Raw genomic sequence first — 57671 nt, forward strand, 5'->3', positions numbered from 1 at the left:
AGTACATTGCAACGGTCTGTTCGCGCATGGGGAAAGTAGGAATGAGGCGGTTAGAGACCTCAAACCTACTTCTGCTCTGCCGAGCAGACTTTTTTTGTGCTCTCCAACTACTCCGCAACTTGGGTTAAGTAGGTTCTCACAGTTGAAAGGAAATGGGGGCTTCTGTTTTCACAATACTACCCATACTTTCTGCCATTTGCTCTCCCATTATAAATTTGTGAGGTGTTGGTATCAAAAGTGATACCTGTTTCCGACCTTGTTATCAGTTGGAAACCGGGCCACCCCCGCCGCCTCAGTAGCCCCTCACGAAAGGCAAAAGCAGGAATGAAGCAGGAATGCGAGCGCCGCAAGGATACACCGAAACGGTAGCCCCTTTGCCCACCGCGAGCAACCCCTGGAACGCACCCGGCCCGCCGTAAAATACGGGTACTTACGGGCCGCGCCGCCGCGAGCAATAACAGTAAGATAGCAGTAAGATAGCAGTAACCGCGCCGCCTGATTCGCCTGTTAATAACAAGGAAATGGCCCGCCCACCCGTGAGGAATAAACCGGGTTTTTCGGCCTGTTTCAGACAAAAGGGAAACGGCCGCCCAGGTGAGGCAACTGGTAAGGAGTTTCAATACCAGTCAGCTACCCGTGCGGCCACCGTTGGCCACCGTCCTCACCCAGCACTGGAGCCACCCCAGAAACGCCAACAGCAGGAACACAACAGGAACAGCGGTAACCATTAGTCTCCCCTTCGCGGCCATCCGTGCAAAATTGGAACCTAGGGGGGTAGGGGATGCAAGTCCTTCGCACGGCTCCAATCGGTAACCGTCCGTTCCCCTTCACGCACGTTCGTGCATAATTCAACCCCAAAAGTCCCTCCCGACGCTATTACCTAGCCTATGGAGTATTCCCTAAGGATTTCGACTACCTTAGGCCCGCCGTTTCTACCTATACTGCGCGGCCAATTTCTTCCCTCTGTGACTTACCCTGAATTTGAAGCCCGCTGGCAGGTATCCGGCGGGGCCGAACGTGCTAACTACGGCTTGTTCCTAACGGACTTTTGCGACCTGCTAGGCGTACCCCGCCCCGATGCCACCACCGACGACCCGACCCAGGATGCCTACGTGCTGGAGCGGGCCGTGACGTTCGACAATGGGGCCGGCAAAGGCACCACCGGCCGGATAGACCTGTACAAACGGGACTGTTTCGTACTGGAAACCAAACAGGGCACCACCAAACGCACCACCGAGGTTCAGGCCGAACGCGCCAAGCTAGGACTGAGCAACCCGAAGCTACGCAAGGGCCACGCCGTGCGCGGTACGGCCACCTGGCAGCAGGTAATGGAATCGGCCCGCCAGCAGGCCCTTGGCTATGTGCGGGCGCTACCGGCCAGTGAGCCGCGCCCGCCCTTCGTGATTGTGGCCGATGTGGGCTATTGTATCGACGTGTACAGCAACTTTGCCGGGGTAGGCGACAACTACGCGCCCTTTCCCGATTCGCAACGGTTTCGGGTGCTGCTGCCGGAACTGGCTGATGAGAAAATCCGCGAGCGGTTCCAACTCCTATTCACCGACCCGCAACGGCTCGACCCCGCCCGCCTGGCTGCCAAAGTTACCCGCGAGCTAGCCGGGCAGCTGGCCCGACTATCGGCCCAGCTGGAGCAAGCCAACCACGGCACCGAGGTAGTGGCTACGTTCCTGATGCGCTGCCTGTTTACGATGTTCGCGGAAGATACTGAGCTGATTCCGGCCGATTCGTTCAAGGGCCTGCTGGCTTAATACGACACCGACAAACGCCGGCCCGCCCTACCCCACGCCCTCGAAAACCTGTGGCAGTCGATGGACAAAGGCGGGTTTGCTCCCACGCTGCACACCTCAATCCGACAGTTCAACGGCAAGCTATTTCACGATGCCACCGCCCTACCCCTATCGGCCGCCCAGGTGGAACTCCTACGCCTGGCCGCCGCCGCCGATTGGACAACCGTAGAACCAGCCATTTTCGGTACCCTGCTGGAGCGGGCCCTCGACCCCCACGAACGCCACCGGCTAGGGGCGCACTACACCCCGCGCCGCTACGTGGAACGGTTGGTAGTGCCCGCCGTGCTGGAGCCCTTGCGCCGCGAGTGGGCCGCCGCCCAGGCCGCGAGCGCCCAGCTACACGACAACGACAAAGACACCGAGGCACGGGGCGAGCTGGTGAAGTTCCTACGCCGCCTCACGTCGGTAAAGGTGCTAGACCCCGCCTGTGGGTCGGGCAATTTCCTGTATGTGACGCTGGAGCATCTGAAACGGCTGGAGGGCGAGGTATTGGCCGCCATCAATGCCTACGGGCAAACGGGCCTACTCGACCTGGCCGGGGGCACCACCGTAAGCCCGCGCCAGCTGCTAGGGCTGGAGCTAAACCCGCGAGCCGCCGCCATTGCCGATGTGGTGCTGCGAATCGGCTACCTGCAATGGCATATCCGTACCCACGGCCTTACCCAACTAGCCGAGCCGCTCCTGGATGACTATCAGAATATCCGGCACCAGGACGCGGTACTAGCCCACGGCACACCCCGGCCCCGCCTCGATGCCCACGGCCAACCCGTAACGCGGTGGGACGGGCGCACTACCCGCCCTAACCCGGCCACCGGTCAGGAAGTACCCGACGAAAACGCCCGCGTTGCCGTGCAGGACTACCCCAACCCGCACCCCACTTCGTGGCCCGATGCTGATTTTATTGTCGGCAACCCGCCATTTATTGGCACGTCCCGAATGCGCGACCTGCTAGGCGACGGGTACACCGAGGCCCTACGCAAAGCCTACGCGGGCCGGGGCGTGCCCGAATCGGCCGATTTTGTAATGTACTGGTGGCACAAGGCCGCGCTGGCCGTGCGCGACGGGCACGCCCTACGGTTCGGCTTCATTACCACTAACAGCATTAAACAGACTTTCAACCGGCAAGTAATGCTGCCTTTCGTGGGCGGCGACAACGCCCCGCTACAACTCAATTTCGCCATACCCGACCACCCGTGGGTAACGAGTGAGGATGGGGCCGCCGTGCGAATAGCCATGACGGTAGCCGACCGTACCCGCCCCGGCCGGGCTTGGGGGAGGTTGCTCACGGTAAAAACCGAAACCCGTCCCGAAGGAGACGACGCGGCCGATGTGACGTTTACCGAGCAACAGAGCCGCATTCAGCCCGACCTCACAATCGGGGCAGAACTCGATAATGCAAAGAACCTTAAAGCAAATGCGAGTATTGCTTACCAAGGTTTCAAGCTACACGGGGGCGGGTTCATAGTTTCGCCTGCTAGAGCTGCTGAAATTGGTTTAGGTAAAATCCCTGAACTGGATAAACACATTCAGCCTTTTTTAAACGGCAAAGACTTAGCAGCTACACCTCGTGGTGTACTAGTCATTGACTTATTTGGGCTGAAAGCCAATGAAGTTTTACAGCGTTTTCCTGCCGTTTACCAACATATAGTAGAAACAGTAAAGCCAGAGCGAGAGCAAAACAACAGAGCTATTTACCGGGACAACTGGTGGACTTTTGGCGAGCCAAGGATAAAGCTACGTGCTGCATGGTTAGGACTTGACAAGTACATAGTAACTCCAAGGGTTGCTAAACACAGTTTCTTTCTGTTCCTAGAGAAAGGGATTTTGCCCGATGATAAGCTAGTAGTCTTTGCTACGAATGATGCTTATCACCTTGGCATTTTGTCGAGTCAGATTCATACTGTTTGGTCACTGGCTACGGGTGGCAAATTGGTCGATAGGCCAGTATATGACAAAACGAAATGTTTCGACCCGTTCCCCTTTCCTGATGCTACGCCCGCCCAGCAGGCCCGAATCCGCGAGCTAGCCAAAACGCTAGACGCGCACCGCAAACGCCAGCAGGCCGCGCACCCCGGCCTCACCCTCACCAACCTATACAACGTAGTCGAAAAGCTACGCGCCGGCCACGCCCTCACCCCCAAAGAGCAAGCCACCCACCAGCAGGGCCTCGCCTCAATCGTGCTGGAGCTACACCGCGACTTAGACGCGGCCGTAGCCGCCGCCTACGGTTGGCCCACCGCCCTACCCGATGCCGAACTGCTAGCCCACCTGGTAGCCCTCAACCGCGCCCGCGCCGCCGAAGAAAAAGCCGGCACCGTGCGCTACCTACGCCCCGCCTACCAAGCCCCCGGCCACCAGCAAACCGGCCTCAACCTCCCCACCCGCGTAGCCACCGAAACCGCCGCCGCCGTGGCCCTACTGCCGTGGCCCGCCGAACTGGCCAAACAGATACAAACCGTGCGCGACGTGGTAACCCAGGCCCAGGCCCCGCTCACCCCCAAACAGGTAGCGGCCCGGTTCGCCGGGGCCGGCCCCGCCAAAGTACAGCCGATACTCGATACCCTAGCCGCCCTGTCGCTGCTGCGGTGGGTAGAAGCTGAAAACGCCTACGCGGCGTAGAACCATAGGTATCTAAATACATTAATTAAACTTCAGGGTTGTGTATGGAATGTAGAAATCTATAAAGCTTTCATCTTTTTCAGATTGCGCACGCCATGAAGTCACATTGTTTTTTTTGTGACGATAAACACCTTCTGAGTCTGCAGTAAGTCCAGGAAATGTTGGAAGTATAATATTATTTTTATATTTATCTTCTATATCACCGTAATAACGACTAATGACTATTTTACCAAGGCCAGTCATATTGTCAAAATAAAATATGACAACTGTTGCATGCATTTTCAGGTTTTTGAAAGCAACTACGTGTGTTGATTCTACAAATTCATTTTTAACTTTTTTGAAATTCCCCTTTGCTAGAATTTCTTTGGTGAGAACACTTTCTTTTTTTCCCCAAAGCAGGTTAAAATTTGTGTCATGCAAGTCATTGTACCCTGTTGTACTTGGGTAGATGAAATCTAGATACTGAGGCGTATCCTGTGAAAAACCAGTGTTATAAAACAGGAGAAACAGTAAAATCAGTGGTAGCTTTTTCATGGAGAATGGAGTGGGTTGTCTGCAAGTAAGCACCGTATCTTATTATGACAGGCTTTTTCTATACTTGCGACAACCTTGATTAAGCCATCGTTTAAAACAAAAAGCAAAACAGCCACCTAGACAGCCTGACAAAATCGGACAATTCACCATACACCCACAACCCCGTAAAACGCGCCCGCAAAGCATGTTTTACGGGGTTTTTACATGCAATAATGCTCGGTTTATATCGTAACTTCCCTAAGGATTTCGACTACCTTAGTAAACCCTGTATACTATGCCCAGAATGCCCAATTTCCCCGCCACGGCCGACGAATGCAAAAGCCTCTCGATTGCCTTTCTGCGCGAGTCGGGACTGCTACGGCCCGGTTTCCACGTCACTACCCTTCGGTTCAGCTGCAACGGCCAGCCCACGGGTAGCGTCGGGCTGGAGGTTAACCTGGTGGCCGATACCACGCCCTACGTGCGCCTGCACTACACCCACGACAAAACCACCGACTACGATTACCGGATTCCGCTGGAGGCGCTGCCCAGCAACCTACCCGGCCACGGCCACCGCACCGGCCGCTACCAGTTCCGCTGTCCCGTGTCGGGCCGGGGCGCTAGCGTCCTGTATTTACGCGGGGGTACCGGCTACTTTGCCCACCGCGAAGCCTACCCTACTTACCGCCTTTATTATGATTCCCAACTAACGCCCACTAGTATCCGCGCCCTGGTGGCCCCGCTCGCAATTGAGCGCAAGCTGGAAGATGCCTATATGGCCCGCTACAAAAAAGGCCGCAAAACCCACTACCGGGGCAAGCCTACCCGCTGGTATGCCCAGCTGCTGAAACTGGAGGCCAAAGCAGACCGGGCCACACAAACCGGACTCGCGCATATTCAAAACGGCCTTTTCTAGCCACTTTTTAGGGCAAATGAAAAGTTTTGTCCCGCAACGTGTCCCGCAGACAAACAATAAGGCCTGCAAACAGCTATGAATTAGCTACTTACAGACCTTATTTGTGGGCCCAACTGGAATCGAACCAGTGACCTGCTGATTATGAGTCAGCTGCTCTAACCGATTGAGCTATAGGCCCGGTGCCGGAGGCAGTCATCTTTCACCTCAACCCTGCCGTTGCCGGCCCTCCAACGCCACAAAAGTACGACCTTCGCGGACGGAAAAACAAGTTCGCCCATGCTCCCCCACCTGCTATTTGATTTCGGCGGTGTCATTATCGACATCGATTACGACGCCACCCCCACCGCTATGCGCCACCTGAGCCGGGCCGGCAGCACCATTGCCTTCAGCCAGGCCCGGCAGGCCGAGCTGTTTGACGAGTTCGAAACCGGCCACCTTTCCCCCGCCGAATTCCGCAGCGGGCTGCGCGCAGCCTACGACCTCGACGCCACCGATGCCGAGCTGGATGCCGCCTGGCACGCCATGCTGCTCGACGTGCCCGCCGAGCGCCTCGCCCTCATCGGCGAGCTGCGGGCGCAGGGCCACCAAACGGCGCTGCTCAGCAACACCAACGCCCTGCACATTGCCGAAATCAACCGGCGGCTGGCCACTAGGTATGGCTTCAGGCACGGCATTGCCGACGTGCTCGACCGCGTGTTCTACTCCCAGGAAGTGGGCCTGCGCAAGCCGGGCGAGGAAATATTCCGCCACGCGCTGGCCGAAATGAACTGGCGGGCCGAGGATGTGTTGTTCATCGAGGACAGCCCCCAGCACGTGGCCACGGCCCGCCGCCTGGGCTTGCGGGTGCTGCACCTGGCCCCGCCCCTCACCCTCCTCACCGCCCTGCCCGAAGCCCTCCGTGCCTTTCCCCGAGAATACGCCCCCGCCACCATCTGAACCAGACTTCGCGGGCTTCCCTACCGGGCACGGTCCGGCCGATGTGGCCGCCCCTCCGGCCGACGGCCGCCCCCTGACCCGCACCCGCTGGGCCCGCCACCTGTTCCGGCGCTTCGAGCGTCCCGCGCCTTCGGCCCCGCGCACGGCGGCGCTGCACATCGGCCTGTTTCTGCTTACGCTCATCACCACCACGCTGGCAGGCATCGAGCTCACCCAGGCCCAGGAAGAGCCGCTCAACTGGCTGCCGTGGCGGGTGTTTCTGCTGCGGGGGCCGGCGCTGTGGGCCGAGCTGCAACGCGGGCTGTGGTTTGCCGTGCCGTTTCTGGGGGTGCTCACGGTGCACGAGTTCGGGCACTACTTCACGGCGCGCTACAACCGGGTGCGCACCTCGCTGCCCTACTACATTCCGTTTCCGATGGGCCTGGGCACGTTCGGGGCCATTATCCGCATCCGGGAGCGGATTTTTTCGCGGCGCGAGTTTTTCGATATCGGGCTGGCCGGGCCGCTGGCGGGCTTCGTGGTGGCGGTGGGGGTGCTGATTTACGGCTTTACGCACCTGCCCCCGCTGGACTACCTGTTTGCCGTTCACCCCGACTACGCGCAGTACGGGGCCGACTATGCCCGCCACGTGTACCCGGCGGGCAGCTCGGGCGGCTACACCCTGGCCCGGCCCCTGCTCTACCGCTGGCTCGAAACCGCCCTGGCCGACCCCGCCCGGCTGCCGCACGTCAACGAGCTGCTGCACTACCCCGTGCTGCTGGCCGGCGCGCTCAGCCTGTTCTTCACGGCCCTCAACCTGCTGCCGCTGGGCCAGCTCGACGGCGGCCATATTCTCTACGGCCTGCTGGGCCCGGGGCGCTTCAACCGGCTGGTGCTGGTGCTGTTCGTGGGGTTCATTTTTTACGCGGGGCTGGGGCTGTTTTCGGTGCGCGACGACTGGCAGAGCTGGGCCTATGCCGCACCGGTATACGCCGGCTACCTGGCCCTGATATTCTGGCGGGTGCTGCCGCGGCCCCGGCAGGGGCTGCTGCTGGCGGCGGGCATCTGGGGGGCGCAGGTAGCCTGCACGGCCGTGTGGCCGGCGGCGGTGGGCAACCCGGGCTGGCTGCTGTTTGGCCTGCTGCTGGGGCGGCTCACGGGCATCTACCATCCGCCCGCCCCCGATGAGCGGCCGCTCAGCCGCGGCCGCAAGCTGCTGGGCTGGGTTATGGTGGCTATTTTTGTGGTATGCTTCACGCCCAGTCCAATTAAGTAGAATGAGCGCGGGGCTGCGTAGCCAGGGGCTGCCTGCCCACCTTTTTCCAACGCTATTTTTATTCTGCCTGGCACCGGCGCGAGCTTGCGTTGCCATTCGCTTTTCACTGAATGATTTTTACCCAAAAACAGCTATTCCTGGGCACTACACACATTGCGTTGCGGGCCGAAAGCCTGTACGTGTGCAAGCGCAACCCGCAGGGCGTGCCCACCCTCGAAACTGAAGTTCCGTACGAGGAAATCCTGCCCATTCAGTCGGGCGAGCATCGCCACATTCCCACCAACCAAGTACTGATGACCGTGCTGATACTGGTGGTGCTGGGCAGCGGCCCCTGGCGCGAGTGGCTGGCTACCGGCCAGGCTACGTCGGCCCTGTACTGGTGGTGGCTGATTCTGGGCATCAACGCGCTGGCCATGTGGCTGCGCTTCGAGCAGCAGTGGTGCACGTTCCGGCTGCAAACGGCCCACCTGGCCCTCACGCTGGCGGGCCGGCCCTGGCAGCGCAAGCAGTTCCGGGCGCTGGTCGCCGAGCTGGAGCGCCGCACCAAAACCTACCTGCGCAACGAATATGGCCAGGTCAACCCGCTGGGCTTCATTGAGCCGCAGCTGCGCCGGGTGGCCTGGCTGCACGAGCTCGACGTGCTGAGCGCCCCCGAGGCCCGCGCCCTGAGCACCCGCCTCACCGGCCGCCACAGCCCCGACACGCTCACCAGCATGGGCCAGGAGCTGGAGTCGCCTTATTTGAACTAATTGAACGTCATGCCGAGCGCAGCCGAGGCATCTCGCGTGGGGTAGTAACCAAAACCATAACAACGATGCGAGCGAGATGCCTCGGCTGCGCTCGGAATGACGTTCTCTCACCCAATGCCTTCTGCCCCAACCGCGCCGGAGCTGATAAGCATCATCATCCCCACCTACAACGAAGCGGCGGGCCTGCCGGCTTTGCTGCGGCACCTGCGCCAGGCCGGGGCACAGCCCAGGGCAAGCTTCGAAATCATCATCGCCGACGGGCAAAGCACCGACGCCACCGCCGCCCTGGCCCGGCAAGCCGGGGTCCGGGTACTACACTGCCCCACCAAAGGCCGCGCCGCGCAGCTCAACCACGGAGCCCGGCACGCGGCGGGCAGCATCCTCTACTTTCTGCACGCCGATACGTACCCGCCCGCCGGCTTTCTCCATGATATCCGGCGGGCGGTGGCGGCGGGCTACGGCTGCGGCTGCTACCGCCTGGCCTTCGACATGCCCCACTGGTTTTTGCGGGCCAATGCCTGGTTCACCCGCTTCAATGTGGAAGCCGTTCGCTTCGGCGACCAGAGCCTGTTTGTACGCAAGGACGTGTTTGAGCGGGCCGGCGGCTACCGCGAGGATTTCCTGATAATGGAAGACCAGGAGATTACGCGACGGCTTAGAGGCTATCCGAAAAGGCAAGAAAAGAACGGTCATGCCGAGCGCAGCCGAGGCATCTCGCGTGCAGCAGTAATCAGCCGCCACCTCAACAAAGCGGGCGAGATACCTCGGCTGCGCTCGGCATGACGGCCTATTCGGATAGCCTCTTAGGCAATACGCCCGGCTGCGGGTGCTGCCGACCAACATCATCACCTCAGCCCGCAAATACCGCGAAAACGGCGTTTTCCGGCTGCAAGGCGTTTTCGGTCTGCTAACGCTCCTCAACCGCCTCGGCGTGCCGCAGCCCACGCTGCTGCGCACCTACCGGGCCCTCATTCGCCAGGATAAGCTGTAGGGTGCAAGGGCATATTGTACACAACAAGTTGACTAGCAATCTACTTCGCCAATATCCCCAACGCAAAACGGCGCTTCGGTCCCCACCTCACCAGAGCTAAGCTCCAGGAAGCAGGGGCCGAAGCGCCGTTTTGCGCTACTGACCAAATGCGGGTCAGGTTATTCCCGGGTCACGCGCAGGGTCTGAATCTCGTTATTCAACAACACGCGCACCACGTACACGCCGGCAGCCAGGCGGCCGGCTTCGGGCAGGGCCACGGCGCTCAGGCCCACGGGCATGGCCACCGAGCGCTGCACCAGCAGGCGGCCCGCCAGGTCGTACACGGCCACCGAGGCGGCAGCCTGCGGCCGGGTGGCCTGTACCGAAAGCGAGAAACCGGCCGCGCCAAACGGCACCGGCTGCGCCTGCACCACAAAGCTGGCATTGGCCGCGTTGCGGGTGGGCAGCATGGCACTGGGCGTGCTCAGGGTGTAGGTGCCGCCGATGGCCGAGCTCCACTCCACGAAGTTCAGGGTGCTGCTTTGGGCCGTGCGGGCCAGGGGCGACCACGGCCCCGTGGGTGGCCCCACCGCGCCGGTATAGAAGGGCTGCAAGTCGGCTTCTGCCAGTCCATTCAGCTCCGCATCGCGGTAGTTAAGCCGCATGGTGCCACTGATAGCGACGGTGGGCAGGAAGCCCAGCGTGAAGTAGCGGCGAATGCTGGTGCGGGCCGGGGCCCGGCCAATGGCCTGGTCGGTGACACGCGTGAGATTCACGGAACCCATACTGGCTGAAACCTGGGAAACGGTGAGGCCCACGCCGCCAAAATCCTGGCTGCTGTTCACCGCCAACGCTCCCGAGGTCACCAACCGGCCCGATACATAGGCATCGGCGGTTTCAGCAATGGTAGCGCCCGCGAGCAGGCCCAGGGCCGAAGTCTGGGTTTTCAATACCCCGCGCTGCATCACCACAGCCGTGCCGACGGTCAGGTTTTGGGCCAGGCGGGCGGTATCGGTGGCGGCGGGCAGGTTCACGAGCAGGCGCGGGGCCTTGAATACGGTGGCGGCCGGGGCCGTGAGCGTCACGGCCGCGCCGCGCAGGCTGAGCGTGCCGTTGGTGCCGTCCAGCGTAGCGCCGGGCTCCAGGGTCAGGTTGCCGTACACTTCCAGCGTGCCGCCGTTGAGCGCCAGCGCGGTGCCGGCGCGCAAGGTGAGGTTGCGCACCTGCACCAGACCAGTAGTGAGAATAGGCTGAGCCCCGGCCGCGCCGCGCACTTCGGCGTCGGTGGTGGGGGTAGGTAGGCAGGTCCAGTTGGCGGCCAGGGCCAGGTCGGTGTTCTGGCGCACCTGCCACTGGGGGCCGGGGGCCACGCGCACATTCACGGTATCGCGGAAGGTGCAGCCGCCCGCCGTGGTCGTGCCAATGTAGCGGTAGCGGCCGGGCGTGGCCGGGGTGGCGGCCAGCACGTTGCTACCGGTGGCGGTGATGCCGTTGGGGCCGCTCCAGGTTACGCTGTTGTCGCGGGTCACCAGGCTCCAGGCCGTTACGGGGCCGATGTCGCTTGGGCCGGCATCCACCACAAACAGGTTCCAGGTGCCGGTCTGGGGAGAGTTGCGCAGCTTGGCGAAGCCGGTAGGCTCGTCAACTTTCCAGGCACCCTGGAAAGGCGCGGCACCCGTGCCCAGGGCGCGGGCTCCCACCGAGTCCACGAACAAGGTGTTCTGGTAGTTCTGGCCCGCGCCACCGTTCAGGCGGCTCAGCAGCACGCGGGTGCCGTCGGGGGCTTCTACATACAGGATGAGGTCGCCGGTGTAAGTATGAGTGAGGCTGACGCGAATGCCGCGCAGGTCAAAGAAGCCTTCGGCCGAACCCGCTACCATGAGCGGAATGCGCACGCCAGCGGGGTTGTTATCCGGAATCGGCACGCTGCCCGCGAATTGATACGGGCCGGTGAGCTGGTTTTCGAAGGGACGGCTCCGCAGGCGGGTGGTGGCGCTGGCGCAGGCCACCGAATCGGGGCCCGCCGGGGAGGCGGCCACCGGGCGGCGGGCCAGTACCGTCACGGTTTGCTGCACGGCGCAGTTCGAGCCCGGCGTGGCGGTGTTCACGGTGTAGCGTAGGCGGCCAGCCACGGTGGGCGTAGTGCGGCGGTTTTTGCCCACGGCCGAGTAACCGGCGGGCCCGGTCCAGGAATATATCTGCCCGGCCACGCTGTCGTGGGCGGTCACGCGCAAATCAATAGGGCCGAACCCCTGGCCGCGTCCGGCGCACAGGTCCGTTTGCAGCGCGGTAGCGGCCAGCACGGGCTGGCTCACGGTCACGGTCACGGCCTGAGCGCTGGTGCAGCCAAAGAACCGGTCGGAGGCCAGCACGGTGTAGCGGTAGGTGGCAGTGCCGCCGCCCACCGGGCCGGCCGGCGTGGTGGTCGTGGTCAGGCTGGTAGCCTCCAGGCCCGGGCCCACCCAGCGCACCAGGGGCGCATCCGTAGCGAGACGGGCAAACAGTAATTCCACCAGCTCGATGGTACCGGTGCTGCCCGCCTGGCTGTCCTGGGCTTCGAGGCTGATGCTGGCCAGCAGGCCGGGCGTGATACTGCCGAAAGCCGCCGCCGCCTGGAACGTGCCCGTGAGCGTGCTGCCGGCCACGGTGGCGGGCAGGGCGGTGGTAGAAGTGTTGGCAAAAGTAAGGTCGAGCGCCACCGGTGCCGAGCCGCTGGCGGTGGGCAGCGCCGCCGCCAGATTCAGGTAGCTGGTGGTGCCGTTGGTGCCGCGCACGGCCAGCCGCAGGGCTACCTGGCCGGGCTGGGCGTGCGAGAGGCGCACCCGCACCCCGGTCAGGCCGGCGTAGTCGCGATAGGTATTTTCGAGGCCCTGCTGCAGCGTGGAGCCGAACGTTACGGCCGTGCTGTACACGGGCAGGGCCGTGAAGGTGGTAGCGCCGTCGGGCAGGACCGTGGGCGTGGTGTTGCGCATGCGGCGGGTGCTCGGGAAAGCGGCCGTGGCCGTGAGCGTGAGCGGGCTGCCGGCGCAGATGGCGTTGGAAGAAGCGGTGGCCGTGAGCACGGCGGCATCATCGGTGGAGCACTGGGCCTGCGCGCCGGCCGGAGCCGAGCTGTTGGTACCCAGGCCCACGGCGTACCAGGCATCAATCACGGCCGCTACTTCCGCCGAATTGGCCCCGAACAAATCCGTAGCCGCCTGAATGGTAAACACCCGTGCTGAGCGGTAGTCAGAATTCGGCGTGAGGTAGAGGCGCTCGGCGCGGTAGGCAATGCGAGCGGCTTTGCTGATGCCGATGCCGGTGACGGCGTAGGCCTGCTGCTGCTCATTCACGCCGGTTTTGCCCACGCTCAGAATGTAGTACCAGTGGTTCAGCACCCCCGAATTGGTGTGTACCCCGCCGTTATCACTCGTGCCGAAGTTCCAGCGGCGGCCCCGGTAGTTGGCCGGGCAGGTCGAGAGCACGGCCGTGCTCAGCGGGTTGCTCATCGAGCGCAGGCCGCCCGAAGTCAGGCTGATGTCTTCGCCCACAATCCAGGTTTGCTTGGTGGGGTCGACGTAGTTTTCGATGGTCGCACCCCAGATATCGGAAAAGCCTTCGTTGAGGGCTCCCGACTCGTTCTGGTACACCAGGCCGGCCGTGGCCTGGCACACGCCGTGGCCGGTTTCGTGGGCGCACACGTCCAAGGCAGTGAGCGGGCTGAACAGCGTGGCCCCGTCACCGTAGCGCATGGCCGTGCCGTTCCAGTTGGCGTTGTCGTAGTTGGTGGTGTAGTGAATGTAGTTTATCAGCTTGCTGCCCAGGTCATCCCAGGAGTTGCGGCCGTGCACGGTCATCCAGTAGTCGTACACCACCGTCGAGCCGAAGTGGGCATCGAGGGCGGCGTTGTCCTTGGCCGGGTTATTGAATTCGGCCGCCGTCCAGCTGTTGTCGTTGTCGATAAAGTCTACGCCGGCGGCCAGGTTGGTGCCGTTGCGCAGGTTGAAGGTTTCGATGCCGGCGCCGCGGGTGTAGTCGCGCAGCCGGAAGGTGCTGCCCACCTGGTCGGTAGCCGCCTGGCGGCTGCCCATGTACCGCGTGGCAAACGTGCCCACGGCCGTGGTTTTCGCGCTGCGTGCACCGGCGGGCCCGGCAGCAGAATTAGCCTTGTGAGCCGCCGCCGTACCGGCCGGCACCAGGCCGCCCGCGTGCTTAATAATGGCATCCTGCAGCACTACATCGCCGGTGCGGGCATCCACATACACCCAGGCGCGGCTTTCGGGCTGCTGGGCATAAATATTGAATTTCCAGGCCAGCACCAGCGGGCGTTGGGCGGCCGTGGTCTGGCGGTAGTCTTCTACTACCACCAGCTCGCCGGTGGGGCGGTAGGTGGCAGCGGGGTTGCTCTGCTCCCGCCGCAGGCCGGCTTCGGCGCTGGCATCGTCCCACATGTAGCGGCTGGCTCCCACGGTGGCCAGGGCCCGCTGCAAGGCCGCGGCCGCGCTCAGGGCAGGCTTGGTGCTGAGGGTGGCGGGCACGGGCTTGAACTCGCCGCTGAGCACGCCGGCCGTGCGGTGCACGGTATACTGGCCGTGCTCCACTTTCACCCCGTTGAAGAACTGCTGAAACCGCTCGTGGCGCTGGCCCAGTTCGTCGGTTTCCACGCGCAGGGCGCGCAGGTCGTCGGCGGGGCGCAGGGCCAGCTCCTGGCGGAGCAGCTGGCGGCTATCGAGCGGGAGCTGACGTAGGCCGGCTCCGGTTTGGGCCGACAATACCCGCAGCTGCGGCGTGCCATCGGCAGGTAGAGTTTGGGCCGAAACGGCGGTCGCGGCCAGCAGCGGCAGGGCATACAATAGCCCGGCGCGTAGAGGTTGAATCATGAGCAAAAATGAACAGGGAAGAGTAGTGGCTAAAGATACATGCCGCAGCAGCACATTTGCACCGGGCCTCTAAACTTTAAGCTCTTACCTCGTCATTCCGGCCTCCGCGCGATGCCCGGCAGCCCCCGCTCCGTACCACCTGAAGTCCCGGCGCGGCGCTATTTTTGCGCCCACCCTACTTTCAATTATGGAGCAGCTGCCTCCCTGGCCTTTCCCTGATTCCGGCATCTTCGCCCCTCTCCCTTTGCCCTGGGTAGCCACCGTCTCCCGCTTCATCCGTGACTCGCTTTGCGGCTCTTTTCCTCGTCGCCCTCGTGCTGCTCCAAACGCTGGGGCCGGAGGTGCTGGTCGTGAACTATCAGCTGAACAAAGTCCGCATCACGGCGCGGTACTGCGTGAACAAAGCCCGGCCGCAACGGCACTGCAACGGCAAGTGCCACCTGGCCAGCCAGCTGCGCCAAACCGATAACGACGATAAAAAAGCCCCGGCCGGCCCCGTTGCCAAAATGAAGTACGAAGTGCTGCCCTTGGCGGCCTTGGCCTTTGCGCGGCCCGCCGCCCACCGCTGGCGGCTACCGGCCCGGCGCTACCCGGCGCTGCACCCGGCACGGTGCGCGGCCGGCCGCGGCCCCGCCGTATTCCGCCCGCCCCTCCTACCTGCCTGATTCCAGGGCTTGCTCACTACCTTGCCAGGCAGAAAAGCGGCCTGGCCCAAAAGGCCCTGTCGAGCCCGTGGCGGGCCTGAGCGCGCGTGTTCGCACGCATTATTTTTCAAGCAGTCAATAGTTTCTCCTCGATGCTTATGAAATCATTTTCCGCTTCCGTCTTTATTGGTTCGCTCGCATTGGCGGCATGCGGCCTGGCGGGCTGTCAGAATGATGTGGCCACACCTGCCATCGCGGGCACCGTCACCCTGCACCTGGACAACGGCGTGACCATGCCCAATCCCACCACCGGCACCCCCACGTTCGGCTCGCTGGTGCTGGGCTCCGGGGCCTACGTCAATGCCAACGGCGACGACTTCACGGTGAGCACCTTCAAGTATTACCTCTCCAACGTGAAGCTGCTGAAGGCCGACAACTCGACCTATGCGCTACCCAAAACCTACTACCTGGTAGACCAGACCAAGCCCGCCTCGCAGGAGCTCGTTTTCAGCGACGTGCCGGTGGGCGACTATACCGGCATCATCTTCGTGGTGGGCGTGGACAGCGCCCGCACCAAAGCGGGCAATTTCACGGAAGCCGTGCTCAACGCGGGCAACGGCATGCTCTGGACCATGAACGGCGTGGATGAGTTCATCAACGTGAGCCTGAGCGGCTACTCGTCGAAGGCCCGCTCGGGGGGGCTCACGTTCCACATCGCCGGCTACAAGCAGGCCAGCACCAACACGATTCGGACGGTGACAGCCCCTTTCCCGACCGCCAATTCCCCCATGCTGGTGCGCCCCGACCATGCGCCCGAAATTCACCTGCAAGTCGATATCGCCAGGATGTTCAGCGGCCCGAACCTGATAAATTTTACCAACACCTACAACGTGATGGGGGGCGCACCAGCGGTGAAGGTTGCCGATAATATTGCGGCCGGCATGTTTACGGTTGACCACATCCACGCCAACTAAGTACTCGTGCAAAAGTAACCGTCATGCAGCGCATTCTGCGCATTAAGCAGAATGCGCAGAATGACCGCCTTTTACTCGTTTACTTTTGCGCGACTACTTAGTAGACAGCAGAATGCGCCCGGCAACAACTTCAAAAACCGAGCCCCGCAATGACCTTATTGCCGCCGGGTGACGCGCCGCCCAACAGGGCTACCCCGCTACCGAACGGGCCGCCGATGGGCTGCTTCAGCTGCTGGAGAAACAGGCGAAGTAGTGGCTCAAAACAGGAAAAACCCCGGCCACTTGCGTAGCTTGTCCTTACCCAAGTTTTCAAATGGCCGCTGAAACGGTCCGGTCCGACCGCCCTAGGCGGTCCGACCGGTCGTCGTGAGGACGAAATCGTTGGTACTTAAACCGGTCGGACCGCCTAAGGCGGTCGGACCGGAGCAACGATGCAAAACTTGGGTAAGGACAAGCCACTTGCGTAGCCGGGGTTTTCTCATTTCCAGGTCCTGATTTTACCCCAGGGCCGTCACGCCGGGCAGCTCCTTGCCTTCCATGTACTCCAGCAGCGCGCCGCCACCGGTCGAGATGTAGCTCACCTGCTCGCCGAAGCCCATTTGCTGCACCGCCGCGGCCGAGTCGCCCCCGCCGATGAGCGAGTAGGCCCCGGCGGCCGTGGCCTCGGCAATGGCGCGGGCCACGTACTCGGTGCCGAGCGAGAAATTGCTCATCTCGAACACGCCCATCGGACCGTTCCAGAGGATGGTTCTGCTGTCGCGGATGACGTCGGCGAAGGCTTCGCGGCTATCGGGGCCCAGGTCGAGGCCCATCCAGCCTTCGGGGATGCTGGTATTGGCGGCAATGTCCACGTTGGCATCGTTGGCAAACCGGTCGGCGATGAGCGAGTCGCCGGGCAGCATCAGGTTCACGCCCTTGTCTTTGGCTTTCTGGATGAGCTGCCGGGCCAGGTCTACTTTGTCGGCTTCCAGCAGCGAATTGCCCACGTGCCCGCCCTGCGCCACGGCAAAGGTGTAGGCCATTCCCCCGCCGATGAGCAGGTTGTCTACCTTATCGAGCAGCTTTTCGATGATGAGAATCTTATCCGAAATCTTGGCCCCGCCCATGATGGCCGTGAAGGGCCGCTCGGCGTGCTCCAGCACTTTTTTGGCGTTGTCGATTTCGGATTGCAGCAGGTAGCCGCCCACCCGGTCCTGCGGGGCAAACGAGCTGGCCATCACGGCCGTGGAGGCGTGGGCGCGGTGCGCGGTACCGAAGGCATCGTTCACGTACACATTGCCCAAGGCGGCGAGCCGGGCGGCGAAAGCCGGGTCGCCGGCTTCTTCTTCTTTATGAAAGCGCAGGTTATCGAGCAGCAGCACCTGGCCGGACTGCAGCGCGGCGGCTTTTTGGGCCGCTTCGTCGCCGAGCACGTCGCCGCCCCACTGCACGTCGCGGCCGTATTCCTTTTGCAGATGCAGCACCAGGCTTTCGAGCGAGAATTTCTTCTCATGGCCACCCTTGGGCCGGCCCAGGTGCGAGAGCAGCACCACCGAGCCGCCATCGTTCAGGATTTTCATCACCGAGGGCGTAGCCATGCGGATGCGGGTATCGTCGGTGATGTGCAGGTCCTTATCGAGGGGCACATTGAAATCGACGCGCATCACGGCGCGCTTGCCGGCGAAATTGTAGGTGTCGAGGGTATTCATTAGGTGAGGGTGAGTGGTGAAGGACACAAAGAACGTCATGCTGAGCGAAGCCGAAGCATCTCGCTCGCACCGTTGACCGATTGAATCACTGCTGCACGCGAGATGCTTCGGCTTCGCGGACGCCAGATGAGCATGACGTTCTTTATTATTCCAGCGCCCCGCCTCTCCTTACCTTTGCCCTACTTATGAAAATCGGCATTTTTTTCGGGGGCACTTCGCGCGAGCGGGAAATTTCTTTCGCCGGCGGCCGCACCGTCTTTGATAATCTGGACAAGACGCTGTTTCAGCCCGTCCCCATCTTCGTGGATAGCCTGGGGCAGTTTATTCTGCTCGACTGGCAGTTCATCTACAAAGGCACCATTCGGGATTTCTATCCGCCGGTATCGTCGCAGCCGCCGTCACTGCACCATTTGCAGGTTTATATCGAAAGTCTGGGCGAGCTGAGCCACGACGAGAAATCCGAGGCTATTGCCAAGGTGGGCCGGCAGGTACAGCCCGAGCAGCTGCCCCTGCTCATGGACTTTGCCTTTCTGGCCCTGCACGGGCCGGGCGGCGAAGACGGCGCCATTCAGGGCCTGCTGGAGTGGCTGGGCATTCCGTATTCGGGCTCCGGCATCCTGCCCTCGGCGTTTGGCATTGATAAAATCGCGCAGAAGAAGCTGTTGAAAGCGCTGGGCCGGCCCACGCCCGACTTCCGCGTCATCACGGCCGAGGAATGGGATACCACCAACCACGCCGCCACCCTGGCCTACCTAGTGCGCGAAATAGGCCTGCCGCTGGTGCTGAAAGCCCCGCGTCAGGGCTCCAGTATCGGGGTCAGCATTCTGAAAACCGACGACCTGGCTAAGTTTGAGGCCGCCATCGAGCGCAGCCTGTTCCGCAAAACCCTGACCCGCGCCGACTGGCAGCGCCTGGGCGAGCAGGACCGGCTGGCCTGGGTGCAGCACTTGACGGACATCCGCGAAGGCATCGGCCTGCCGGTGGTGCTCGACGACGAAACCGACCCCATCTACCACCCCGAAACCCTACTTTTCACCCTCAACGAACGGCTGGAAACGGCCGAGGAAGTGCGCCTGACCAACATCGACGGCGAAACCCAGGTGCTGGTGGAGAGCTTTGTAGCGGGCCGCGAGTTCAGCTGCATTGTGGTGGAAGATTTCAACGGCGCGCCCCTGGCCCTGCCCCCCACCGAGATTGTGAAGGGCGAGGAGATGTTCGACTACCGCTCGAAGTACCTGCCCGGCCTGGCCCGCAAAGTCACGCCGATTGACTTGCCGGAGGATAAAATTCAGGAAATCCGCGAGGCTTGCGAGGAGATGTTCCGCACGTTCGGCTTCCAGGTGTACGCCCGTCTGGATGGCTTCTATGTTGAAGGGCATGAGGGTATGGGGGTAGGCGGGTATGAGGTGAACGATGTTTCTCCCCAAACCCCTACCCTCCTACCCTCCCACCCTCCTACCCTAAAAAATCCTACCCTTTACCTGAATGACCCGAACACGACTTCGGGCATGCTGCCGGCTTCGTTCTTTTTCCACCAGGCGGCCGAAATCGGGCTCAATCCTTCGCAGTTTCTCACGTTCCTCATCCGCACGTCGCTGGCGGCCCGCCGCCGCGCCGGTCTGCGCCCCGTGAAGCTGGGGCAGCTACTGGCCCAGCTGGACGCTGCCGTGGCCGGCCGCCAGCACGAGACCACCGAGCGCATTCGCGTGGCCGTGATAATGGGCGGCTACTCCTCGGAGCGCCACATTTCGGTGGAAAGCGGGCGCAATATTTTCGAGAAGCTCAGCTCGTCGGCCAAGTACGCGCCGGTGCCGGTGTTCCTCACCGGCTCGGCCCAGGAGCACAGGCTTTATGTGCTGCCCGTGAACGTGATGCTGAAGGACAACGCCGACGACATCCGCGAGAAAATCGAGCACGCCGAGGCCGGCGAGGCCCCGCACCCCATTCTGGCGCGCATTCGGCGCGAGGCCGGGGCCATTACCAGCACCTACGCCGGGCAGGCGCTGGCCCAGCCGCGCCGCATCTCGTTCGAGGAGCTGGCCCAGCTAGCTGATGAGGTGTTCATCGCGCTGCACGGCCGGCCCGGCGAGGACGGCGCATTGCAGCAGGAGCTGGAAAAATTCAACCTGCCCTACAACGGCTCGGGCGTGGCCAGCAGCAGCGTCACCATCAACAAGTTCGAAACTAACCAGCGCCTGCGCGAAGCCGGCTTGCTGGTGGCCGAGCACCGCATGGCCACTAAGCTGGAGTGGCTGGCCGACGCCGAAAGCTTCTACCGCGGTCTCGAAACGCAGTTCCCCTACCCGTTCATCGCCAAGCCCGCCGACGACGGCTGCTCTTCGGCGGTGAAGAAAATCAAGACCCGGGCCGAGCTCGAAGCCTTCAGCCAGCTCATCTTCCGCACCGAGGAAGACCTGCTGCCCGCCCCGGCCGAGGTGCTGAGCCTGGGCTTCAAGGAGGAGTTTCCGCGCAAGGAGGCTTTCCTGGTCGAAACCCTCATCAGCCGCGACGGAGCCGCGCATTTCCTGGAAATCACCGGCGGCCTGCTCACGAGCTATGACGAAGACGGCCTGCTCGTTATCGAAGTATTCGAGGCCAGCGAGGCCCTGGCCACCGGCGAAGTGCTGAGCCTGGAGGAGAAATTTCTGGCCGGCGAAGGCCAGAACATCACCCCCGCCCGCTACGACGTGGATGCCGTGGAGCGCCAGCGCATCTCGAACGAGGTGAAGGCCGTGCTGCGCCGCGTGGCCGAAGTGCTCAATATTCAGGGCTATGCCCGGATTGACGCCTTCGTGCGCGTGCGCCAGGAGGGCGAAGTTGAGGTGCTAATTATCGAAGTCAACTCGCTGCCCGGCATGACGCCGGCCACCTGCATTTTCCACCAAACGGCGCTGGCCGGCTACACGCCCTACGAGTTTATCGACCGGATTCTGGAGTTCGGCAAGGCGCGGGCTTCTAAAATGGTTAACGGTTAATGGTCAGTGATTAATGGACGGCCGCCCCGCTGCTTCCAAAAACGCCCCCTAAGAACATTAACCATTGACCATTAATCATTAACCACTAAATAATGGCTCTTCTTACCTCCAATACCCCGCTCGACGTCGTGAAGCACCTCATGCTTATCGCGTTGGTGGGCCTGATGCTTGTGCTAGGCTTTTTCTACGTGTACCTGCCCGTGAGCACGCACCACGGCGAAACCATCACCGTGCCCAAGGTGACGGGCATGAACGTGGCCGGCCTTGAGGACTATCTCGACGAGCGCAAGCTGGCCTACTTTGTCGACGACTCCAGCTATAATCCCGGCGTCCGGCCCTTCACGGTGCTGGTGCAGGACCCCGCCCCGGGCGAGAAGGTGAAGGAAGGCCGCAAAATCTACATCCAGGTGAGCATGAAAAACCCACCGGTCATCAAGATGCCGAAGCTGACCGGCAACTCCTCGAAAGCCGCCATGCTCATCCTCAAAAGCTACGACCTGGTGGCGGGCCAGGTGCAGCTGGTGCCCGACTTAGCTTCGGGGGCGGTGCTCAAGCAGCTCGTCAACGGCAAGGAAATTGCGCCCGGCGCATCCATTGCTAAGGGCACTCAGGTAGATTTGGTAGTGGGCGACGGCCAGGGCAACCAGACCTTCGCCGTGCCCAATCTCGTGAATAAGCCCGCGGATGAGGCCATTACACTACTCCTGGGCCAGGGCCTGCAGAAAGGCGAAGTATTTGAGCAGCCCGCCGAAGAGGGCCAGGTCCCCGGCACGGTGGTGCGCCAGCGCCCCATGGCCGGCCCCGATGCCACCATCCGCATGGGCCAGCTGGTGGATATCTGGGTGGCGAAATAGGTCATTGTTTTAAACCCAGAGAACGTCATGCCTCATCTTGCGTCCGCGCAGTCGAAGCATCTCTACCGAGCCACTAATCAATTTTAGTATTGCGGTAGAGATGCTTCGGCAAGCTCAGCATGACGTTCTTTTATTGCGTATCACGTTCTGTTCCCGTGCACTTTTTCCTTCGCCGGCGGCGTTAGGCTCCCAAAATCCTGCTACATGATGACACTTTTCCACGCGTCGCGCCAACTGCTGCTGCCGCTGCTGCTGGCGGCGGCCGGTGCGGTCTCAGCCCAGGCCGTTATCACGGGGCCGCTGGCGGCTGACCCCGGCCGCGCTCATTTTGCGCCCTCGCCTATGCTGCGCCCACAGCTGCGCGGCGCGGCCGGCACTACTGCGCTGGCTCTTCCCTTCTTCGACGATTTTACCTCGCCGCTCGAAGGCGCGCCGAAAGTGCTGAACTGGATGCCGACGGGCGGGGCCATCGTGAGCAACCGCCTGGCGCTGGCCCCCCTCACGCGCGGAGCCGCCACCCTCGACGGCCTGCGGGCCAATGGCCGCACCTACAGCAACGCCGTGGCCAGCTCCTACGGCCCCATCGATTCGCTGATGTCGCAGCCCATCGACCTGAGTAGCTATACCACTGGCAGCCAGGTGGCCCTGAGCTTTGCCTGGCAGGCCGGCAGCATCGTGGGCGCGCCCAATGCCAATGTGAATAACAATACCGTCAGCCTGGAGCTATTCGTCAAAACGAACCCCAACCGCTGGGAATCGGTGTGGGTGTACACCAGCCAACGAGCCCGTACCGGCTTCCGGCAGCAGGTGATTCTGCTCAATCAGGCCAAATACCTGCACGCCAACTTTCAGTTCATGTTCGTGGCCAGCGGCAATAATTCGGACAACAGCGACAACTGGAGCGTCGACTACGTGCTACTCGACCGCGGCCGCGCGCGCGGCCTGACCGACACCACGTTCGTGGACGTAGCGACCAGCGCCGGCTTGCGGGGCGGCGCTCCTTCGGGAGGGCTGCGCAGTCCCTTGCGCCGGTTTACCTCGATGCCGGTATGGCAGTTCAACGCCGCGGCTTCGCCTACCAGCGAGCTCAATCCCAAGCTTGGCGTGAACGTGACCAACCTGAACTCCGGGCCGCTGGCCCTGCGCACCGGCGTAACGGGCACCGTGCGCGAGTTGCCCGCGGCTAGCCCAATCGGCACCTGGCTGCAGGACGTCCGCAACCTGCCGCCCGGAAACCCGCGCCTGGACAGCGTGACCGGCGCGGCCAACCGCGTGGCCCTGCCCACCACGGCCACGCCCAAGATTTTGCGCTACACGCTGGCGCTCAACTCGCAGGAAACCACGCCGCGCACGCTGGCCAACGACACGATATCCCGCGATGTGGAGCTGGGCACCTACTATGCCTACGACGATGGCACGGCCGAAAACTTCATCCAATTGGTGCCCTACGTGACCGGGCAGGCGGGAGCCCTGGCGTACCGCTTCGACCTCAACCGCCCCGACTTTGTGCGCTCCCTGCGCCTGTACCCGGTATTTTCAGCTTCCGACCAGCTGGCCCGGTCCGTCACCATCAGCATCTGGGACGATGCGAGCGGACAGCCTGCTACCGCCGCCCGCGCCTCCAAAACCGTTACCATTCCGGCCGCGTCGGCTTTTCCAGCAGGTTGGCAGTATTTCGAAGTCACCTTCGACCAGCCCGTGCCCGTGACCGGTACGTTCTACGTGGGCTTCACCCAGCCCTCGCAAAGCCGCAACCTGCAGTATGGCCTCGACCTGAACAGCTCGGTGCCGGCAGGCTACTTCTGGCGGCGCGACAACTTTGGCACCTGGCTGGCCAACCCCGCCTCGCTGAACCGCGGTGCCCCCATGATGCGCCCCGTGATGACGAATAACATAGCTACTGCTACCGCCTCAGCCCGCGAAACGGCCGCCTTCAGCGTGTATCCCAACCCGACGCATGGCACCGTGAGCATCGACGGGCCGGCCTTTGCCCGCGCCGCCGTGCTCGACGCCCTGGGCCGCGTGGTGTGGGAGCAGCCCGCCGCCCAGGCCGGCCAGCCCACGCTGCCGCTTCCCGCGCTGGCCGCCGGCATCTACACCGTGCGCCTGACCCTGGCCGACGGCCGCACCGTGGGCCGCCGGCTGGCCATTTTGTAGCCTATTAAACCACATAAAAAAACCCTTCAGACAAATCTGAAGGGCTTTTTTATGTGGTGCTTGCTGACCAGCGAAACTCCGTTACCAGGTTTCAGGAGGCGCTGCAGGTACGCAGCAGGCTGCCTGCTTACTAGTTAGCGGGCATCAATACCGTGTCGATTACGTGGGTTACGCCGTTGCTCGATACCACGTTGGCAATGGTTACTTTCGACATGCCGCCTTTGGCATCTTTCAGCATTACGCCGTTGCCGTTGGCTATTACGGTCAGCGTTTCGCCTTGCACGGTGGTCAGCGTCTGACCGTTTTGAAGGTCGGCGGCCATGAGGCGGCCGGGTACTACGTGGTAGGTCAGGATTTTGGTGAGGGTGGGCTTCATTTCGGGCGTCACCAGCGAGGCTACGGTGCCGGCGGGCAGCTTATCGAAGGCAGCGTTGGTGGGAGCAAATACGGTGAAGGGGCCCGCGCTTTTCAGCGTTTCTACCAGACCGGCGGCCTTCACGGCGGCTACCAGCGTGGTGTGGTCGGAGCTGCCGGCGGCGTTATCCACGATGTCTTTGTCGGCCGTCATCATGGCTCCGCCCACCATTACGCCAGCACCGGATTCCATCTTCATGCTGCCGCTGTTGCCCATCATGTCGCCTTTGCGGGGCTGGGTTTTGGACTTCATCTTGTCGCCGGCATCCGACTTGCCTTTGACTTTCATCTTGCCATCGTCCGCCATTTTGGTTTTGGTGGTCATGCCGTCGGCTTTGGTCTTAGTCTTTTCGTCGTCGCTTTTGGTCTTCATGCCATCCTGGGCAAAAACCGGAGTGACTAGAGCCACAGCGAGGGCGAAAGTGGCGAGAAATGGCTTGGTGTTCATGAGTGCAGGTGTTAGTGAAAGAATTTATAATCTTTATCTAACGCAAAAACACAATATTGGTTGGTGCCATTGATTTCGAATAAGACTACCGCACCAAAATCTGCAACTGCGTTTCCAGGCTCTGGGGGTACTTTGGAGCCGACAGCATTTGGAGGCTTCCAACGCCTCATCCGGATTTGGCAGGTACTGGGGGCCGTTGTACATGATTTGATGCGGAAGCCCTGGATTTCGAAAAACGAAGCGCTGCTTTATTTTGACAGGACTTACGCGGGATGAAACGGGGGGAGCTGGGTCAGCGGGTAAAAAAACGTTGAGCCGTAGGGATGCAACATGTTGCATCCCTACGGCTCTGAGCTAAACCGGCAACCCTACTACACCTTTTCGGGCAGCAGCGTGGCTTCGGGATAGTTGCCGAGGATGGGCTGGCCGGCGGGGCCGTTGGTCACGGCTTCCACCAGCAGCTTGCCGCCCACGAACGCGCCTTTCCACGACTCGCCCAGGCCGCCGAAAACCTCTTCGCGGTCGCCGCGCGAGCGCAGCTTGTTGATGCCGACTTTGAAGGAGCGGATTTCCCGGGCCGTGCGCTTGGCCAGCGCCTCATCATCGGAGGCAATGGCGGCCACCAGGGCCCCGTTGGAAATGTTCATCTCCCCCACCAGCTCATCGATGCGGTCGACCAGCACGATGCTGTCAATCGGGCCGAAGGGCTCTTTGAAGTACAGCTCGCTCTGGCGGGGCAGGTTCACGAGGGCGCGCGGGGCCACGTAGGCGCTGCGGTCCTGGCCGGGCAAGAACAAGCTGTCGTCGAGACGGCCGTTGAGCAGCGGAGTAGCCCCGGTTTTCAACGCATCCTGGTAGAGGCGGTCGAGGTCCCGGGCCTGGGCGGCGTTGATGACCGGGCCGAAAGCCAGGTCGGGCAGCTTATCATCCGCGCTGTCCACCAGCGTGGGGTTGCCCACTTTCAGGTTGCGCACGGCATCCCAGTAGGTTTCCAGGAACTGCGGAAACAGGCGGCGCTCCACCACGAAGCGCACGTAGGCGGTGCAGCGCTGCTTGCCGTAGTCGTAGCCCTTCTTGAGCTGGTCGGCCAGGGTGTTCCAGTCGCTGTAGTCCCAGATGCCGTAGGCATTCACGCCTTCCATTTCCAGCATGTAGCGCTTGTCGGTAGTGGCCAGGGCATCGGCGATATTGCGGGCGTTTTTGCGGCCGCCCACGAAACTGAGGCAGTCGATGGCGGCGTGCTTCACCAGCACGTCGCTCAGCTCGCCGCCCGCGCCGCTCACCAGCGTCACGGGCACGCCGGCCCGGCGCACCAGCGCAAAGGCCAGGCTCAGGGAAATGAAGCCGCCATCGGTGGGCGTTTTGGCGATGACGGAGTTGCCGCACAGCGCCTGCACCAGCACCGCGTGCAGCAGCACCGACATGGGGTAGTTCCACGAGGCAATGTTCGACACCAGGCCCAGCGGCGTGCGGCTGCCCAGCAGCTGGTCAATGTTGTCGACGTACCACTGCACGCCCTCCACGGCGCGGTCGATGTCGGTGAAACCGAGCTTGTAGGTTTTACCGATTTCCCACATCAGCAGCTTGCCGATGAGGTCGACGTGCGGTCGCAGCGCCTCCAGGGCGGCCTGAACGCGAGCGCGGCGCTCGTCGCGGTCGGTAGCGGCCCAGGCAGGGGCCTCCTGCTTGGCGGCCAGCACGCCCCGCAGGGCGGTGGCGCTGTCCAGCATGGGCAGGCTGCCGAGCAGCGTGCCATCTATCGCGGAGTGAAACTTCCGAGGGTTGCCCGGCTCCTGCCAGCGGCCTTCCAGCAGGTTGAGGAAGCCGCCCTCGGGCGTGAAAATTTCCGGCGCGGCCTGTTTTACCTGGGCCAGCAGCGTGGCAAATTCAACCTGGGGCGAAATGATTTTGGGCATGTGGGAATGAGTTACGGGTTAAGAGGATGAGTTAAGAGTTAAAAATCACAGCAGGACTTACGCAACTTGAAAGCTAAATTATTGATTTTCAACAATAAGACAAATTCGCCTTGTCTGGATGAATGATTAACAATCAGCTTACACAGCGCATGAAGTCCGTAACTCCCATATATGTTGGGAGTTGAAAGCAGCCGTTTGATTTTAACTCTTATCTTCTACCTGTTAACTGCTGTTGCGCAGCATGGTCACGGCCTAGCCCCCCTCTCCCCGGTGAGAGGGGAGCTAGGCCGTGAGGTTGACGCCAAGACGGCCCGCCGTGCGTAAAGTCAGTCATCAAAGTAAGCAAGCGACAGCATTGTCCAAACTTTATTTCAATGCACCCCAAACCGTCCTCCCGACAAAGAAAAACCCCGTTTCCTGGCTGGAAACGGGGTTTTTAGTGGCCGCGTTAGGAATCGAACCTAAATCAAGAGCTTCGGAAACTCTCATACTATCCGTTGTACGACGCGGCCGGAATAGGCTGCAAAAGTAGCCACAAAAGCCCACGCAGCCAAATGACAGTGCCACTTTTCTGGCGTTAAAACCGGTTTCGGCACAACCTTAGGTCCAGAAACAAAGTTAATCCAGCACCTCAATCATCTTTCATTCACTCATTTTCTTCATGAAAAAGAATCTGTATACCGCCGATGCGGCGGCCGTGGGTGGCCGTAGCGGCCGCGTTCGCTCCGCCACTGGCGTAATCGACCTGGATATGTCCGTGCCGGAAGGCCTGGGCGGCAAAAAAGGCGCCACCAATCCCGAAGAGCTGTTTGCCGCCGGCTATGCCTCGTGCTTCCAGCAGGCGCTGCTCGTGATTTCGGAGCGCGCTAGTGATACCCTCGATAAGGAAAGCTCGGTGCATTGCTCCGTTACACTGTTTCAGGAAGGTGAAGGCTACGGCCTGAGCGCCATCCTCGACGTGGACTTGAAGAAATTCGACGAGGCCAAAACCATTGAAATGGTGCGCCAGGCCCACAAAATATGTCCTTATTCCGTTGGCACCCGTGGCAACATGGAAGTCGAGCTGCGCGTGATGGGCAAGGCCATCCCGGTGCAGGCCGAAGAAAATGTCGGCGTGGCCGAAGGAAAATAAGTTGAGAGTTAAAAGTTAAAAAGGCCCGTCCGGTAATCCAGACGGGCCTTTTTAACTTTTAACTCTCAACTTTTAACTAGCCTTAGGCGGTAGCCAGCACTTCTTTCACGCGGGCGGCGGCATCTTTCAGCAATACAGCTGAAGACACTTTCAGGCCGCTTTCGTTGATGATGCGAGCGCCTTCCTCAGCGTTGGTGCCTTGCAGGCGCACGATGATGGGCACGCGGATGTCGCCGATGGCTTTGTAGGCCTCAACTACCCCGTTGGCCACCCGGTCGCAGCGCACGATGCCGCCGAAGATGTTGATGAGAATAGCCTTCACGTTCGGGTCCTTCAGGATGATGCGGAAGCCGGCTTCCACCGTCTGGGCGTTGGCTCCACCCCCCACGTCGAGGAAGTTGGCCGGCTCGCCGCCGCTCAGCTTGATGATGTCCATGGTGGCCATGGCCAGGCCGGCACCGTTCACCATGCAACCCACGTTGCCGTCGAGCTTCACGTAGTTCAGGTTGTTCTGGCTGGCTTCCACTTCCAACGGGTCTTCCTCGTTAAAGTCGCGCAGGGCCACGAAATCCTTGTGGCGGTACAGGGCGTTTTCGTCCAGCGTCACCTTGGCGTCAACGGCCAGGATTTTGTTGTCCGACGTTTTCAGCACGGGGTTGATTTCGAACATGGCCGAATCGGTTTCGTCGTAAGCCTTGTACAGGGCCGTTACGAACTTCACCATTTCCTTCTGTGCTTCGCCTTCGAGGCCGAGGTTGAAGGCAATTTTGCGGGCCTGGAAGCCTTGCAGGCCCACGGCGGGGTCCACGTGCTCGCGGTGGATTTTCTCGGGGTGCGACTCGGCTACTTCCTCAATGTCCATGCCACCCTCGGTGGTGTAGATGATGACGTTTTTGCCCAGCGCCCGGTCTAGCAGCACGCTCATGTAGTACTCCTTCGGCTCCGAAGCGCCGGGGTAGTACACGTCCTGCGCCACCAATACCTTATGCACTTTGCGGCCTTCGGCAGTGGTTTGCTTGGTGATGAGCTGCATACCGAGGATGTTGCCGGCAATTTCCTTCACCTGCTCCAGGTTTTTGGCGAGCTTCACTCCGCCCCCTTTGCCCCGACCACCCGCGTGAATCTGCGCCTTAATAACGTACCAGCTGGTACCGGTATCGGCGGTGAGCTTCTCGGCGGCGGCTACGGCCTCCTCGGGCGTGTCGGCCACGATGCCTTCCTGCACGCGCACGCCGTATTTTTTCAGGATTTCTTTGCCCTGATATTCGTGAATGTTCATAAAAATGAAAAAGGGGTGGGTTAGCTACACTGACCTTCGGTTGCTGACGCGAAAGTACGGCGGCCGGGCCTTACTGCGCATACCACCGGGCCAAAACGGTTTCGGCAGGCTTGTGCTGGGGCGTGAAATCGGCGTGCCGGCGGGCCGGGCCATCAGCCTCCAGCCCCGGGTACCACTTCCAGATAAACGTGCCTTTTAGCCACGGCAGGCCCCAGCAGGCCCGAAACAGGGCCTCGTAGCAGCGGGCCTGCGTGGCCTCGTCGGGGGTTTGCAGGGCCGCCGTGCGCTCGGGCCACTCCCAGGGACGGATGGCGGCATCGGCCGTGGTCTTGTAGCCCACTTCGGTAAAAACAACGGGCTTTTTGATTTTTTTCTGCCACTGGGCCAGCTTTTGCAAATGCGGCTGCCAGCCGCGCAGCAAGGTGTCGAGCGATGGATTATCGGCCGTGCTCAACGGGAAATACGCCTGCACGCCCACGTAATCGAGGGCGTCCCAGAATCGGATTTGCTGGTACTCGCCGCTCCAGTTGGCCGCGTAGGTGAGCGGCCCATGGTACACCCGCCGAATCTGGCGGATGAGCGTGCGCCAGGCTTTTTCGTGGGCCGGCTCGGTGGCGTGCTGCAGCTCGGTGCCGATGCACAGGCCGGCGCAGTGCGTGGTTTCGGCCAGTTGGGCGTAGTGCAGCATAAAGCTGGAATAGCTGGCAAACCACGCGTCCCAGTCGGCCGGGCTGGCCATGTTAATGTCGCCGGGCCAGGCGCTGCGGCCCCGCACCCACAAGTGCGGCTTGAGCAGCGTGCGGATGCCACGCTGCCGCGCCAGCCGCACGGTGTGGGCAATGCCGGCATCGCTCTCGCCCCACAGGCCCCAGCGCCCCACCGGCCGCGCCGTGATGGTGCGAATGGTGGGGTCGGCGGCCCCGCTCTGCCAGCCAAAGGGTGTTTGGGCAATCCAGGTCACCCCAGCTTTGCGCAGCGGCTCCAGCTCGGCGGCCGTCACCGAATCGCCGCCCACCCAGTTCACGCCGCGCAGGCGGCTGCTATCGAACGCCAGGGGCCGACCAAGTGGCAATGCCGCCATATACGGCTCCTGAGCCGCCGGCCTGGCAGCGCGGGGCCTTTGCCACAGCAACACCAGCAGCCCCAACCCGGCTAGCAGGACCAGCGGCCACCAGCGGCGCACGGCGAACGGAGACGGTGATAAAGTCATGAATAGAAAAATAGAGCGGCTTCACGTTTTATGATAAGTTAAAAGTTGAGAGTTAAAAGCTAAAACCCAAGCTGCCTGGATTTTAACTTTTAACTCTCAACTTTTAACTTATCACAAAAAGGTGCAGGAACTTGGAAACCGCTGTAGTAGCCCGCAAAATAGTACGCACACCAATTTGTAGCCTACGTATAGGGTCCAGCTTCGCCGTGCCCTTCCGGATTCTGCGTAGCTTTGCCGTTACCCGCACCATTCACGTCTATCGCTGCCCGCCGTTGCTGCAAGCTATTAACATCCATAAGAGCTACAACTCTCTTAACGTGCTCAAGGGCATTGATTTGACGATTGAGAAATCGGAAATCGTGAGCATCGTCGGCTCCTCCGGGGCGGGCAAAAGCACGCTGTTGCACATTCTGGGCACGCTCGACAACCCCGATTCGGGCGAAGTGTTGTTCGATGGTGAGTCGGTTAGCTCCCTGGGGCGCAACGATTTGGCCCGGTTCCGTAACCGGCACATCGGCTTTATTTTCCAGTTTCACAACCTGCTGCCCGAGTTCACGGCCCTCGAAAACGTGTGCCTGCCCGCCTACCTGGCCGGGCGCTCCGAGAAAGAAGTGCGCGTGCGGGCCCGCGAATTGCTGGGCATGCTGAACATGGAATTTCGGGCCAACCACAAGCCCAGCGAGATGAGCGGCGGCGAGCAGCAGCGCGTGTCGGTAGCCCGCGCCCTGATTAACTCACCCGAAATCATCTTCGCCGACGAGCCCAGCGGCAACCTCGATACCAAGAACGCCCAGGAGCTGCACCAGATTTTCTTCCTGCTGCGCAAAGAGCTGGGCCAGACCTTCGTTATCGTGACGCACAACGACCAGCTGGCCGAAATGGCCGACCGCAAGATTGTGATGCGCGACGGGCACATCCTGGAAGGCGGGTAGGTTTTTTTCACCGCAGAAGACGCAGAAGAAAAGCGCAGAAGGGCCGCAGAGGATTTTTTCTTCTGCGGCCCTTCTGCGCTTTTCTTCTGCGTCTTCTGCGGTGAAAGCATTTCAGCCCATTTAGAAAGCGAAAACCTTTGCTCCGGCCGCTTACCCAATCTTATTAGCCGCATTTTTTTCATTAATGCATATAAACAACTGATAAACAGCAATAATATTTACCAATATTTTTGGCTTTTCTGGCACGTTTCTCGCAATGCTTCGGTTATAAACCCGAACATCAGTTGGACACATTACTAAAGAAAACCGCCATGAACGAGGCCCCCAAAACCACCAAGGAAGTTACCAAGAAAGCTAAAGTCGAGAGTTTCGATATCTCGCGTTCCGACGAAACGCTGGACCTGGCGAAGGACCTCGCCAAGTTCATTAAAGACAACAAGCTTAGCACGACGGTGCAGGGCAAGGAGTTCGTGAACGTGGAAGGCTGGCAGTACGCCGGCTCGCGGCTGGGCATCGTGCCCATCGTGGAGCACGTCATCAACGTGAGCAGCCCCGAGGAGCTGAAATACCAGGCCAAGGTGACGCTCTACGACATTCGCCACGGCGCGACCGTGGGCGCAGGCTTCGCGGTGTGCTCCAATAAGGAGAGCGGCAAGAAATTCTACCAGGAATTTGCCATCATGAGCATGGCGCAGACCCGCGCCATCGGCAAAGCCTACCGCAACTGCCTGGCTTGGATTATCCGCGCCGCCGGCTACGAGCCCACGCCCGCTGAGGAAATGGACTACAACACCAACGCACCCGCTGCTGTAGTTGCTCCGGCTGCCGCTGTAGCCAAGGCCGTGCCCGCCATGCAGGTGGTGCCTGCTGAAGCTCCGACAGTGGCTGCCGAGCAGGCTGGCGCCCCGATGCAATACGCAACGGCTGCTCAGAAAGAGGAAATTATTCGCTTGCTGAACCACCCGGTGATTACCCGCCCCGAGAAAACCAAGATGCTGCTCAACATCAACCGGCTTGATGAGGAGCGCGCCATCCAGTCCATCGCCAAGCTGCGCAAGGCTATTGATGACCGTGAGAACGGCGAAAAGGCTGCCGCGTAAGTTCCGGCTGTATTAGTTGAGAAGCCCGGTGCCGCAAGGTACCGGGCTTCTTTGTTGCCCTTTTCTACAGGGCAGGGGGCTGAGTTTATCCGCCAAAGTTGAGGCCGCCGCGTTCCGTTGGCAGTCCCTGATGATAAGGAATCCGTGGTCAGCGGTTAGAGGCACCTTCCTGAGCAGGCTGGTAATCCAGTCCGTTACCACCTGGCGCTTTCCCTTTTTAATAAAGCGCGGAGACGAACTTCCAGGCGCGCGGCAGCGTAACCGAGTGAAAAGGCCGGACTCGCGGGACCGTGCTTGCCTGACCGGCCCCAGTATTCAGCCTTTGGGAAACCCTTACGCTAAAGCCGGGCAAGCTGACTCGGGACCAGAAGCGAAAGAGCCTGTATTTTAGCCTGCACATCTCCCCTATGCCCGATACGCCTGCTTCGACCCTGCCCGCTGACCTAGCGGGCCCCGAGGATTTCTCGCTTACGCTGCTGGAAGTCGCCCTTACGGGCTTCGCTCTGTTCCGCCCGGTGTACGACGCGGCCGACGAGACAATCACCGACCTGGCTTACGAGTACCTCAACCCCGCCGCCCAGCAGATGCTGCGGCTGCCGCAGCGCCCCACCGAGTCTTTTCTGACGCGCTTCCCCAGCGCCGGGCCGGCCGGCATTTTTGCCTTTTACCGCGATGCTTTCCTATCGGGGCAGACCCAGCGCGAGGCCTTCAATTTTCAGCACGACGGCCTCGACGGCTACTTTCACCTGGTGGCCCGGCGGCAGGGCGCGCTGCTGGTCGTCAGCTTCCTCGACACCCGCGACCCGCTGCCGGCGGCCCAGGCCGGGGCCCTGCACCAGGCCCAGGCCCGCGAACGGGCCGCCCAGGCCGAGGCCGAGCGTCAGCGGGGAGAGCTCGAACGCGTATTCGAGCAGGCCCCCGTGGCCATTGCCGTGTACCGTGGACCCCGGTACGTCATCGAGCTGGCCAACCCCACGGCGTGCCGGCTGTGGGGCCGCACCCCGGAGCAAATCCTCGGCAAAGGCTTGTTTGAGGCGCTGCCCGAGGTGGCTGGCATGGGCTACGAAGAGCTGCTGGACGGGGTGATGGCCACCGGCATGCCCCACGTGGCCTACGCCATGGAGGCTCAGCACGACCGCAACGGCCGCCGCGAAACCGTGTACTGGGACTTTGTGTACGTACCCATGCACGAGGCCGACGGCAGCATCTACGGGGCCATGGTGGTGGCCACCGAAGCCACCGAGCAGGTCCGGGCCCGCCAGCAGCTGCAGCAGCTCAACGATGAGCTGGAGCAGCGCGTGGCTGCCCGCACGGCCGAAACCCGCGCCGCCCTCGTCGGGGCCGAGCAGCAGCGCGAGCAGCTGCGGGTGCAGCAGGGCCTCTTGAGCCAGATTATCGGCCAGGTGCCGGCCGCCATCGCCACGCTCAGCGGCCCCGAGCACCGCTATTCGTTCTTCAATGACCAGTACCAACAGCTGGTCGCCGGCCGCGCCGTGCCCGGCCGCCCGGTGGCCGAGGTGCTGCCCGAAATAAAGGAACAGGGATTCCTGGCCCTGCTTGACCGGGTATATGCCACTGGCCAGCCCTTCAGCGGCACCGAAACGGTGCTCCTGCTGCCGGGTTCCGCCGCCGGGTTGACCGAGACGCGCTACATCGACTTTATTTACCAGCCGCTGTTCGACGGCCAGGAGCGCCCGCAGGGCATCCTGGCGTTCGTCGCGGACGTGACCGACCGGGTGCGGGCCCGCAAGCAGGCCGAAACGGTGCAGGCCGCCATGCTGGCCGTGGTGCAGCGCCAGGCCCAGCAGCGGCAGGACCTGTTCCAGGTATTTGAGCAGACGCCGGTGTCCATTGTGCTGCTGCGCGAGCCCGACCACCGCATCGACCACTTCAACCCGGCCTTCGTGGAGCTGTTTCCGCCCGAAGTGTGGACCGGGCCGCTGCGCGGCCACACCCTGACGGAGGTGTACCCGCGCATCCGGCTGGCCGGTTTGGTCGAGCTGATGGACATCGTGTACGCCACCGGCGAAAGCCAGGCCGTCATCGATATGCCGCTCGCCAAACTGCACCCCGGCAGCCCGCGCTACGTCACGTTTGCCTACCAGGCCTACCGCGAGGAAGGCCGCATCGTGGGCGTGGCGGCGTTTGTCTACGATGTGACCGACCAGGTGCTGGCCCGCCAACAGGTGCACGCCCTGAACGCGGAGCTGGCCGCCATCAACCAGGAAATGCTGGCCACCAACGAGGAGCTGAAGATTACCAACAGCCGCCTCACGCGCACCAACGCCGACCTGGACACCTTCGTTTATTCGGCATCGCACGACCTGAAGTCGCCCATCACCAACGTGGAAGGCCTGCTGCTGGCCCTGCGCGAGCACCTGCCGGCCCCGGCCCTCGAAGTCCCGCTGGTGCCGCGCCTGCTCGGCATGATGGACGACGCGGTGGCCCGCTTCCAGCAAACGCTGGGCCACCTCACCGATGTTTCGCTGCTGCAGGCGCTGCCCGACCACTCCGCCGCCGAAACCGTCGACCTGCCCGCCCTGGTCGACGCCGTGCGCCTCGACATGCTGCCCGAGCTGACCGCCGCCGGGGCCACCCTCACCGTGGACCTGGCCGCGTGCCTCACGGTTCGCTTTTCGGCCAAAAACCTGCGCTCCATCGTCTATAATCTGCTCAGCAACGCCGTGAAGTACCGGGCACCCGACCGGGCGCCGGCCGTGGTGTTGCGCTGCCACGCCGCCGCCGGCCAGGTGGTGCTGGAAGTGCAGGACAACGGGCTGGGCCTGAGCGCGGCCCAGCAAAGCGAATTGTTCCGCATGTTCCGCCGCCTGCACGGCCACGTGCCCGGCTCGGGCGTGGGCCTGTACATGGTCAAGAAAATGGTGGAAAACGCCGGCGGCACCGTGGCGGTGCACAGCCAGCCGGGCGTGGGCTCCACGTTCACCGTTACGCTGCCCAACGCGGGCTAGCCCTTCACCCTTTATCCTCCTGCTTACATGAAAAAGCTTTCGAGCGTGCTCCTGGTCGACGACGATTCGACCAACAATTTCTTGAACGAGCTGCTGTTTCAGAGCCTCGGCGTCACGGACCGGCTGCTGGTGGCCGAAAACGGTAATCAGGCCCTGGACCTCATTGAGAATACCGCCGGCCCCGACGAGCCCGCCCTCATCCTGCTGGACGTAAACATGCCCGGCATGAACGGCATCCAGTTCCTGGAAGCGTACAAGCGCCTGCCCCAGGCCCAGCGCAGCGCCACGGTCGTCATCATGCTCACCACCACCATGGACGCCCGCGACCTAGCCCGCCTCGAAGAGCTCAACATCGCCGGACTGGTCAGCAAGCCGCTGACCAAGGAGAAAATCGAGCACATCCTGCAGCTGCATTTTCAACGGTAAAGCAACCGGGCATGGACGAGGAGCGCGCCATCCTGGCCATCGCCAAGCTGCGCAAGGCCATCGACGACCGTGAGAACGGCGAGAAGGCGGCGGCTTAAGCTGCGGTTTTGTTAGTGGAGAAGCCCGGTGCCGTGAGGTGCCGGGCTTTTTTTGTCAGGTACTTATTCGCCTTTCTAATTGAGCAGTGAACCATTGTGTGGAATAAACTGCGGGGTACCTTCGTAATGTTGAGAATTCTACCGTTTTTGTGAAATCGGCCTCGGTTGCCCCCAACGGCTATCTTAGGGCCATTTTTCACCATACTGCTTCGCTATGTTTCGTTTTCTCCTCTTCATTGCCCTATTGTTGGCGACGGCCTGTTCCGACGGGGTGAAGCGGGTCGAAGAAAGATTCCCTGGGGGCCAGCTCCGCTCCGTGGCCTACGTTCGGAACGGTACATTCCACGGCCCCCGGTTCATGTACTGGCCCTCGGGGCAAGCCCACTTGGAGATGCACTACGTGAACGGGCGCCAAGATAGCCTGGAGGTGTTTTACTACCCCGATGGGAAACGAAAGACCGTTTTTCACTTTCGCGACGGCCAGCCCCAGGGGCCTTACCAGTACTTTCGACCCGACGGCAGCCTGGATTTTGAAGGCAACCTGGACGGCCCCAAAATGGAACGGGGGCCGGTGCGCCATTACTACCCCAACGGCCAACTCAAGCGGATGCAAACCTTCCGCAACGGTAAGGCCACCGGACCAGTTGCGGCGTATCTGCCCAACGGCCGCCTCAAATACCGGGGCTACCAACGCGACGGACACGCGCAGGGGTGGAGCACGCTGTTTGACCCGCAGAGCACGGATTCGGTCCACATGCGGTTCGAGAACGGCCGCGTCGTGGAGGAACGCCCCTAAGAGGACGTTTTTACCCTCGTTTTCTTAAACCCCAAATCCAGACGCTGGCACGCCTCCATGTACAGCGGCAATGGCGCTTTTTGGCCGTTGTTTAGTTTAAGAAACCCGTTTGCGATTCAAAGTTCACGAAACTCGGATTTGCAATGAGTTTCGTGAACTCATTGCAAACATATTTCTTCGGTCTATTTGCTACTCTACCAGAGCACACTGTTCATTGCTGAAATAGCGTTCCGTTTTTCAACGGCCCTATCTTCGCCCCATGTCCTCCTCCCCTACCGAAACCTCGCCTTTGGCCCTGCTGCGCGAGCATTGGGGGCACACGGCGTTCCGGCCGGGGCAGGAGGAGATTATCAATTCGGTATTGAGCGGTCATGACACGCTGGCGCTGCTGCCCACGGGCGGCGGCAAAAGCATCTGCTTCCAGGTGCCGGCGCTGGCGCTCCCCGGCATCTGCCTGGTGGTGTCGCCGCTCATTGCCCTGATGAAGGACCAGGTGGACAACCTTCGCAAGCGCGGGCTGAAGGCCGAGGCCATTTACGCGGGCATGAGCCACCAGGAAATCGACCACGCGCTGGATAACTGCGTGTACGGCCGCAGCGTGAAGTTCCTGTACGTGTCGCCGGAACGGCTACTCACCGAGCTGTTTCAGGTGCGGGTGGCGAAGATGAACGTGGGCCTGCTGGCCGTGGACGAGGCGCACTGCCTCTCGCAGTGGGGCTATGATTTCCGGCCGCCGTATTTGCGCATCGCGGAGTTGCGCGAATCCTTACCGCCGGGCACGCCGGTCATCGCCCTCACGGCCACGGCCACGGCCCAGGTGCAGGCCGATATCGTGGAGAAGCTGAAGTTTCGGCCGGGCTCGGGGGTGTTTCGGCAGAGCTTCGCCCGGCCCAAGCTCTCGTATTCGGTACTGCATACCGAGGACAAGCTGCGCCGGCTGCTGGAAGTGGTGCGCGGCGTGGGGCCCACCAAAACCGGCATCGTGTACGCCCGCACGCGGCGGCAGACGGAGGACACGGCGGCGTTTCTGCAGCAGCACAAGTTTTCGGCCGCCGCCTACCACGCGGGCCTGCCGTCGGAGCAGCGCACCAAAGTGCAGCAGGACTGGATTGCGGATAAAACGCGCCTCATCGTGGCCACCAACGCCTTCGGTATGGGCATCGACAAGCCCGACGTGCGCCTCGTGGCCCACCTCGACGCGCCCGATACGCTGGAGGCCTACTACCAGGAAGCCGGCCGGGCCGGGCGCGATGGCCAGTACGCCTTCGCCGTGCTGCTGGCCGGGCCCAACGATGCCGACGAGCTGCGCCGCCGCACCAACCAGTCGTTCCCGCCGCTCGATACGGTGCGGCGCGTGTACCAAGCGCTGGCGAACTACTCGCGCACGGCGGTGGGCGGCGGGGAGCTGGCCGCGTTCGAATTCGATTTGCAGCAGTTTGCCGAAACCTACCGCATCAAGGCCGTGGACGCGCACAACTCGCTCAGGATTTTGCAGCGCGAAGGCTTCGTGCAATTGAACGAGGCGGTAAACAGCCCGGCGCGGGTCCACCTGATTATGAATCACCAGGATTTGTACGCGTTTCAGGTGGCCAACGCGCAGCATGACTTGCTGATAAAGGCGCTGCTGCGGCTGCACGGCGGCGAGCTGTTTGCCGATTTCCAGGCTATTTCGGAGAATGCGGTGGCCACGCACCTGCGCCGTAGCGTGACGGAAGTGCGCCAGCAGCTGCGCTACCTGCATACGGCCGGCATCCTGCACTACCAGCCCCGGCAGGAATCGCCGCAGGCCATGTTCACCACGCCGCGCTTCGACGCGTCCAAGCTGCCCATCGACCAGGTGCGGATGACGGCCGCCCGCGACCTGGCCCGCCACAAAACCAACGCCGTGGGCCTGTATCTGGGTGGTACGCGCTGCCGCCAGCAGCTGCTGCTCGCCTATTTCGACGAAGCTGACCCGGCCCGGTGCGGAGTCTGCGATATCTGCCTGGCCGAGAAAAAAGCGGCGCAGGCGGCCGCGCAGGCCCCGTCGCTGCGCGAGCCGCTGCTGGCGCACGTCCGGCAGGCGACCCCCACCCCGCGCGAGCTATTAGCCGCGTTTCCGCCGGCGCAGGCGGCGGCCGTGACGGCGGCCGTGCGGGAAATGGTGGACCGGGGCGAGCTGGCCTACGCGGCCGATGGCAAGCTGCAGATACCGGTCGGCAACGGCTAATTTTGCTGCCTCATCGTTCGATTAATCCCAATGGTTTTCACCCGCTGGCTTGCCGCGCTGCCTTTGTTCGCGGCATTGATTGGGGCCGATTCGCCCGACCCGGCCGCCCCCGGCCGCATCGAGCATCTGGCCAATTTCCCCTCCCGGTTTGTGAAGCCCCGCAATGTGGATGTGTGGCTGCCCGAGGGCTACCCGCAGCCCGGCACGCGCTACGCCGTGCTGTATATGCAGGATGGCCAGAACCTGTTCAACCCCAAAAACTCCTACGGCGGCGTGGCCTGGGAAGTCGACAGCACGCTGGCCGCTCTGAGCCGAAGCGTGCGCCCGTGCATTGTGGTGGGCATCTGGAATACCGACCGGCGCTTCACCGAATATGCCCCGGCCAGGCCCTACGCGGCCATGAGCCTGGCCCGACGCGAGAAAATAAACCAGGAGCGTCCCGGCCAGCCGCTTTCGGATGAGTACCTGAAATTCATCGTGCGCGAGCTGAAACCCTACGTGGACAAGCACTTCCAGACCGCGCCCCGCCGGGCCAATACCTTCGTGGCCGGCTCCAGCATGGGCGGCCTGATTTCGCTGTACGCGGCGCTGGAGTACCCGAACGTGTTTGGCGGCGCGGCCTGCTTTTCGACGCACTGGCCGCTCAGCCTCAAGGAAAACACGCCCGATTTCACCTCGGCAATGGTGCAATATCTGGATAGAAAGCTGCCGCGCCGCCACCGGCCCAAACTGTATTTCGACTACGGCTCGGCCACGCTCGATGCCCGCTACCAGCCCCACCAGCTGCGGGTGGACAGCGTCATGCGCGCCCACGGCTACGACTCCACGACCTGGCGCACGCGCAGCTTCCCCGGCGCGGCGCACAACGAGGCCGCCTGGAAGAAGCGCGTGCCGCTGGCGCTGCCGTTTCTGCTGGGCCGGCGGTAACGGGCAAAAACGCAGCTGCCTTCGCTGCGCGAGTGGCTGCTGGCGCACGTCCGCAAAATGGGTCCGACGCCGCGTGAGTTGCTGGCGGCATTCCCGCCCCGGCAGGCGGCGGCCATAACGGCGGCCGTGCGCGAGGTGGTGGACCGAGCTGGCCTACGCGGACGATGGGAAATTAATTACGGTCAGGAATTGAATGAATAATTAATCCAATTCCTACCCAACATCCACGCCTTGCATATACGCCTGCACCACGGGCAGCAGCAGCGGCGTGGCGGCGTCCAGGTACTCGCGCTCGGCCGCCGTCCAGTGGTGCGGGTGGCCGAACACGCAGGGCTGCAGGATGCCCCAGAGCTGGTCGTTTTCCACGATGTGGGCGTGGACCAGGGCGCGATGACCGAAGGTGCGGCGCTCAAACTCCTGGTTGAGCACGTCGGGGCCGGCCTCGGTCACGTCGTCCACATACACGGAGGGCCGGGTGGCCAGCGCGGCCCGGAACAGCGGGTCTTCCTTCGGCAGGTCGCCGGTGTCGTCCTGCCAGTCGTGGCGCGGGTCGGGCACGGCCTCATCCAGCCGCCACACCAGGGCAATGCGGCCCCGGCCCCGCCGCGGGTCGCGCACGTAGAGAAAGCAGCGGTCGGCGCGCAGGTGCGGGCCGATGAGGTCGAGGGCGTGTTGCAGGCGCTCGGCGGCGGGCTGGGCGGTGGTGAGAGCGGCTTGCAGTTCGACGGCGGGAGTGGTGGGCATGAGCATCAGGAGGACAAGCGTTGGTTGCGAAAACGGTCATGCTTCGGCTCCGCGGATGGCAGATGAGCATGACCGTCTATCATTCTTACTGGTTGGCTGCCAATTCGGTTGGCGCGCGCTGCGCCCCTACCCTTGCTGGAACGCCTGGTAGCCGCCCACCAGATTGCGGACGTTGGCGAAGCCCTGCTGGGTGAGAAACGCCTTGGCCGAGGCCGAGCGGCTGCCGCTCTTGCAGTGCACGATGATTTCCTGATTTTTCCACTCGTCGATGTCGTCGAGCTTTTCGGGCAGGGTGCCGAGGGGAATGTTTTGGGCCCCAACGATGCAGCCTTCTTCGTGCTCCCAGGGTTCGCGCACGTCGATGATGGTGGGGGTTTCGCCGGCTTGCTGGCGCTGGTGGAGTTCGGCGGGGGTGATGTCGGCCATGAGAAGAGGGGGGGGTGAACAGGTGGAGATAATGATACTGTGAACGCGAAAGTACGGCCGAAGTCTTAGCGGTTTGGTAACGCACGGACGCTCAGCGGCGCAGCCCGAAATTCGTACCTTTGCCGCTTCCCTCTACCCCCATTACTTTCTCCGAACCCTTTACGTCAGCTCATTCTCCGTTTATTCTCATGAAACACATTTTCGCTTCGCTGGTGGTGGCGTTTGGGCTGCTGCCCGCGGCATTGCACGCCCAAACGGTGCCCCCCATGCCGCCCGCCCCGCCCACCAACCTGCAGGGCGTGGCCCTGCGCGACTGGTACCGCGCCAACTGGTACGACGGCAAGCGCGTGGTGCTTACCTACGATGTGGCCCGCGGCCGGATGTACAACTACATCGACAATGTCAACAACACCGTCACCTGCGTGTACTCGGGGTATTCCGAGAGCGTGCCCTTCAACGCGACCAGCACCAACCCGGGCGTGGTCAACGACATCAACACCGAGCACAGCATCCCGCAGTCGTGGTTCAACCAGGTCGTGCGCATGCGTTCCGATATTCACCACCTCTACCCCACCCGCATCCAGTGGAACTCGGACCGGGGCTCCGACCCCTTTGCCGACATTCCCGATGCCACTACCCTGGGCTGGCTGCGCAACACCACCCGCCTGACGACCATCCCGACAAGCAACATCGACGAGTACAGCGAGGACACCAACTCGCAGTTCGAGCCCCGCGAAGACCACAAAGGCGACCTGGCCCGGGCGGCGTTCTATTTCTACACCATGCACGCCAACGAGAGTTTCGACCCGGGCAAAGGCGTGATTACGGCTCTGAGCGATTTGGCCACTTTTTACCGCTGGCACCTGGCCGACCCCGTGAGTGCCCGCGAAATTGAGCGCAACAACCGCGTAGCCGCCAGCCAGGGCAACTTCAACCCCTACATTGCCCACCCCGGCACCGTAGCCACGGCCTGGGGCCTCACGCCGCCCGGCCCGGTGTTCAGCTTCGCTACTGCCAGCGGCAGCCTCATCGAGGGCAATGCCGGCACCAACACCTACACCGCCACGCTGAGCCTGACCCCAGCCGCCACCACGGCCACCACCGTGCAGGTGAGCCTCGATGCGGCCAACTCGACGGCCACCAGCGGCAGTGACTTTTCGTTTGCCACGCCCACGACCGTTACCTTCCCGGCCGGCTCGACCAGCCAGACGGTGACCGTGACCGTGAACGGCGACACCCAGCCCGAAGCCGACGAAACCGTCGTTCTGAACCTGACCAGCCCGAGCACCGGCAACAGCGTGGGCAACCCCGGCACCCACACGCTCACCATCACCAACGACGACGGCCCGGCTCCCATGGTGGCCTTTGCTTCGGCGGGCGGCACCATTCAGGAAGGCAACGCGGGCACCGCTACCTACACCGTGAACGTGACGGCCAGCGGCACCCTGCCCACGGGCTCCTTCACCGTGCCGGTGAGCGTGGACGTGGCCAACAGCACCGCCACCGCGCCCGGCGACTACGTCCTCAACACCACCAGCCTCACCTTCAGCAGCACCGCCCTCACCCAGGCCGTGACCGTGACCGTGAACGGCGACCTCACCTTCGAGCCCAACGAAACCGTGCGCCTGCGCATTGGTACGCCTTCGAACGCGACGGTGCTGGTGGGCCAGCCCAACGCGCACACGCTCACTATTCTGAACGACGACGCGGCCCCGGCCGGCGCGCCCTGCACCAAGCCCTACTTTACGCAGTACGTGGAGTCGCTGACGGGCAATACCAAGGTGCTGGAAATTTATAACCCCACCCTGGCCCCCATGCCACTGGCCGGCAAGCGCGTGGCGCTGTACGCCGCCGGTTCCACCACCCCCACCGCTACCCTGAACCTGACCGGCACCATTGCTCCCGGCGACGTGTACGTCATCGGCAACACCGGCCTGAGCGACGCAGCCACCCTGGCCCAGACCGACGTGCTTTCCAACGTCTGCTTCTTCAACGGGCCGCAGTCCATTGCCCTGTTTGATGCGACGGATACGCTCGACGTTATCGGCGTAATCGGCCAGACGCCCGGCACCACCGGCTGGCCCGTGTCCAACGGCTCAACCATGAACAACACCCTCGTGCGGCTGCCCGGCACCAGCCAGGGCGGCCGCTGGAATGGCCCCTACGGCAGCGTAACCTGGTCGGCTATCGGCGCGGATAACTACGCCGGCGTGGGCAGCTACACCAGCGCGGCCTGCTTCATCCCCACAGCCACCCAGGCCGCCAGGGTGCTGCGCAACGCCCTCGAAATCTACCCCAACCCCGCTACCGCCAGCGTGCAGCTGCGCCTGCCCGGCGTAGCCAGCGCCCGCACCGCCACCGTGGTCGTGCTCGATGTGCTGGGCCGCCCGGTACGGCAGCGCACGGCCGCCATCGGGGCTACCGATGCCGTATCGGTGGACCTGCACGGCCTGCCCGCCGGCATCTACGCCGTGCGCGTGACCTGCGCCGACGCGGAGTACACCGGCCGCCTGATGGTGCAATAGCGCACCCCAACCGCGCAAAGCTTAAAAAGCTCCCGGCCTTCAGTGGTCGGGAGCTTTTTTTATCCTGCGGGTCACGGTGTTATCTTCGCCGCCGCACAACCAGAACTTGTTGAAATTCAGACTTTTACACCTTATTACGGCAGCCTTTTTTCTACTGACCCCCACGCTCCTCTTTGGCAACCTCGCTAATAACGGCGCACTGGCCGGCAACGGCACCTGGCAGCTTCAGGGGCTGGCGCGCACGCCCCAGCGCCTGGGCGACACCGGGCCGCTCACATTCAGCAAGCTCACCATCCAAATCGACTCGGCCGATGTGGCGCTGGACGCCCCGCTCACCGTGCGCGACACCCTGAACCTGCTGCGGGGCCGCCTCGCGCTGGGTGCCTTCAACCTGAACCTCGGCCGGGCGCGGGTGCTGGGCGGCTCGGCCGCCAGCTATGTACTGACCCAGAACCCGCCCGGCCCCGCCGGTACCTGCCGCCGCGACCATGTGGCCGGGCCGGTGCTATACCCCGTGGGCACGGCCAGCGGCTACGCGCCCCTCACCTACACCGGCCAGCCGGGCGGCTACGTGGCCACCGGCGTGCGGGTATTCGAGGGCCTGCTCACCGATGGCCTCAGCGGCGCACCTTTTGCCCCAGCGGCCCGCTTCGTGAACCGCACCTGGGTGGCTACGGCCACTGCGGCCCCCAATCCGCAGCCCGGCCAGCTGGCTGTGCAGTGGGAACAGACTGCCGAAAACGGCAGCTTTCAACGTGCCCAAAGCGCACTTTATCAGCACTACTTCTTCTCGGCCGGCCCCTGGAGCCGGGTGAGCGCGGCCGTGGCCGCTGCCGGCGCGGGGCCGTTTGAGGCGGGCTTCGGCACTGTCGGTTTCGAAGGGGCTTTTGCCGTGGGCAACGTTACGGCGCTGAGCACCCGGGCACTCAGCGGGCCGGCTTTGCTGGAAATTTCGCCCAACCCCAGCGCCGCCTCAGTACGCCTGAGCCGCACCGGCCCGGCTGGCCCACTCACGCTCGGCCTCACCTCCCTGCTGGGCCAGACGCTGCTGGCCGAAACCACCGGCTCGCTGGCTATGACTGAGGCGCGACTCAACGCCGCTCTGGCGCAGGCCGCACCGGGCGTGTATGTAGTAACGGTGCGAGCCAACGGGCAAACCCAGCACCTGCGACTGGTGCGCGAGTAGTAGCGAATACCACAGAACGAGTACCCCGAATTTTCAATTCGGGGTACTCGTTCTGTGGTATTCGCTTTTCAAACCAGCAGCCTAGCATATTCGGCGTGATTTCGCTGTACGAAAGCGGCCATGAACTTACAGGTCGTTTTCACCTTCAGATGATTTTCCTGCGCGAAGGCCAGGCCGGCACGGGCCAGTTCTTCGGCCACGCCCTGGCCCCGCAGGGCCTCATCCACGAAGGTGTGCGTAAAGTCGACGATGCCCTCGGCGGGCCGGACGTAGGCAAGCTCCGCCTTGTGGCCGGCGCGGGTAGTGGTAAATTCCTTTTTGTCGGGGTTGTGCTTAATGGGCATTGTGGCTGATGGTTATGAATGAGCGAACGCAGTAGCTGGGAGTAAAGGTGAACGGTGGCGGCCGGTTTGCGTACAGGTATGTAGAAAAACGGGCCTACCCGTTTGGTTTATCCTTCTCCTTTTCTTTCAATTCCCATGGATACGCAAAACCCTTCCACGACGCCGGCCGAAGACCAGCCCCGCAACGCCGCCCAACCCACCCCCAATTCAGCCGATACCAACGCCAGCAGCCCTACTTATGGCGAGTTTGGTGGCGTAGCCGCTTCGGCCCCGCTGGCGGCCAACCATACCCCGCAACCCGCCAACAGCACCCCGCCCGGCCGCAGCGGCTCCAACGACAACCCCGACGAGTTCAGCGAATTCCGCGACCGCAAGGAAGCCGAAAAAGCCCCCGACAACCCCGAGGACCAGCCCGGCCACGTCGAGCAAAACCAGGACCCCGAAGCCGTGCGCGCCGCTAGCCACGCCGATGCTGATGTGCAGCGCCAGGCCTGGGCCCAGGACGACCCGCGCTACGCCGGCGGTGGCACCCACAACACCCGCAGCGAGCCGGCCGGCAACCCGGCCACCGACGAATAAGCTCAATACCAACTTCTTAAAATCCCCTGATTCCCCCTCCCCATGGCCACCAACCCCAACGATACTTTCGACCAGGAACCCTCCGAAGACGGGGCTTCCACGCCCATGCTTGATGCCGCCACCCACGGTCAGGTGCTGGACGACAACAACGCCTCGGGCCAGGAAAAAGCTGACCAGATGGACGACTCCCTCCGCACGTTTGAGGAGGACATGAACACCCGCTCCCAGGCCGGCGGCGACCCCGACGCCCTCCCCAAGGAGCTCACCGACCCCAGCGACCGCGCCTTCACCCTGCCCGAAGAGCACGGGCCGAAATAAAGCACCCGTTTACCCCCAAAAAAAGGCTTTCATCAATGGATGAAAGCCTTTTTTTTATGCTCGGGTGCCAGCTAGTATCCGCTCCCAAATACGCCAGGCAAAGTACCGTGCGCAGGGCCCACCCAGCTTTGTCCACGCGGGTTTGGAGAAAATTAATACGCCACCCAAATAAGGCGGGAATAGTTTAGCAAGACCTTGAAAATGGTGAACTTTTGATTGGTGATGAGGCGTTTTATATATTAAATATTGTATATTATATTTAATCCAATAAAACCTGGTAGAGAAGGGTGTGTGCAGATGCTCACCCAACAAACCAGATAGCGCAGTCATCTTATCCATGGCATCGATTTGAAAGAAGCTGCGGTCGCGAAACCGGTCTTAAACTGTTTGTTTTTCATCCTTTTTTCTCATCTCCTATGGATACCCCAGTCCCTGCCACGCCAGCACCATTGGCCACCAACCAGGCCACCCAAAATCAGGAGCCAGCCGCCGCTCAAGCCCCGGCTCCGGACGCTACCGCCAGCCTTACCCTTCCTCAGGCGGCGGCCGCGCCCAACTTGGTTGCAGCCCAAATCGCTCCGGCTCCGGCCGATGCCAACCCCGCTCCGGTTGCGGTGGCTACCGTCAATTCCACACCGGTCGCTACCATTATCGCCGCACCGGTTGCCACTGCCCCCGCCGCTGAAGCAAATCAGGCCAATTACGCTAATCCGGGCAATGCAAACACTGCCGCCGCGGCCGGAAACCCAACGAAGCTGACATTTTCTATCCCAATAGAAATATTGGTGACTACTCCGCTGCAACAGCCGGCTAACCCAATAGCCCAGCCCATCAACAATGCGCCAGCCAATCCTGGGGATGCCAATGCCAACCCGGGCACTGAGAAAGGGACCATTGGTTTTCAGTATGCGGCGGCCCGTAGCAATGAAGCTGACACTCCTGAAGCCACTAATAACCAGCCCGCTAACCCACCCGCCGAGCAAGCACCCCAATAAGCGGCTATCCATAGGCATTAAGAAAGGCTTCCACCCGCGAGTAGAAGCCTTTTTTAATGCTTATCTGCGCCTTTTCACCACTTCCAGCCCACCTGTGCGCCAGTATACCAATTGCGGCCCGGCGCCGGCTGAAAGTAGCGCCCGCCAAAGGCATTCAGGTCATTGCCGAGGCTGTAGTTCCGGTCCGTCAGGTTATCGATTCCGGCGTAGATATTGGTTTCGAGATGCCTGGCAATGGTGCGCCGCCAGCCGCCCCGCGCCCCAAATACCCAGTAGCTGGCCGCTTGCTCCGTATTAGCGTCGTTGAGCACCACCCGGGCCTGGTGGCTGAGGTTGGGGCTAAGGTAAAACCCGAGGCGCTCGCTGAAATCGAGGCCGGCGCTGAGCGTGTGCGGCGTGGTGCCGGTGAGGCGGTTGCCGCTCAGGTCGGTGCCGCTGCTGGCGTAGCGGCCGAAACGGAAGTCGTTGTAGGCGTAGCTGGCCCAGGCGCGTAGGCCGCGGTCGGGCACTCGCTCGTCTTTACTATCCGACGCTGGTGCTGCCTGCCGCCACAGCCAGCCGCTCAACGCCATTTCGAGGCCGCGCTGGTGGGTGCGGCCGGTGTTGCGGAACACCACGATACCTTGGTCGGTAGTGCTGCTGACGATGGTTTCACGCTGCTCCAAATTGAACAGATTCACTTCGTACAGCAGCCGGTTGTTGAAGAAATTGCCCCGGGTGCCCACCTCGTAGCTCATGCCGCGCTCGGCCTGCAATTCCCTGTTTAGGCCGCCATCAGATGTGCGGATTTCATCGGTAGTGGGTGGCGAAAAGCCGGTACTCACGCTGGCATACACCGACAGCTGCGGACTAAATTCCTTAAGCAATGCCACGCGGGGCGACAGTACGGGCTGGAAATCGCGGCTAAACTGGTAGCCGCCGGGGTTGGCGGCGGCTCCGCTCACCCGCGCGATGCGGTAGCGCAGGCGGTTGTAGCTGGCGGCCACGGTCAGCAGCAAATCGGCGGGCAGCTCGTAGTCGGCCTGCGCAAAGGCGAAGCCGGTGGTGGTCGTGATTTCATCGTCGTAGCGCAGGGCACCGGGTGTTCCGGCCAGGTTTTGGTAGCTGCGCCCATTGGCAAAGCTGGCCTGGAGCTCGCCGCCGCCCTGCAGCCGCAGCGTGTGGCCGGCCAGCGTGGTGCGGTAGCGCAACGCCGTGCGCCCGCCCGTGCCCACGGCCGTGTTCCGCTCATAATCCACCAGAAACGGCGTGCGAATAGCCGTACCGCTGCCGTAGAGCGTGGTTTGCAGGTCCAGCCGGTCTGTGAACCGGTACTCGTGCGTGAACCCCAGCAAGCCGGTGCGCGAGGCATAAAAAGTGCGCTGGGCCACCGTGCCGGGCTGCGCGGCCACTCCGAGCCGGGCCGGGGTGCCCGGCCGGGCCTGTCGCGGGTCGGCCGCGAACTGCGCCCGGGTGAGGCCGCCGGGCAGCTGGTAGCTGATATCGGCGTAGAGCAAATGGGCCGCCAGCGTGGTTTTGGGGCCGGCCACGGTGCGGACGTCGAAGGCGAAAACGTCGCGCTGCATCGCGCTTTGCTGGCGGTAGCCGTCGAGCTCTTGGTGGGCATACTGGGCGCGCACGCTGCTGGTGGCACTGCCCGTTTCGGCCGTGATAGTGCTGCGGCGCAGACCGTAGCTGCCCACCGTGGCTCCCACGGCCACCACGCTGCGGCCCGCCGCCACTTCCGGCGTGCCGAACAGGGCCACGCCGCCCGTGCCCGCGCCGTACACGCTGCCGGCCGGCCCCTTCAGCACTTCCAGCCGCCCGATAATGGCGGGGTCAAGCAGATTCAGCGGCGTGCTGCCGCTGGCCTCGGTGTAGGGAATGCCGTTGTAGTACACCTTCACGTTGCGCACTCCGAATGGCGAGCGCAGCGTGCTGCCCCGAATGCTGAGGCGGTAGCTGGCCGTGGCCCGCTCCTCCAGCCGCACGCCGGGCAGCGTATTTACGGCCTGGGTGAGGGCGGCGGGGCTGAATTGCGCAATCACGCGGGCATCAATCACGCCCACGGCTGCGGCCGTGCGGCGCAATGGCAGCCGCTGGCCGTAACCCGTGACGGTGGCTTCAGGCAAGGCCACGGTGCGAGTGGTATCGGGGCGCGTTTGGGCGGCGGCGGGCAGCTGAGATAAGGCAGCCAGTAAAAGCAGTAGGTAACGGGAAAGCATGAAGGCGCTGATGAGTCTGGGACGACGCAGACCAGCACAGTACGGGAATTGTTGCCCGATGACAGACTATCCGCGTAATTTTCCGCGTTTTGGAAGTTGCGCACGGGGCCTTACTCACCGCATCTGCCACTGCAACTTCCTGTATCTTTCCAAATGCACTTCTACCTACCCCGTCGCCATCGCCGCCGTCTGTTGTTTCCGCCGGGCCTGCTGGCGCTGGCGGGGCTGCTGTGGCTGGGGTGCTGGGCAATGCGGCCGTGGCAGGAGCAGCTAAAAGGCAGAAATGTTATTCAGTTGACGATGCCGGTAACACCGCGTGGTGACCAGCCCAGCCTACGCTACGAGGTTCCTAATCCGGCAAAAGTCTGCAAAACTTGTTCCTGGCATGATGCCCGCTTTACGGGGAACCGCGCAGCAGACAGAAGGGCGCAAATACAAATCACCCAATATGTGCATGATATCAAAGCTGATACCATGCACGCTGGTGGTATGCGCGTACAGCTTGCCCCGACTGCCCGGTACGAGAGCTTCGTTTTCTTGCTTAATCTAATGCTCGAAAAAAACATTAAAAAGTACTGGGTCGATTTCACACGGAGTCCGACCGTTTTTTATGCCATTACCGATGCATACAAACCAATACCCCCTGAGCTAAGTGGCTGTTTTCTTTGCAATGATGTCATCAACTACCAGCCGCCACTTCCTGTACCTGTCTCCTTGTGGGTTCGTTTTGATAACCAAGTCACCGAATTCTGGCAACTGCATTGGGTACGGCCACTCCTACAGGCGTTTCAGCAGCCCGAGTGGCGGGCTTCCCTGTGGCTATTGGCCGCGATTGCCGCGTTAAGTAGCTGGCGTTTATTCCAATTCCGCCACAGCGGCTGAATTCCAGCCGCCTCACCCCTACCCGTGGCCGTTGGTCCGGAGCAGGGCTCCGACCTGGTCGGCATCGGGCAGGCCGGGCTGCCGCCACAGCTCCACGCCCTGGTGCATGAGCACGCAGGTGGGCAGCTGGGCGGGCGCAAAGCTGCGCACCACGGCCGGGTAGGTGGCTTCGTCAATCTGCAGGATTTGCACGGCCGGGCCGAGCCGGCGCTGCAAAGCCGCCAGCGACCCTGGCGAGATAAGATGGGGCGACGTTTCGTCGCGGCGGTCCAGGGTAGGGAGCATCACCAGCAGCACACTGGCCGTGGGGGTGCCGCCCACTTCAGTAGGCTGGAAGCCAGACATGTTGGAGAAGGAATAGTGCGGCTCAAAACTACCGGCCGCAATCACATGATAGCATGACAGATATCAGGACCACGGACTGATATCCGTCATGTGGTTTTTTTTGTGGAAATTGGGGTTATAGTTGCATTTTTCCTCCCGCTCATGGCCGTCAACCTGTTCAACAACCCCCTGACGGACACGCTTTTTGAGCGGGCTCAGGACTTCGTGGGGCTGTACGACGTGGAGCTGGGCTGGTTTACGCGGGTGAACCCGGCGGGCTACCTCCTGCTGGGCTACCCATCGGCCCGGGCCTTGTACACCGACCCGGTGCGGTCGTTGCAGCCGCAAAAGCTACCCCACGGCGAATGGGAGCGGCTGTGCCGCCTGGTGCTGCGCACCGGCCACCAGGAGTTCGAGACCGAAGTGCGCCGCCAGGCGGGCAGCACGTTCTGGGCCCGCATCGAACTTACCAGCCTCACCCTGGAGGGCCGGCCCTATCTGCTCATACGCCTCACCGACACCAACCGCCTGCACGAGGCCGAGCGCAGCCTGGCCCAGAGCGTGCGGCGCTTCGAGGCCGTGTTCACCCACGCCACCATCGGCATCATTGTGTGCAACCAGCACGGCGACATTGTTTCGGCCAATGCCAAGGCCCAGCAGCAGTTCGACTATTCCATTGCCGAGTTGCTCCGCCTGCGCATCGAGGCGCTGGTGCCCGATGGCGTGTGGGCCCGCCACGAGCAGCTGCGCCAGACGTTTGGGGCCCACCCGCAAGCGCGGGCCATGGGGGCCAACCGCGACCTGCAGGCCCGGCGGCGCGATGGCTCGGCGTTTCCCGTTGAAATCAGCCTGAGCTATTTTCACCTCGACCAGCAGCTGTTTGCCGTGGCCTACATCATCGACATTTCGCACAAGCAGCAGGCCGAGCGCGACCTGCAGGCCGAGCGCCAGCGCGTGGAGCGCCTCAATGCCGACCTGGAGCGCAAAGTGGCCGACCGCACCCACGCCCTGATGACCACCCTGGCCCAGCTGGAGCGCCGCTCCGAAGAGCTGACCAAGGCCCTGGCCGCCGAGCAGGAGCTCGGCGAGCTCAAGTCGCGCTTCGTGTCCATGGCCTCGCATGAGTTTCGCACGCCCCTCACGGCGGTGCTGACCTCGGCCGCGCTCATCGAAAAATACCCCACCACCGAGCAGCAGGACCGCCGCCTGCGCCACCTCGGCCGCATCCGGCTATCGGTGAAGCACCTAAACGATATTCTGGAGGAATTTCTGTCGGTGGGAAAAATTGAAGAGGGCCGCATTGCCGCCCAGCCGGCCCGCTCCGAGCTGCCCGCGCTGCTGCGCGATGCCGTGGCCGAAGTGCAGGGCCTGCGCAAAGCCGGCCAGCACATCGAGCTGGCCCTGCACGACCTCGGCCCGCTGTGGCTGGATGCGTCGCTGCTCCACAAAATCCTGGTCAATCTGCTATCCAATGCCCTCAAGTATTCGGGCGAAAACACCACGATTACCGTGCGCGCCAGCGGCCAGCAGCACCGGCTCACGCTGAGCGTGCAGGACGAGGGCGTGGGCATCAGCCGCGAAGACCAGGAGCATTTGTTCGAGCGCTTTTTCCGGGCCCGCAACGTCACCAACGTGCCCGGCACCGGGCTGGGGCTCTACATCATTGCCCGCTACCTCGAGCTGATGGGCGGTACTATTGCCCTGCAAAGCGCGCTCGACCAAGGCACGACCATTACCATCGTCATTCCCTATGAAGACCATTCTGCTGATTGAAGACAACGCCATCATCCGCGAAAACACCGCCGAGATTCTGGAGCTGGCCGGCTACGCCGTGCACACGGCCGAAAACGGCAAAGTCGGCGTGGCGCGGGCCCTGGCCACCCGGCCCGATTTGGTGGTGTGCGATATCATGATGCCCGTGCTGGACGGCTACGGCGTGCTCCAGATTTTCAACCAGAATCCGCAGCTGGCCGGGGTACCCTTCATCTTTCTCACCGCCAAAACCGAGCGCCTCGACCAGCGCCGCGGCATGGAGCTGGGGGCCGACGACTACCTCACCAAGCCCTTCGACGAGACCGAGCTGCTGAGCGCCATTCACGGCCGCCTGGCCCGGTTCCGGCACCTGCGGCCCGAGTACGACCTGCACGCCGAAGGCCTGAACGAGTTTCTGGACGATGCCCGCACCGCGGGCAGCCTCGCCAGCCTCTCGCAGGACCGCCGCACCCACCCCGTGCGCCGCAAGCAGGACATTTACCTGGAAGGCGACGACCCGGCGCGGGTGTATTTCGTGAAATCGGGACGCGTGAAAACCGTGAAAACCACCGCCGCCGGCAAGGAGCTGATTACGGGCCTCTACGGCCCCGGCGAGTTTTTTGGCTACCTCGCCCTGCTCGAGCACGGCCCGCACAGCGACTCCGCCGTGGCCGTCGACGAATCGGAGCTGGTGTACATTCCCAAGGACGATTTCACCCAGCTGCTGCTGCGCAATGCCGAAGTGGGCCAGCAGTTTATCCAGCTGCTGGCGGGCCGCGTGCACGAGCGGGAACAGCAGCTGCTGGCCATGGCCTACAGCTCCATCCGCCGGCGGGTGGCCGATACGCTGCTGCGCATGCACGAGCAGGCCGGAGCCGGACCCGAGGCCGGCATTCAGCTCTCGCGCGACGACATGGCCGCCATCGTGGGCACGGCACCCGAGTCGCTGATTCGGACCCTCAGCGAGTTCAAAGCCGATGGCCTGATTGAGCTAACGCCCAGGAACATCCGGGTGCTGCAGCCCGAAAAGCTGCGCCGCGCCAACTGGTAACTACTGTGAGTTGTAGCGCGGACTTTGTAGTCCGCGAGTCTGCTCGTTCAGCCTGTTTTAACGGCGCGGGGACGCGGACTACAAAGTCCGCGTCCCCGCGCCGTTAACAGCCGCTGATAAGCATACCTCGACGGCCCCATATTCATTTCCCAATACAGCAACCATTTACTTAATTTAATTGTCCACAATTAAACATTATACAATCAAAATTCGTTGACTACCCAGACGCTATGAAAACCCCACCCTCCACCAGTACCACCGCCGCCCACCACGCCACCTCCGTGCTGAAGCTGGAAAACCAGCTCTGTTTCCCGCTCTACGCCGTGTCGCGGATGCTCACCAAGGCCTACCAGCCCCACCTGCTGGCCCTGGACCTCACCTACCCGCAATACCTGGTATTCATGCTGCTCTGGGAGCACGACCAGCTGACGGTGAAGGAATTGGGCGAAAAACTCCTGCTCGATTCGGGCACCCTCACGCCCCTGCTCAAGCGCATGGAGCAGAAACAGTGGCTGAGCCGCCGCCGCGACCCGCGCGACGAGCGTTCGGTCATCATCGGGCTGCTGCCGGCGGGCCGGGCGCTGCAGGCCAGGGCCGGCCGCATCCCCACCGATATGCTGGACAAGCTCCAGATGTCGCCGGCCGAAATCTCTACCCTGCGCACCCAGTTGACCCACATTCTTACCCAGCTGGCCTGATTACCGGCCGGCACAACGCTCTTTTGCTATGAACAACAAGACCATCGTTCTCGCCAGCCGGCCCACGGGCACGCCCACGGCCGCGCAGTTTCAATTTGAAAAGCGCGAAGTGCCCACGCCCGAACCCGGCCAGCTGCTGCTCAAAACGTTGTACGTGTCGGTAGACCCCTACATGCGTGGCCGGATGAGCGCGGCCAAGTCGTACATAGCCCCGTTTGCCGTGGGCGAGCCCATCACGGGCGGCGTGGTGGCCGAAGTGGTGGAAAGCCACAACCCGCAGCTGCCCGTGGGCAGCGTGGTGGTGGGCAACCTGCCCTGGCAGCAATACAGCGTGGCCGATGCCAAAACCCTGAACCGCGTGCCCGCCGACAAGGCCCCAGCCAGCTACTTTCTGGGGTTGCTGGGCATGCCGGGACTCACGGCGTATTTCGGGCTGCTCGACATTTGCCAGCCCAAGGTGGGCGAAACGGTGGTGGTGAGCGGCGCGGCCGGCGCGGTGGGCATGGTGGTGGGCCAGCTGGCCAAAATCAAAGGCGCGCGCGTCATCGGCACGGCGGGCTCCGATGAAAAGGTGGCTTACCTGAAATCGTTGGGTTTCGACGAGGCCATTAACTACAAAACCACGCCCAACCTGGGCAAAGCCCTGGCCGCTGCCGCCCCGCACGGCATCGACTGCTACTTTGATAACGTGGGCGGGGCCATCACCGATGCCGTGTACGACCACCTCAACAAACACGCCCGCATTGCCCTCTGCGGGCAGATTTCGATGTACAACGCGACCGAAGTACCCACCGGCCCGCGCCCCGAAGGCAAGCTGCTCAAGAGCAGCTCCCGGCTGCAGGGCTTCATCGTGAGCGACTACCTGCCCCGCTGGCCCGAAGGCGTGGCCCAGCTCACCGAATGGTACACCGAAGGCCTGCTGAAAAGCGAGGAAACCATCACCGAAGGCTTCGACCAGATTCCGGCGGCGTTTCTGGGCCTGTTTACGGGCGAAAACACCGGCAAGGCCATTGTGAAAGTGGCTTAAAGAATCCAGAACGTGTACCCCGAATTTCCAATTCGGCCGCGTGAACGATACCCGAACACCTCGTTCGCCCGGCCGAATTGGAAATTCGGAGTACACGCCCTGGCTGCTCCTACCTATTTCTACCAATCATCCACCATCAAATACCTGATTACATGAAAATTGCAATGATTTTGACCTCGCACGACCAGCTTGGCGACACCGGCCACAAAACCGGTTTCTGGCTGGAAGAATTTGCGGCCCCCTACTACGCATTCAAAGATGCCGGCGCTACGCTCACCCTGGCGTCGCCCAAGGGTGGCCAGCCGCCCCTCGACCCCAAAAGCGACGATGCCAGCGCCCAGACCGAGGCCACGGCGCGTTTCAAAAAAGACCCGGAGGCCCAGCAAGCCCTGGCCCATACCGTGACGCTCGACACCATCAAAGGCGAGGATTTCGACGCCGTATTCTACCCCGGCGGCCACGGCCCGCTGTGGGATTTGGCCGAGGATGCCAAATCGATTGCCCTGATTGAAACCATGTATGCCGCCGGCAAGCCGGTAGCCGCCGTGTGCCACGCCCCCGGCGTGCTGCGCCACACCAAAGCCGCCGACGGCTCGCCGCTGGTGAAAGGGAAGTCGGTGGCTGGCTTCACCAACACCGAGGAAGAAGCCGTGCAGCTGACCAACATCGTGCCCTTCCTGGTGGAGGACATGCTGAAGGAAAACGGCGGCAACTACTCGAAAGGGGCCGACTGGCAGCCTTACGTGGTGACGGCCGGCAACCTGATTACCGGCCAGAACCCGGCTTCGTCGGAGCCCGCCGCCCAGGAGCTGCTGAAGATGCTGCGCAAGTAATTCATTTGGTGCAAATGCGCCTTTTACGGCCCCGGTGGCCCCTTTTGGGGCGGCTGGGGCCGTTTTTGCGTGGTAATGAGGCAATGCAGGCGAATGGATGAGTTTTGTCATGGGGCCGGCTGGGGGGCCGCGCTAGCTTTATGGGGGGCCACTCCGGCCCGGGCAGGGCGCAGGGATGCCGCAGGGGCATTTTTGGGCGCCGCCACCCCCTACCGTTTCCGCTCGACAACCGCTTTTTCCAATGGCGCACGCCCCCCAGAACATTTATACCCAGCGCCAACGGCACACGCTGCTGATAGTGGTGCTGCTGACACTGGGTGCGCTCGTCGTGTTTGGGCTGCTGAGCTATTTATCGGCATTTCTGGGCGCGGGGATTTTGTATGTGGCGCTGCGGCCCTGGTTTGGGGCGCTGGTGCACGGGCGCGGCTGGAACCGGCAGCTGGTGGCGGCCCTGCTGCTGCTCTTCACGGTGGTGGTGCTCATGATTCCGTTTTATGTGCTCAGCAGCATGCTGGTGGAGCGGCTGCGCGACATTGGCCAGTATACCAGCCAGGTGCTGGCCGTGGTGCACCGGCTGGAACGCCTCACCGGCTACGCCTTCACCAGCGAGCAAAACGTGCGGGCGATGCTGGGCCAGCTGGCCAGCCATGTCAGCCGCTGGCTGCCCACGCTGGCGGGCAGCATTCTGCACTTCATCTTCGTGATGGCCCTGCTGCTCTTCACCTTATACTACATGTTTGTGCAGGAAGAAGCCTTTCTGCACCACCTGCGCCGCTTCCTCCCCTTCCGGCCCGATACCCTCGACAAGCTGCAGGAATCGCTGCAGAACAACGTGAAGGCCAACGTGGTGGGGCAGGTGCTTATTTCGTTGGTGCAGGGCGTACTCACGGGGCTGCTGCTGCTGGTGTTTGGCGTGCCCGACCCGCTATTTTGGGGAGCGGTTGGCTTTTTCGTCTCGTTTATTCCGGTGCTGGGCACGCCCCTGGTGTGGGGGCCGGCGGCGCTCTACCAGTTTGCGCACGGGGCCACGGGGCAGGGCGTGGGCATTCTGCTGGTGGGAGCCGTGGTGGTGATGAACGTGGACAACCTGCTGCGCATCGTGCTGGCCCGCTACATCGGCAACGTGCATCCGCTGGTGACGCTGGCGGGCGTCACGCTGGGCATCATCCTGTTCGGGATTCTGGGGCTGGTTATCGGGCCGCTGCTGCTGTCGTACCTGGGGGTATTGTTGCAGGTATTCGCCCACGAAAACCACCGCGACGAGGTGCCCGGCGCACCAAAAGCAGTGAGCCACCGGTGAGCGCGCTCCGGCTGCTAGAGCAGCGAAAGCGGACCCCGGCCGCGCAGCCGAAACTCAAACATGTTGGCAATGTTGAGGGCCCGCACCTTGGCCTCCTCGGCCCGGGGACCGGCAAACAGCTCCTCCACGGTGGCGTTGAACAGCACCAGCCACTGCTCAAAATGCGTGGCATCGATGGGCAGCGGCAGGTGCTTGGGAAAGGGCCGGCCGTGGTAGCGCGAGGTGCCCAGCAGCAGGCTGCTCCAGAAATCGTACATGGCCGGCAGGTGCCGGGGCCAGTCGACCTGCGCGAACCCGTTGAATATCGGCGCGAGCAGAGCATCAGCATTCACCTTATTGTAGAAGGTATCAACCAGCCGTTTAACGTCGGCTTCGGAGGTAATATCAGGGCGGGTGGAGGTCATGAAAGGTATAGGATGGCACCATAGCCGAGGCGCACCCGCACCCGCGAGCGCCCGTCGGCTATGGTGCAAAATTACATGCTGCCAAAGCCCCTGGCCGGCGCGGCGGCATCGGCATCCCTTTCAGGCGATGGCCGCGTTGCGGCCGTGGGCCACGGCGCGTGGGGCGGCGGCGCCGGTGGGCAGCACCAGCACCGGCACGGGGCAGCGGGCCAGCACCCGCGCCGTGACGCTGCGATGAAACAGCTCGCCCAGGAAACTGCGCTTGCGGGCCAGCATCACCACCAAATCAGGCTGGGTGTCCTGCACGGC

General features: G+C 62.5%; 47 protein-coding genes and 2 tRNA genes (1 of these 49 running past the window's edge). 33 read left to right on the forward strand and 16 right to left on the reverse strand.

Going from position 1 to position 57671, the window contains the following annotated elements; genetic code table 11:
* Window positions 1-965: 965 nt before the first annotated feature.
* Window positions 966-1766, forward strand: a complete 801-nt coding sequence (locus tag ABD819_RS05350; RefSeq protein ID WP_345121799.1) for a type IIL restriction-modification enzyme MmeI — start codon at window positions 966-968, stop codon at window positions 1764-1766.
* A gap of 60 nt (window positions 1767-1826) precedes the next feature.
* Window positions 1827-4424 carry a class I SAM-dependent DNA methyltransferase gene (locus tag ABD819_RS05355; protein ID WP_345121801.1) on the forward strand — a complete coding sequence of 866 codons (2598 nt, stop codon included), beginning with the start codon at window positions 1827-1829 and terminating at the stop codon, window positions 4422-4424.
* Window positions 4425-4445: 21 nt separating this feature from the next.
* On the opposite strand, the gene ABD819_RS05360 is transcribed toward ABD819_RS05355, so the two are convergent.
* The gene (locus tag ABD819_RS05360) at window positions 4446-4958 is read right to left on the reverse strand and encodes a hypothetical protein (protein WP_345121803.1); all 513 of its coding nucleotides are present in this window, start codon (window positions 4956-4958) and stop codon (window positions 4446-4448) included.
* Between the two features lie 283 nt (window positions 4959-5241).
* On the opposite strand from ABD819_RS05360, the gene ABD819_RS05365 reads away from it, so the two are divergent.
* Complete coding sequence (locus ABD819_RS05365; protein ID WP_345121805.1) at window positions 5242-5853, forward strand: hypothetical protein; 612 nt, start codon at window positions 5242-5244, stop codon at window positions 5851-5853.
* 104 nt (window positions 5854-5957) lie between these two features.
* Here the strand turns inward: ABD819_RS05365 and ABD819_RS05370 are convergent.
* Window positions 5958-6031, reverse strand: a tRNA-Ile gene (locus tag ABD819_RS05370).
* A gap of 98 nt (window positions 6032-6129) precedes the next feature.
* Here ABD819_RS05370 and ABD819_RS05375 point away from each other — a divergent pair.
* The 5 genes from ABD819_RS05375 to ABD819_RS05395 all read left to right on the forward strand — a co-directional run bounded on the left by ABD819_RS05375 (window position 6130) and on the right by ABD819_RS05395 (window position 9784).
* Window positions 6130-6789: an HAD family hydrolase gene (locus ABD819_RS05375; RefSeq protein ID WP_345121807.1), complete on the forward strand. Its 660-nt coding sequence runs from the start codon at window positions 6130-6132 to the stop codon at window positions 6787-6789.
* The gene (locus tag ABD819_RS05380) at window positions 6752-8044 is read left to right on the forward strand and encodes a site-2 protease family protein (RefSeq protein ID WP_345121809.1); all 1293 of its coding nucleotides are present in this window, start codon (window positions 6752-6754) and stop codon (window positions 8042-8044) included. The genes ABD819_RS05375 and ABD819_RS05380 overlap by 38 nt, the downstream gene beginning before the upstream one ends.
* Before the next feature lie 110 nt (window positions 8045-8154).
* The gene (locus ABD819_RS05385; RefSeq protein ID WP_345121811.1) at window positions 8155-8793 is read left to right on the forward strand and encodes a hypothetical protein; all 639 of its coding nucleotides are present in this window, start codon (window positions 8155-8157) and stop codon (window positions 8791-8793) included.
* Between the two features lie 114 nt (window positions 8794-8907).
* Window positions 8908-9576: a TIGR04283 family arsenosugar biosynthesis glycosyltransferase gene (locus ABD819_RS05390; RefSeq protein ID WP_345121813.1), complete on the forward strand. Its 669-nt coding sequence runs from the start codon at window positions 8908-8910 to the stop codon at window positions 9574-9576.
* Between the two features lie 43 nt (window positions 9577-9619).
* A complete protein-coding gene (locus ABD819_RS05395; protein WP_345121815.1) occupies window positions 9620-9784 on the forward strand; it encodes a glycosyltransferase family protein in 165 nt (54 codons plus the stop codon).
* A 158-nt stretch (window positions 9785-9942) separates the two neighbouring features.
* On the opposite strand, the gene ABD819_RS05400 is transcribed toward ABD819_RS05395, so the two are convergent.
* Window positions 9943-14622 (reverse strand): M4 family metallopeptidase, encoded by a 4680-nt coding sequence (locus ABD819_RS05400; RefSeq protein WP_345121817.1) that lies wholly within the window; start codon window positions 14620-14622, stop codon window positions 9943-9945.
* Window positions 14623-14900: 278 nt separating this feature from the next.
* On the opposite strand from ABD819_RS05400, the gene ABD819_RS05405 reads away from it, so the two are divergent.
* Both ABD819_RS05405 and ABD819_RS05410 read left to right on the forward strand, forming a co-directional pair.
* Window positions 14901-15287 (forward strand): hypothetical protein, encoded by a 387-nt coding sequence (locus tag ABD819_RS05405; protein ID WP_345121819.1) that lies wholly within the window; start codon window positions 14901-14903, stop codon window positions 15285-15287.
* A gap of 137 nt (window positions 15288-15424) precedes the next feature.
* Entirely contained in the window at window positions 15425-16240 is an 816-nt protein-coding gene (locus ABD819_RS05410) for an MbnP family protein (RefSeq protein WP_345121821.1), read from the forward strand.
* Between the two features lie 497 nt (window positions 16241-16737).
* On the opposite strand, the gene ABD819_RS05415 is transcribed toward ABD819_RS05410, so the two are convergent.
* A complete protein-coding gene (locus ABD819_RS05415) occupies window positions 16738-17928 on the reverse strand; it encodes a phosphoglycerate kinase (protein ID WP_345121823.1) in 1191 nt (396 codons plus the stop codon).
* A 185-nt stretch (window positions 17929-18113) separates the two neighbouring features.
* Between ABD819_RS05415 and ABD819_RS05420 the strand changes: the two genes are divergently transcribed.
* The 3 genes from ABD819_RS05420 to ABD819_RS05430 all read left to right on the forward strand — a co-directional run bounded on the left by ABD819_RS05420 (window position 18114) and on the right by ABD819_RS05430 (window position 23914).
* A complete protein-coding gene (locus tag ABD819_RS05420; RefSeq protein WP_345121825.1) occupies window positions 18114-20903 on the forward strand; it encodes a D-alanine--D-alanine ligase family protein in 2790 nt (929 codons plus the stop codon).
* Window positions 20904-20995: 92 nt separating this feature from the next.
* A complete protein-coding gene (locus tag ABD819_RS05425; protein WP_345121827.1) occupies window positions 20996-21757 on the forward strand; it encodes a PASTA domain-containing protein in 762 nt (253 codons plus the stop codon).
* Between the two features lie 204 nt (window positions 21758-21961).
* On the forward strand, window positions 21962-23914 hold the full coding sequence (locus ABD819_RS05430; protein WP_345121829.1) for a T9SS type A sorting domain-containing protein: 1953 nt from the start codon (window positions 21962-21964) through the stop codon (window positions 23912-23914).
* Between the two features lie 130 nt (window positions 23915-24044).
* On the opposite strand, the gene ABD819_RS05435 is transcribed toward ABD819_RS05430, so the two are convergent.
* The 3 genes from ABD819_RS05435 to ABD819_RS05445 all read right to left on the reverse strand — a co-directional run bounded on the left by ABD819_RS05435 (window position 24045) and on the right by ABD819_RS05445 (window position 27204).
* A complete protein-coding gene (locus ABD819_RS05435; protein ID WP_345122143.1) occupies window positions 24045-24548 on the reverse strand; it encodes a fasciclin domain-containing protein in 504 nt (167 codons plus the stop codon).
* A 599-nt stretch (window positions 24549-25147) separates the two neighbouring features.
* Window positions 25148-26692, reverse strand: coding sequence for an aldehyde dehydrogenase family protein (locus ABD819_RS05440; RefSeq protein WP_345121831.1), 1545 nt, complete (start codon window positions 26690-26692; stop codon window positions 25148-25150).
* A 440-nt stretch (window positions 26693-27132) separates the two neighbouring features.
* Window positions 27133-27204: transfer RNA gene (locus tag ABD819_RS05445), tRNA-Arg, on the reverse strand.
* Window positions 27205-27353: 149 nt separating this feature from the next.
* Here ABD819_RS05445 and ABD819_RS05450 point away from each other — a divergent pair.
* Complete coding sequence (locus ABD819_RS05450) at window positions 27354-27824, forward strand: Ohr family peroxiredoxin (protein WP_345121833.1); 471 nt, start codon at window positions 27354-27356, stop codon at window positions 27822-27824.
* An 82-nt stretch (window positions 27825-27906) separates the two neighbouring features.
* Here ABD819_RS05450 and sucC read toward each other — a convergent pair whose 3' ends face one another.
* Complete coding sequence (sucC, locus tag ABD819_RS05455; RefSeq protein ID WP_345121835.1) at window positions 27907-29103, reverse strand: ADP-forming succinate--CoA ligase subunit beta; 1197 nt, start codon at window positions 29101-29103, stop codon at window positions 27907-27909.
* A 70-nt stretch (window positions 29104-29173) separates the two neighbouring features.
* Window positions 29174-30313 (reverse strand): glycoside hydrolase family 113, encoded by a 1140-nt coding sequence (locus tag ABD819_RS05460; protein ID WP_345121837.1) that lies wholly within the window; start codon window positions 30311-30313, stop codon window positions 29174-29176.
* Between the two features lie 272 nt (window positions 30314-30585).
* Here ABD819_RS05460 and ABD819_RS05465 point away from each other — a divergent pair, with 272 nt between their 5' ends.
* The 7 genes from ABD819_RS05465 (at window position 30586) to ABD819_RS05495 (ending at window position 39770) form a co-directional block, all read left to right on the forward strand.
* Window positions 30586-31245 (forward strand): ABC transporter ATP-binding protein, encoded by a 660-nt coding sequence (locus tag ABD819_RS05465; RefSeq protein WP_188560580.1) that lies wholly within the window; start codon window positions 30586-30588, stop codon window positions 31243-31245.
* Between the two features lie 284 nt (window positions 31246-31529).
* Window positions 31530-32345 carry a hypothetical protein gene (locus tag ABD819_RS05470; RefSeq protein WP_345121839.1) on the forward strand — a complete coding sequence of 272 codons (816 nt, stop codon included), beginning with the start codon at window positions 31530-31532 and terminating at the stop codon, window positions 32343-32345.
* A 407-nt stretch (window positions 32346-32752) separates the two neighbouring features.
* Window positions 32753-35314, forward strand: a complete 2562-nt coding sequence (locus tag ABD819_RS05475) for a PAS domain-containing sensor histidine kinase (protein WP_345121841.1) — start codon at window positions 32753-32755, stop codon at window positions 35312-35314.
* Window positions 35315-35341: 27 nt separating this feature from the next.
* On the forward strand, window positions 35342-35740 hold the full coding sequence (locus ABD819_RS05480; RefSeq protein WP_345121843.1) for a response regulator: 399 nt from the start codon (window positions 35342-35344) through the stop codon (window positions 35738-35740).
* Between the two features lie 312 nt (window positions 35741-36052).
* A complete protein-coding gene (locus tag ABD819_RS05485; RefSeq protein ID WP_345121845.1) occupies window positions 36053-36634 on the forward strand; it encodes a toxin-antitoxin system YwqK family antitoxin in 582 nt (193 codons plus the stop codon).
* Window positions 36635-36893: 259 nt separating this feature from the next.
* The gene (locus tag ABD819_RS05490; RefSeq protein ID WP_345121847.1) at window positions 36894-38843 is read left to right on the forward strand and encodes a RecQ family ATP-dependent DNA helicase; all 1950 of its coding nucleotides are present in this window, start codon (window positions 36894-36896) and stop codon (window positions 38841-38843) included.
* A 30-nt stretch (window positions 38844-38873) separates the two neighbouring features.
* Window positions 38874-39770, forward strand: a complete 897-nt coding sequence (locus tag ABD819_RS05495; protein WP_345121849.1) for an alpha/beta hydrolase — start codon at window positions 38874-38876, stop codon at window positions 39768-39770.
* A gap of 213 nt (window positions 39771-39983) precedes the next feature.
* On the opposite strand, the gene ABD819_RS05500 is transcribed toward ABD819_RS05495, so the two are convergent.
* Entirely contained in the window at window positions 39984-40514 is a 531-nt protein-coding gene (locus ABD819_RS05500; RefSeq protein WP_345121851.1) for a GAF domain-containing protein, read from the reverse strand.
* Between the two features lie 126 nt (window positions 40515-40640).
* On the reverse strand, window positions 40641-40940 hold the full coding sequence (locus tag ABD819_RS05505; RefSeq protein WP_345121853.1) for a rhodanese-like domain-containing protein: 300 nt from the start codon (window positions 40938-40940) through the stop codon (window positions 40641-40643).
* A 188-nt stretch (window positions 40941-41128) separates the two neighbouring features.
* On the opposite strand from ABD819_RS05505, the gene ABD819_RS05510 reads away from it, so the two are divergent.
* Together ABD819_RS05510 and ABD819_RS05515 are read left to right on the forward strand one after the other, a co-directional pair.
* Complete coding sequence (locus tag ABD819_RS05510) at window positions 41129-43465, forward strand: endonuclease (RefSeq protein ID WP_345121855.1); 2337 nt, start codon at window positions 41129-41131, stop codon at window positions 43463-43465.
* Between the two features lie 109 nt (window positions 43466-43574).
* Window positions 43575-44651, forward strand: coding sequence for a T9SS type A sorting domain-containing protein (locus tag ABD819_RS05515; protein WP_345121857.1), 1077 nt, complete (start codon window positions 43575-43577; stop codon window positions 44649-44651).
* A 68-nt stretch (window positions 44652-44719) separates the two neighbouring features.
* Here the strand turns inward: ABD819_RS05515 and ABD819_RS05520 are convergent, their stop codons facing one another.
* The gene (locus tag ABD819_RS05520) at window positions 44720-44995 is read right to left on the reverse strand and encodes a GNAT family N-acetyltransferase (protein WP_345121859.1); all 276 of its coding nucleotides are present in this window, start codon (window positions 44993-44995) and stop codon (window positions 44720-44722) included.
* Between the two features lie 135 nt (window positions 44996-45130).
* On the opposite strand from ABD819_RS05520, the gene ABD819_RS05525 reads away from it, so the two are divergent.
* The 3 genes from ABD819_RS05525 to ABD819_RS05535 all read left to right on the forward strand — a co-directional run bounded on the left by ABD819_RS05525 (window position 45131) and on the right by ABD819_RS05535 (window position 46887).
* A complete protein-coding gene (locus tag ABD819_RS05525) occupies window positions 45131-45574 on the forward strand; it encodes a hypothetical protein (protein WP_345121861.1) in 444 nt (147 codons plus the stop codon).
* Window positions 45575-45616: 42 nt separating this feature from the next.
* Window positions 45617-45892, forward strand: a complete 276-nt coding sequence (locus tag ABD819_RS05530) for a hypothetical protein (RefSeq protein WP_345121863.1) — start codon at window positions 45617-45619, stop codon at window positions 45890-45892.
* 416 nt (window positions 45893-46308) lie between these two features.
* Window positions 46309-46887 (forward strand): hypothetical protein, encoded by a 579-nt coding sequence (locus ABD819_RS05535; RefSeq protein ID WP_345121865.1) that lies wholly within the window; start codon window positions 46309-46311, stop codon window positions 46885-46887.
* Window positions 46888-46961: 74 nt separating this feature from the next.
* Here the strand turns inward: ABD819_RS05535 and ABD819_RS05540 are convergent, their stop codons facing one another.
* Complete coding sequence (locus ABD819_RS05540) at window positions 46962-49091, reverse strand: TonB-dependent receptor family protein (protein ID WP_345121867.1); 2130 nt, start codon at window positions 49089-49091, stop codon at window positions 46962-46964.
* Between the two features lie 153 nt (window positions 49092-49244).
* Here ABD819_RS05540 and ABD819_RS05545 point away from each other — a divergent pair, with 153 nt between their 5' ends.
* Entirely contained in the window at window positions 49245-49973 is a 729-nt protein-coding gene (locus ABD819_RS05545; RefSeq protein ID WP_345121869.1) for a hypothetical protein, read from the forward strand.
* Window positions 49974-49991: 18 nt separating this feature from the next.
* Here ABD819_RS05545 and ABD819_RS05550 read toward each other — a convergent pair whose 3' ends face one another.
* Window positions 49992-50318 carry a thioredoxin gene (locus ABD819_RS05550; protein WP_345121871.1) on the reverse strand — a complete coding sequence of 109 codons (327 nt, stop codon included), beginning with the start codon at window positions 50316-50318 and terminating at the stop codon, window positions 49992-49994.
* 141 nt (window positions 50319-50459) lie between these two features.
* Here ABD819_RS05550 and ABD819_RS05555 point away from each other — a divergent pair, with 141 nt between their 5' ends.
* The 6 genes from ABD819_RS05555 to ABD819_RS05580 all read left to right on the forward strand — a co-directional run bounded on the left by ABD819_RS05555 (window position 50460) and on the right by ABD819_RS05580 (window position 56958).
* Window positions 50460-52070, forward strand: coding sequence for a sensor histidine kinase (locus ABD819_RS05555; protein WP_345121873.1), 1611 nt, complete (start codon window positions 50460-50462; stop codon window positions 52068-52070).
* Window positions 52048-53100 (forward strand): response regulator, encoded by a 1053-nt coding sequence (locus ABD819_RS05560; protein ID WP_345121875.1) that lies wholly within the window; start codon window positions 52048-52050, stop codon window positions 53098-53100. The genes ABD819_RS05555 and ABD819_RS05560 overlap by 23 nt, the downstream gene beginning before the upstream one ends.
* Before the next feature lie 230 nt (window positions 53101-53330).
* Complete coding sequence (locus ABD819_RS05565) at window positions 53331-53798, forward strand: MarR family winged helix-turn-helix transcriptional regulator (protein WP_345121878.1); 468 nt, start codon at window positions 53331-53333, stop codon at window positions 53796-53798.
* A gap of 28 nt (window positions 53799-53826) precedes the next feature.
* A complete protein-coding gene (locus ABD819_RS05570; protein WP_345121880.1) occupies window positions 53827-54825 on the forward strand; it encodes an NADP-dependent oxidoreductase in 999 nt (332 codons plus the stop codon).
* 152 nt (window positions 54826-54977) lie between these two features.
* The gene (locus tag ABD819_RS05575) at window positions 54978-55658 is read left to right on the forward strand and encodes a type 1 glutamine amidotransferase domain-containing protein (protein ID WP_345121882.1); all 681 of its coding nucleotides are present in this window, start codon (window positions 54978-54980) and stop codon (window positions 55656-55658) included.
* A gap of 241 nt (window positions 55659-55899) precedes the next feature.
* Complete coding sequence (locus ABD819_RS05580) at window positions 55900-56958, forward strand: AI-2E family transporter (protein WP_345121884.1); 1059 nt, start codon at window positions 55900-55902, stop codon at window positions 56956-56958.
* 14 nt (window positions 56959-56972) lie between these two features.
* Here ABD819_RS05580 and ABD819_RS05585 read toward each other — a convergent pair whose 3' ends face one another.
* Both ABD819_RS05585 and ABD819_RS05590 read right to left on the reverse strand, forming a co-directional pair.
* The gene (locus tag ABD819_RS05585; protein ID WP_345121886.1) at window positions 56973-57362 is read right to left on the reverse strand and encodes a group III truncated hemoglobin; all 390 of its coding nucleotides are present in this window, start codon (window positions 57360-57362) and stop codon (window positions 56973-56975) included.
* 120 nt (window positions 57363-57482) lie between these two features.
* Window positions 57483-57671 carry the end of a universal stress protein gene (locus ABD819_RS05590; RefSeq protein WP_345121888.1) on the reverse strand. The gene runs 687 nt beyond the window's last position, so 189 of the gene's 876 nt are visible here — the last part of the coding sequence; the start codon falls outside the window, past its right edge; it ends in the stop codon at window positions 57483-57485.

Source organism: Hymenobacter antarcticus (assembly GCF_039539545.1).
Classification (GTDB): domain Bacteria; phylum Bacteroidota; class Bacteroidia; order Cytophagales; family Hymenobacteraceae; genus Hymenobacter; species Hymenobacter antarcticus.

Bases quoted from the DNA above. Each gene is read 5' to 3' on its own strand.
- ABD819_RS05355 (WP_345121801.1), top strand. From the start codon at position 1,827: ATGGACAAAGGCGGGTTTGCTCCCACGCTGCACACCTCAATCCGACAG.
- ABD819_RS05360 (WP_345121803.1), bottom strand. From the start codon at position 4,958: ATGAAAAAGCTACCACTGATTTTACTGTTTCTCCTGTTTTATAACACT.
- ABD819_RS05365 (WP_345121805.1), top strand. From the start codon at position 5,242: ATGCCCAATTTCCCCGCCACGGCCGACGAATGCAAAAGCCTCTCGATT.
- ABD819_RS05375 (WP_345121807.1), top strand. From the start codon at position 6,130: ATGCTCCCCCACCTGCTATTTGATTTCGGCGGTGTCATTATCGACATC.
- ABD819_RS05385 (WP_345121811.1), top strand. From the start codon at position 8,155: ATGATTTTTACCCAAAAACAGCTATTCCTGGGCACTACACACATTGCG.
- ABD819_RS05390 (WP_345121813.1), top strand. From the start codon at position 8,908: ATGCCTTCTGCCCCAACCGCGCCGGAGCTGATAAGCATCATCATCCCC.
- ABD819_RS05400 (WP_345121817.1), bottom strand. From the start codon at position 14,622: ATGATTCAACCTCTACGCGCCGGGCTATTGTATGCCCTGCCGCTGCTG.
- ABD819_RS05410 (WP_345121821.1), top strand. From the start codon at position 15,425: ATGAAATCATTTTCCGCTTCCGTCTTTATTGGTTCGCTCGCATTGGCG.
- ABD819_RS05415 (WP_345121823.1), bottom strand. From the start codon at position 17,928: ATGAATACCCTCGACACCTACAATTTCGCCGGCAAGCGCGCCGTGATG.
- ABD819_RS05420 (WP_345121825.1), top strand. From the start codon at position 18,114: ATGAAAATCGGCATTTTTTTCGGGGGCACTTCGCGCGAGCGGGAAATT.
- ABD819_RS05425 (WP_345121827.1), top strand. From the start codon at position 20,996: ATGGCTCTTCTTACCTCCAATACCCCGCTCGACGTCGTGAAGCACCTC.
- ABD819_RS05430 (WP_345121829.1), top strand. From the start codon at position 21,962: ATGATGACACTTTTCCACGCGTCGCGCCAACTGCTGCTGCCGCTGCTG.
- ABD819_RS05435 (WP_345122143.1), bottom strand. From the start codon at position 24,548: ATGATGGGCAACAGCGGCAGCATGAAGATGGAATCCGGTGCTGGCGTA.
- ABD819_RS05440 (WP_345121831.1), bottom strand. From the start codon at position 26,692: ATGCCCAAAATCATTTCGCCCCAGGTTGAATTTGCCACGCTGCTGGCC.
- ABD819_RS05450 (WP_345121833.1), top strand. From the start codon at position 27,354: ATGAAAAAGAATCTGTATACCGCCGATGCGGCGGCCGTGGGTGGCCGT.
- sucC (WP_345121835.1), bottom strand. From the start codon at position 29,103: ATGAACATTCACGAATATCAGGGCAAAGAAATCCTGAAAAAATACGGC.
- ABD819_RS05460 (WP_345121837.1), bottom strand. From the start codon at position 30,313: ATGACTTTATCACCGTCTCCGTTCGCCGTGCGCCGCTGGTGGCCGCTG.
- ABD819_RS05475 (WP_345121841.1), top strand. From the start codon at position 32,753: ATGCCCGATACGCCTGCTTCGACCCTGCCCGCTGACCTAGCGGGCCCC.
- ABD819_RS05480 (WP_345121843.1), top strand. From the start codon at position 35,342: ATGAAAAAGCTTTCGAGCGTGCTCCTGGTCGACGACGATTCGACCAAC.
- ABD819_RS05485 (WP_345121845.1), top strand. From the start codon at position 36,053: ATGTTTCGTTTTCTCCTCTTCATTGCCCTATTGTTGGCGACGGCCTGT.
- ABD819_RS05490 (WP_345121847.1), top strand. From the start codon at position 36,894: ATGTCCTCCTCCCCTACCGAAACCTCGCCTTTGGCCCTGCTGCGCGAG.
- ABD819_RS05495 (WP_345121849.1), top strand. From the start codon at position 38,874: ATGGTTTTCACCCGCTGGCTTGCCGCGCTGCCTTTGTTCGCGGCATTG.
- ABD819_RS05500 (WP_345121851.1), bottom strand. From the start codon at position 40,514: ATGCCCACCACTCCCGCCGTCGAACTGCAAGCCGCTCTCACCACCGCC.
- ABD819_RS05505 (WP_345121853.1), bottom strand. From the start codon at position 40,940: ATGGCCGACATCACCCCCGCCGAACTCCACCAGCGCCAGCAAGCCGGC.
- ABD819_RS05510 (WP_345121855.1), top strand. From the start codon at position 41,129: ATGAAACACATTTTCGCTTCGCTGGTGGTGGCGTTTGGGCTGCTGCCC.
- ABD819_RS05520 (WP_345121859.1), bottom strand. From the start codon at position 44,995: ATGCCCATTAAGCACAACCCCGACAAAAAGGAATTTACCACTACCCGC.
- ABD819_RS05525 (WP_345121861.1), top strand. From the start codon at position 45,131: ATGGATACGCAAAACCCTTCCACGACGCCGGCCGAAGACCAGCCCCGC.
- ABD819_RS05530 (WP_345121863.1), top strand. From the start codon at position 45,617: ATGGCCACCAACCCCAACGATACTTTCGACCAGGAACCCTCCGAAGAC.
- ABD819_RS05535 (WP_345121865.1), top strand. From the start codon at position 46,309: ATGGATACCCCAGTCCCTGCCACGCCAGCACCATTGGCCACCAACCAG.
- ABD819_RS05540 (WP_345121867.1), bottom strand. From the start codon at position 49,091: ATGCTTTCCCGTTACCTACTGCTTTTACTGGCTGCCTTATCTCAGCTG.
- ABD819_RS05545 (WP_345121869.1), top strand. From the start codon at position 49,245: ATGCACTTCTACCTACCCCGTCGCCATCGCCGCCGTCTGTTGTTTCCG.
- ABD819_RS05550 (WP_345121871.1), bottom strand. From the start codon at position 50,318: ATGTCTGGCTTCCAGCCTACTGAAGTGGGCGGCACCCCCACGGCCAGT.
- ABD819_RS05555 (WP_345121873.1), top strand. From the start codon at position 50,460: ATGGCCGTCAACCTGTTCAACAACCCCCTGACGGACACGCTTTTTGAG.
- ABD819_RS05560 (WP_345121875.1), top strand. From the start codon at position 52,048: ATGAAGACCATTCTGCTGATTGAAGACAACGCCATCATCCGCGAAAAC.
- ABD819_RS05565 (WP_345121878.1), top strand. From the start codon at position 53,331: ATGAAAACCCCACCCTCCACCAGTACCACCGCCGCCCACCACGCCACC.
- ABD819_RS05570 (WP_345121880.1), top strand. From the start codon at position 53,827: ATGAACAACAAGACCATCGTTCTCGCCAGCCGGCCCACGGGCACGCCC.
- ABD819_RS05575 (WP_345121882.1), top strand. From the start codon at position 54,978: ATGAAAATTGCAATGATTTTGACCTCGCACGACCAGCTTGGCGACACC.
- ABD819_RS05580 (WP_345121884.1), top strand. From the start codon at position 55,900: ATGGCGCACGCCCCCCAGAACATTTATACCCAGCGCCAACGGCACACG.
- ABD819_RS05585 (WP_345121886.1), bottom strand. From the start codon at position 57,362: ATGACCTCCACCCGCCCTGATATTACCTCCGAAGCCGACGTTAAACGG.